This is a genomic window from Enterococcus raffinosus, assembly GCF_019175485.1.
Lineage (GTDB): Bacteria > Bacillota > Bacilli > Lactobacillales > Enterococcaceae > Enterococcus_A > Enterococcus_A raffinosus.
In genome coordinates this window covers 2,898,186-2,955,856 of record NZ_CP072888.1, presented here as the reverse complement: position 1 = coordinate 2,955,856, position 57,671 = coordinate 2,898,186, and the positions used below count along the sequence as shown (strand labels likewise).

The following is a 57,671-nucleotide window of genomic DNA, read 5'->3' as shown; positions in this document are numbered from 1 at the left end:
TGAATTTAACTTGATTTTTGTGTAAGCTAGTCATGAGAAGAACTCCTTTCTTATGGTTGGTTTCGTCACCTTTACCATAGCAGAATGGGGTTCTTTTTTCATCACTTAAGGGGTGAAACTAAAAAAGTAATTATCAGACTGCCGTTAGGCAGTTTCAGACGGTTTCAATTAAAAAGTATGAATTATTCAGGCCTAAGAAAAATCTTAATATAAAATAAGTATCCCTCTATTGTTTTTGCAAGAAGGGCCTTGTTGGCGAACTTCCCCCAAAATTTGTTAATTCATATATTCCTGCACCTCATTGAACAATAGGTCCCCTAAAAAGTAGCCTTTGTTCCATGAGGTAATCAGTTCGCCCTCGGGAAAATGATAGGCGGCTAATTTCTTTTTGATTCGATTGGTTAAATTAGATAGCTGGCATAGGTTTGATTTGGTCGCATCCTTTTCCCAAATTAAATAGCATAATTTCTCACGAGACAACATTTCTCCAGTTTTTTGATACTGATAGAGATAATGCAAGAATTTCTTCTCATTGGCTGAAAGGCTGAAGAAGAATAGCTCAGAATTTTTTTCGGCATGGGGGACTACTCCCTCGCTATCAAGAGGGCTTGATTTAGTTTGACTGCTCGTCCATTTAGCAATTTTTTCAATGACCTCGATATCCGTGGTTTCTGGATCGATCCAATCATCAATCTCATCAATCAAGTAGGAGCATTCGGAATTCTTCAGGTCATTTTTCCTGCCCTTTCTTAATAGAGCTAAGCCGTTTTTCTTAAATGCAGAATAATACTTTGAAACTTCTAAAGTAGAAATGGTATCACTAAAGATGACCAAAGAGAAATACTTGATGATCTGGGGAGAAAGCTGTGCATCCAACATCAAATCACTGGAACAATAGACCTCGTCATTTGATCGTTGTAAAATGGCCTGCAGACTTTGCTCCGCCAATAAATTTTTTGTTATGATTAATACTCTCGTCATAATTTTTCACTCCTATTCGTAAATTCCCAGTTGTATTCACAACGGTTAATAAGCATCTATTCATTTATTCTTCTTATTATTTTGTTAGCGCCGCAATCATACATTATCAAAAATATTCAAAGTATTTTTTTATTCTTTTTAATTTTTTTTGGCTATAAATTAAATTTTTGGATAAAATACATTTTAATATCAAAACACAATATACTAAGCACTATTATTTATAAAGACAAAGACAGTTAGATAAATGATCACTAGTCAAATTTTGTTCTTTTTTTAATAGGAGCGGGGATGAGAGAAAACGCGCTTTTTGCTTCTTCCATCAAACCTTAGTATAATAACGTTGTTTTGAAAAACGTACGACCGTTTACTTAAGGACGGTAGGAGGAAATATACATAATGACAACGAATTTTTGGGCAGAGCTGCCAAAGCCCTTTTTTATTTTGGCACCAATGGAAGATGTAACGGATGTAGTGTTTCGTCACGTCGTTAAAGCAGCGGGAGCGCCGGATGTTTTCTTTACGGAGTTTACAAATTCCGATAGCTTTTGTCATCCAGATGGCATCGAGAGTGTTCGCGGTCGGTTGGCTTTTACGGAGGATGAGCAGCCGATGGTGGCGCATATCTGGGGAGACAACCCCGCTTTTTTCCGTGAAATGAGTATTGCCTTGGCGGAGATGGGATTTAAAGGGATCGATCTGAACATGGGCTGTCCCGTCCCAAATGTTGCGGAGCGAGGCAAGGGGAGTGGGCTGATTCTACGCCCAGATGTAGCCGCTGAATTGATTGCGGCAGCGAAGGCAGGCGGATTGCCTGTGAGTGTTAAGACACGGCTTGGTTTTACAGATACGGCCGAGATGGAAAGCTGGATCAGTCACTTATTGAGACAGGACATTGCCAATCTTTCGGTCCATATGCGAACAAGAAAAGAAATGAGTAAGGTTGACGCTCATTGGGAATTGATTCCTCAGATCGTTAAAATGCGAGATGAAATTGCCCCTCAAACCTTGATTACAATCAATGGAGATATTTTGGATCGTCAGATGGGCCTGGCGCTTGCGGAAAAGTACGGAGTAGACGGCTTGATGATCGGCCGCGGAATCTTCAAGAATCCCTATGCCTTTGAAAAAGAACCAAAGGAGCACACACCGAAAGAAATGATCGACTTATTACGACTGCAGCTTGATCTGCAGGATCAGTTTTCGGAGCAGGTTCCTCGCTCCATCGTTGGGTTGCACCGTTTCTTTAAGATTTATGTCAAAGGCTTCCCAGGCGCAAATGACTTGCGTGTAAGCTTGATGAATACAAAGTCTACTGCAGAGGTGCGGGAGATTTTGGATACTTTTGAAGAGGAACATCAAGAGCTATTTTAATGGTTTAAAAGAAAAGAGAGACGGATTCCAAATTCGTTCTCTTTTTTCGCCTTCACTGACCAATAAAATCGCGAAGCTTCTGATTGATTCTCACTTCTTGATATAATAAATCAAAAGAAGAAGGAGCGAAAAAGAATGATCGAAGTTAAACTTGGCGATATCTCCCGTTTAGAACGGCCTGTAGATGCGATCGTCAATGCCGCAAATGCAGCCTTGATTCCGGGCGGCGGTGTTGATGGGGCGCTAAATCGAGCGGCTGGACCAAAATTGAAGCAGGCGATGGCGAAAATCGGCGGCACTCCGACTGGTTCGGCGGTAATTACGGAAGCCTTTCATTTACCTGCTACCTACGTGATTCATGCAGTTGGTCCACGCTATATTGATGGCGAGCACGAGGAAGAACGATTGCTTTACTCTGCCTATGAGTCCGTATATCGGCTGGTTCATTCCCACGAGCTTCATACCATAGCTGTTCCCGTTTTAAGTGCGGGAATTTATGGCTACCCTAAGACAGAGGCCGCCCGGATTCTTTATGAAGTGGCTAATCGAGGAGAAAATCAGGCAATCAACACGTTGGTCGTAGTTTTTGAATCTCCTGGCTGCCGATTTTTGAAAGGCTTCAACTAGGGAATGAAAACGATTAACTATTTTTATCAATTTTATGATAAAGTGATAAGATAATAGTAAATAAGTAAAAGCGAGGCGAATGATTTGAAAGCTATCTCAATTCACCCTGAGCCGGTCATGGAGATTCTTTCCGGCAAAAAAACTGAAGAATATCGGTCGTGGAGCACCCATCATCGCGGACCGTTATTAATATGTTCGACGGCGATTAAAACACCTGGCTGCATCTCCGGGCACGCGGTATGCATTGTTGATCTTGTTGATGTAAAAAAATTAGCTGAGGATTCATATGCGTGGGTCTTTGAAGATGTCCGTTGCATCAAACCTTTCTCTATCAAGGGGCAGCGACGTTTGTACCATGTACCAGATGATCGGATTGTCGAACCAGAATCGGGTGAATTCATAATAGAAGATGGCGAAAAAGTCGTTACCGAGGAATTTTGGCAAACATACTATCTTTCAATAGTGGATTAATCTTTTTCATTTCGCTAGATGAAAGAGGCCCAGTGATCGTTTCTATCAAACGATTACTGGGCTTATTTATTTGTCGATTTAGGAATGAAGAACGGTGTTTGTTGTTCTGATCGTAGGGCGTACTTTTTTTCTTAATCTAGAAAAATCGTTTGTCTAATTCTGCTATTTTGAATATTTTTGACCAAAAATTGCCATAATTGTGTTTTCATATTATTATTTGTTAACAAAATAGAAATTATACAAGGAATGAGTATTTATTTCATACAATTAGGTGAAGGTTGATAAGAAAATAGGCTTGGTGGTAGTTGTTGGTGATAGGGCTTTTAGGGGAACCGGATTTTGTAACTTTTAGGGACGGCATTCTTTTTGAGAGGAGAATGATCATGGATTTTCGTACACTTTTGGGGACAAGCAACAAGCGGCGGCTGGCATTAGTAGAGCGACTTTATTATCATCGGGATGGTTGGTCGAGCAACCAACTGTTGAGTGAACTGAATTGTTCGTTGCCGATTTTATTGAATGATATTGAATTGATTAATGAAGAATATCCAAGCTTTCAAATTACGAAGACGCAAGGTCTTTATCGCTTAATGGTAGACAAAAAGGTGAACTTAGGGAATTTATATGCCAATATACTCAATACTAGTCCGGAATTTCAGATCATCGAAGAGCTTTTATACGAAGAGTGCGACAGTATTACGATCTTGGCGAAAAAATTGTATCTCAGCACCTCCAATACGCAGCGCTATTTAAAAAAGCTTGAGCAAATGTTTACTCAGGCAGGCATGGAATTATGTTACCGACCACTACGCTTAGAGGGGAACGAGGGAGAGATTCGTAATTTCTATTACCGCTTTTATAGTGAGCGGCAGGTAGCTTTTGAAAGTCCGCTGCCTAAGCTGCCGCCGAAACACTACCATATTATTGAACGCTATGTGCAAGAATTTGTCCGCATCAATCAGATCCACGAAAAATATGTTTTTCAAAAACGCTTGATTTACAATTTCTATATTAGTATTTGGCGGATCAAAAACGGTCATGACTACCCTAAAGAGGAGCTTAGAATTGAAGGACTGGCGTTACCCATGGAGTTGCCTTACAAAGAATTGCGGCAGTCAGTTAGAGAAGGGGCGGATCTGACATTGACCCCAGAGATGACACGAGATGGCTTGTGGCTGCTTTTCTCCGATTCTATCGTATTCAGTTGGAAACATCGGGAATTAGCAATGAAAGATAATGAAAAATACCAACAATTATTTCATCGGCATTATGAGCTGGTAGAAGCCTATAATGAGCTGCTGGGGCATCGTCTAACCAAACAAAATTGCATTGATTTGGCTACCGTTTTATCCAATGATTTTTATCTGTATGATCCTGATGGCCAATACTTATGTTTACTTTGGCGGAATCGCACCATCTTTCTTACAGAGGTTTCCAAGATGTATTGCCGAGGGGTAGAAAAGGTGAGGACATTGGTGGAGCAATTTGTTCATAAGTATCAGATGTATCAAGAGGAAGATTTCATCCGAAATTATGTCTACTTGCTGATCACGACAGAAGAAAGAGGAATGGAATGGCTGGCTAGTCAAGAGCCGTTGTTGAAAGTCTTATTGCTGTCTGAACTGACACCAACAGAGGAAAGCTTTTTAGCCAAACAGATTTCGGACAAAATCTATGGGAATTTTATGATTTATCATTTCGAAAAGTTGTCTGGCGGCACACCGCAACTGCAACAGGAATTGAAAAAATACGATTGTCTGATTACTACAGGCTCTGCTCAAGGGCTGCCGGAGGAGTATCCCGTCGTTGTGATCGATCCCTTTTTGACGCGGCAGAGTACCCGTTGGATCCAGGAGACGATCAACGAGCTTGAGGAAAAACGTCAGCTAGTATCTATGGTAGAATAGTAGCGAAAGAAGGCTGATGTATGAATAGTATGGAGAAAATCAATCAATTTCGCGATGAACGAAACTGGCGTCCTTTTCACAATGAAAAAGATTTAGCCCTATCGATTTGCTTGGAGGCGGCGGAGCTATTGGAGCTTTTCCAATGGAAAGAATCCGAAGAAGCTCGCACGCAGACTGAACGCTTGAAGGAAGAGTTGGCGGATGTGCTGATTTATTCTTATATGATGGCAGATAATTTGGATTTTGATATTGATGAGATCATCAGTGAGAAGTTGAAGAAAAATGCAGTGAAGTATCCAGTAGAAAAAGAATAGAACTTGCGGAGCAATCCCACGAATGGAGCAGAGAAATCTGCTCTTTTTTGTTTTTTTAAAGGAAAATATGCTAATAAATGAATAGCCGCTATGTTAGGAGGTTTGTTTTTAATTGTTATATATAATCGACTTTATAATAATGTTGGTTTTTGTATGTAATTCAAATAAAATGAAATAGAAAAACGCGATTTTGTAAGCGTTTTACGAAAACCGAGTATTATTTATGTGTGTTTTAATCAGTTTTTTTCATTTCTAATAAAAAAACACAGTGATTAAATAACTGGTTTAATGAAAAAACGATTAATATTTCAGTTGAGTTAAATATGTATATATGTTAATTTATAATTGAAAAGCAATTGTTTGCTAATAAATATCACTTATTATTAAAACTATTATTTGAACTTTAATAAAATTTATAATTGAACTTTCGTTATTCTAAACTGTTATTACGGCAGTATGTGTGATGATTTTTAAGAAAAGAATCAGGTAAGAAAAATGAAAAAAGCTCAGAAAGTAAACGAACAACCCAAAAAGCGTAATAGGGCCTCTTCAGACTTTTTTAAGCAGGAGTTATTTTCTCTTGTTACAAAGCTAGCGGTTTTGTTGACCCTGGCGTATTTTGTCGTCCATTTTGTCTATGGCATCACCCGCTATCCAGATGATTCAATGGTGCCGGCGGTAAAATCTGGAGATGTCGCTTTATATTATCGGCTAAATAAAAACTATGTCGCTTCAGATGTGATCGCTTTAGAATACGAGAACGACCTGCAGCTTCGGCGAGTGGTTGCAATTGAAGGTGACACAGTAGACATAACCGAAGAGGGACTAGAGATTAACAATCATTTACAAGTGGAGCATCAGATTTATGAGGAAACCCTTCCTTATACAGAGGGAATCGATTATCCAGTAAAAATCGGAGCAGGGGAGGTATTTGTCTTAGGCGATAAACGAGAAGCGGCAATAGACAGCCGTGTATATGGGCCAATCAAGACTAAGGATACGCTTGGTAAGGTGATCACGATATTGAGACGAAGAAGTATTTAAGTTTTCAACCTAAATGGAAATTGAAACTAAATAGATAAATATTTTTGAGGAGGAAAGAGGATGAAAAAGAGAAATTTATTACATGTTTTTTTAATTGGTTTAGCAGCATTGAGTGCAATTATTGGGATAGGAATGATTAATCCCACAGAAGTCAGAGCAGATGACACATTATATGAAGATGAAGCGGTTTTGACGAAGGAATTAAAAATACCAGAAGGTGTGCTTGTACCAGATCTGTCATTTGAATTTACTGCCACACCATTAGGAACTGAGGATGAAGATGGGATTATAGATGCCAGTGAAATTGTCAATCAGCCAGCATGGTCGATTCCTGCAATAAATTTTGGCAGTCCAGATAAAGGGACGACGAACGATAACTTTGTAAGGTCAACGACCAACTTATTGGCAGATATTAAAGCGCTCAATTTTCCTCATGCTGGCACTTTTGTTTATGAAGTAGTCGAGGTAACGCCTGATACCAAATCGAAGGTGATCAGTCATTATTCAGAAGCGCTTTACACTGTACGTGTCTACGTTGAAAATGGTGATGATGGAAATCCTGTAGTTAAAGGAATCACTGTTTATCAAGTTAAAAAAGATGACGGAACGCCTGGTGGCTACAAAGTAGATCCGACACCGGGTAGTGTAACGCTAGATGGCGGCAGTGAATTCCGATTCGTCAATGAATTTTGGGATGAGACAGAACTTGAAGTAGAAAAACGAGTTGCAGGAAACGCTGGGGATCGAACAAAAGCGTTCGATTTTAAAATTACTGTGACATTGCCAGAAACAACCAAAAAGGATTTTGAGTTAACGTATACGACACCCTCAGGTTCTGATCCAGACAGTCCTATTATCTATGATGAATCAACAAGAATTTTTGAAATTGATGTTAAATTAAAGCACGGAGAAAAAATCAGCTTTGATAATCTGCCTGTCGGTTCTACCTACAACGTAGTCGAAACAATCGCTAAGGGATATACTCCTTCAGCAGTGGTTACTGGCCGAGGTATAAATGGAGTAGCAACGGATGGCACACCTGATGATGACTTGAAATTCACAGTTGAGATAGGCGGCATTAGCGATCTGCTTGTGGACGCTGAAGACGTGACCGCCCAAACGCCAATAAAAAATACGACGGTTGTAACCAATGAATACAAAGATCCTAGTATCACAGGGGTTCTTACCGATAATTTTCCATTCATCGTCATGGTCTTTGTTGCTGGTGCCGGAATCGTATTTTTGACAGTAAGTAAACGAAGAAGAGCACAGTAAGATGTCAGCGCCAAAAGAACCAACGAAAAAAACACTTTCTTTTAGCGTTCGTTTGGTCCGTTGTTTTAGTAACTTGATTGATCGCATAGCAGTGATTCTTTTATTGCTGCTATGTGCGTATGGGATTTACGGAATGTGGGATACGAATCAGTTGTTATCAAGTGCGCAGTCCTCCAATTTGCAACAATACAAACCTGAAGCAGATGATACGCTATCCTTTCAGGAATTGAAGGAAATCAATGACGAGGTGATTGCCTGGCTGACAGTCTACGGAACAAGAATTGATTATCCCGTAACGCAGGCTGATAATGATCAGAAATATGTGAATACAAGTGTCCTAGGAAAGTATTCGCTGGCGGGGAGTATTTTTTTATCTAGTGAGAACGCCGCAGATTTTTCTGACTTCAATAGTATTATTTATGGTCATCACATGGATAAAGAAGCGATGTTCGGCGGTTTGGATAAATTCATTGAAAAAAAATACTTCAATCAGCACCAATACGGCAATCTTTATTGTGATGGAAAAAATTATGGGATTGAATTTTTTGCCTTCATTAAGGGGGATGCCTATGACTGGCAGCTGTATAATCCAGGGATTCAGGAGAGTGCGGCTCGTGAATCTTATTTGTCGTATTTGCTGGAACAGGCCAGTCAAACGCGTTCGATGAAGGTCACGGAAGACGATCGGATTGTTTTATTAAGTACCTGTGCGTCTGAACCGACAAATGGTCGGCATCTATTGATTGGAAAACTCTTTGACGAACCCTTTGAGGATCCCTTTTATCAGGCAGAAGAAGTCAAACCCTTTTTAGGAATTGATCCGCAAGCTTGGTGGGGAAATTTATCTAAATGGCGAGGTGCTTTCCTGCTGGTCCTTTGGCTCGTCATCTTGCTTGGTTTGTTTTTGAGAAGGAAAAAAGAAGGGAGCAAATAAAATGAGAACACGTGAAAGATATGAAATTTGTTTTTATCTAGTTGTTCTCCTTGTCGTTGCTTTTTTCTTTCCAACGCAAGTCTCGGCCCAAGCGACGGCCCATATTCCCATTGAGCAGACCTTTAAAATGGACGCTGGCAGTTTGGAGCAGATCGCCCAAACAGGTATCTATATTCTTGAACCGTTAGAGCCGAACAGTCCGATGCCTAATAATCAGACACCTTATCAAGTACAGCTAGCAGGAAACGAAAGCAAAATTATTGAAGGGTTCGATTTTTCTCATGAAGGGACGTTTATCTATAAACTCTATCAACAAATCCCCTCGGATAAACCTGAGATTATCTATGATGATCAAGTCTATCTGATCACCGCTCATGTTGTGGACATAGATGGAGCTTTAAACGTTGATCTTACAGTGAAGAATGCTCAAAAGCTGAAGGTAGCTGCGGCTGTATTTGAAAATATGTACACGGCGGTACAAACAAAAAATCAAGAGGAACCTATGACGGAGTCTCTGCCCGATACTAAGCAGGAAAAGGAAAAAACTGAGGAATCAGAACGTCGTCTGCCAAGTACGGGCCAGCTGAAGGAAAATCTTTGGCTATTGGGATTCATTGTTTTACTTGCGGCAATGAGTTTCTACAAAGGAAAGCAATACATTGAAACCAAAGAGTAAGATGTCGATCCATCCTTGATGGGTCGACGCTTTCTCAAAGGCTAGTTGTCTTTTTTTCTGAGGATATGACAGGCGGTCATTTTTTCATAAAAAAGGATTACTGAAGAAGATACAAGTGAGGAGGTTTGACAAAAATGAGGAATAAAAGCAAGCGGTGGTATAGCTGTTCAAACTGGCTGACTCTTTGGCTGATCCTCACGCTTTTTTTGACAAACATGCCTTTTTCTATGATCTCTGCTGAAACGATAGAGGGGTCCTCCACTGCAGAAGAGCTTCAAGAATCCCTTCATAGCAATGAAAAAGAGTCAAGTACACAAGCAACGACTGACAATGAAGGGCAGCAAACCATAGAATCAACCGAAACAGTTGAAGGAGCCCCTGTTGCACAGGAAATAACTGGAACAATCAGGGGCATGGTCTGGCTAGATGAAAATGAGGACGGTGCACATGACAGGGATGAACGACAGTTAGCAGCGATCAAACTCTATTTGGTGGAAGCGGAAAATAAGAACCAAGTAATAACTGAAACGGTGACGGATGACTCTGGAAATTACTCCTTTAAGGACTTAGCGGCAGGGGAATATCAAGTGGTCGTCGAAGAACAAACGTTGGATGGCAATGACTATTTAGTTCCGATCGCCGATATTCAGTCGGGAACGGACAACAAGTTTGATAGCGACAAGGAAACGGAATCTTCACGTTCCTATTCTAAGCCGATAAAGGTAACAGAAAACGAAGCTATCGTGGGTATAGATGCAGGAATGCGGCTCAAAAGGTTACCCAACGCAACAGGTGGAAATTATAAAGTCTATGATTCCACAAATGCATTGATAGGCTCTTACCCGACTTTAAAAGCTGCTGTTGAAGCTACAACAAATACTGAGCCTTTCACGATTCTACTGACAGGTGATGACACTGCTCAAGGGGAAGAAGCAACGATTGCTACAGGAAAAAACATCCTTTTGACGTCTGCTTCAAACAATACTATTACCCAAAACATCGAGCCCAAAAGTGAAATGGACCCAGAAGAACAAACAAAGCGCCACATAAAAGTCAGCAGTGGTGCGAGCCTTACTTTAAAGAATATTACTTTAGCAGGAGCAGGAAAGGCCTATAACGACGGACAATGGGGACCATCCAATGGCGGTGTGGAACTAACAGGAGGAACACTGAACCTTGGAGAAAATGCGGAAATTACCAAGACCTTTGGAAATAAAGGTGGTGCGATTGAAGCAAAGGAAAATAGCAAAGTCTACTTAAAAAGCAACAGTAAGGTGTATCTAAATCAATCAAGTGATACCGGCGGCGGGATATATGCTAAAGATAGCACAGTAGAAGTCAGCGGGACGAGCAGCATCTCTGAAAATATCGGACAATGGCGGACCGGCGGAATTCATTTAGATCAAAGTTCTCTAACGGTCAACGACCAAGCGACAGTGACTGCAAATATTGCGAAGCACAATGAAGCTGGCGGTATCAAAGTCGAAAATAACAGCAGCGTCGTGATGAACGGCGGCAGTATCACCGCCAATAAAGTAGAGGACAATGGAAATGGCGGCGGAATCTATCTAGTCAGCGGGTGTACGCTTACCCAAAATGCTGGTGAAATCAACCAAAATGAAGCAACCAATGGTGCGGGCATTTATACTACTGGTGGAACAGTCGAAATGACAGGTGGAACAATTCATCATAACAAAGCTAGTGCTGACGGTGGCGGGATCTATACAACAGAAGGACCGATTCAGGTATCCAACGGTGAAATCAGTCAAAATACTAGCGAGGTAAACGGTGGCGGGATTTTTATCCGAAAAAGTACCTTAACGATAACTGATGGAAAGATAAAGAACAATACCGCTAACATTGATGGCGGTGGGATACGTGCAACAGGTGAAGCGATTCTCGAGGTGACCGGCAGCGCAAGTGAAATTAGTGAGAATGAGGCCAATTATGGCGGCGGCATCTCGGCAAATGAAAACAGCCAAATAACTATGACTGACGGGACCATCAGTAAAAATACTGCAGGGCAACGCGGCGGCGGAGTCAATTTAGATGGGACAGCGACCACCTTCACCATGCAAGGAGGAGAAATCAGCGAAAACAAAGCGAAGCAGAGTGGCGGTATCTTAGCAGATAAAGCCATTGTCACAATTACTAATGTAAAAGTACGCAGCAATCAATCGACTGGGAATCAAGCAGGAGAAGGCTATGGCGGCGGGATCATGATCGAGAATCAATCGAATGGGACTGGCGGCTGGTATTCAGCGAAGGTGACCGTCATCGACAGTGAATTTACAGGAAACAGTGCTTATGATGGCGGTGGTCTATATGTAAGTGAAGGAAGTCAAGAGTTGTCGATCACCGGGTCTACTTTCACAGAGAATACCGCTCGACATCAAGGCGGCGGCATCTTTGTCAACGGCACCCAGACCAAAATCAGCCATAGTAGCTTTGTTTCAAATAAGGCCAGCAGGTATGGTGGCGCCTTAAAGCTGGGGATGGCAACGGTATTAGAAATAGAAACCAGTACAATCAGCGGCAATGAGTCTCGTTATGGCGGTGGCATCTCCGCCAATGACGGCAGCAAGATCACGATGACAGCGACCGATATTATAGGAAATAGTGCCCGTCATATCGCGGATGGTGAGTCTGAGATCGTAGAGGGCACGCCATCAGTGAGCGGAACGGAAAAAGAAAATATAGGCGGTGACGGTGGCGGCGTAAATATTGATTTGCCGGATACGGAATTTAAGATGACCAAAGGAAAAATTGAAGGCAATATCGCCGAAAGCAGTGGCGGTGCATTATTTGCGACTGCACACGCAAAATTCACGCTTGGCGGGACGGAGGCTGAACAAGTTGAGGTAATCAAGAATACTTCGGAATCGCAGGGTGGGGCGCTTTTTCTTAAAGAAAATGTTGAAGGGACCATCAGTAATAGTCTTATAGATGCCAATACCGCTGGAGGAAATGGTGGTGGGGCGCGTCTAGAAGCCGATGCTCGTTTGATTATCATGAATAGCAGTCTGAGTAAAAACACCGCTTCTTATGGCGGTGGGATCTCTGCCAATAGCGCCAGTACCGTCGAAATGAACGGCTCAGCAAGTACAATTTCCGATAATACAACCAGTAATTTTGGCGGCGGGGTGAATATTGATAACGCAGGGACAGTCTTTACCATGAACGATGGTTCGATTGCTAGTAATCCTGCACGAAATGGCGGCGGTGTCTTTGCCAGTGCCGGCGCAGAGTTTCAGATGAATGCGGGCTTGATCACTCAAAATACCGCGCTCAATAACGGTGCGGGCGTGTATCTCCAAGCAACGGCGCAGTTATCGGTTACTGGTGGTACCATTTCACTGAACGTCGCAAAAAGAAGCGGTGGCGGTATTTTTACAGAGGATTATTATTATGATTCTCCAGTAGATGCAGATGCTTACTATCGAAACATTACAGTTACCGGTTCAGGTGAGGTCACCGAAGACAATCGTTCTCAGAGAAAGCAGCCTATACCACAGATTATCAATGGACCGCTTGGATTTGAAAATAGTTATCTGAATGATTATCAGGTCAATTATTTCCCGAACTCAGTAAGAATCGTTTATGATCCAAATGGTGGCGGCGGCGAACTATATGAGGAACAATATTTCAAACTAAATCCTCCAGAAATTGCAACAATTCGTTCAGAAACAGAGTTGAAATATACCCCGCCAAGTGACCATCCTGAGTATGTATTTCTATATTGGTGCGAAAGTGCTGATGGTGAAGGCAAGCGCTATAGTACAGAGGGAACGGACAAGATTACGATGGATAGTGATAAAGTACTTTATGCGATTTGGGGACCGCCAACGACCCTTTCTGGGACAATCTTTCTTGATAAAATCAAAAATAGTACCTATGACAAGGGTGAAGAATTAGAGAATCGAGAAGTGACCTTATATAAGAAGGTGGAAAATTCCTCTGAGTATGTTGCAATCGAAACAACCCTTACAAACCAAGATGGCAACTACTACTTTACAGCTACCGATCAAAATTCCTATAAGGTTTCTGTGAAAGTACTGGATGGGGAATATGGCAAGTATGGATTTGTCAAAAAAGGGAGTACGAAACTTAGCAGTCACGTGAACCCGGATGGCTTTTCTGATCCGATTACTATCGACATCGAAAAAGAAAGAAAGCCCGTTTTAAATGCCGGTTATCTTGAATCAGTCGTTGTCACAGGCGTGAAAAACAACGCAGAAAATGGCTTCTTTTATCTGATCAGTCTTCTGTTAGCTGGACTCGTAGTAACGCGTATTTTTGCGCTTAGAAAAACCGAATAGAGAAAACGCTCCTTTTCAACGACGAAAAGGAGCGTTTTTTATTCGTGTAATTCCAATGGCAGACCGTCAGGATCAAAGAAGAAGGTCATCTTCTCACCAGTAAAGTCATCGGTTCGCAGAGGTTCGCACTCGATTCCGTGACTGTTCAAGTAAGCGATGGTTGCTTCAATATCCTTTGTTTTAAAGGCTAAATGGCGTAATCCCGCTGCCTCTGGAAAGCTTGGGCGTTTCGGTGGATTTTTCACCGCGAAGATTTCTAATTCTGCGTCGTTCAGTTGTAGATCGAGTTTGTAATCTTGACGCTCTGGTCGGTAATGCTCCCGAATAATCGGCAGACCAAGGATATCGACATAGAAATGCTTCGCCTTCTCATAGTCGGAAACAATAATAGCGACATGGTGAATCGCGGAAAAATTTGGTTTCGGCATAAAACCATCCTTTCAGTTTTTACTTATCTAGTTTATTGTAACAGGACTAGAGGCTGGAGGCGTTCTAGCCGCTTTCTTAAACGTCTTATCGCGTCAAAGCTGAGGGAGTTTACAAAGTCTTTTCTTATTATAAGCTAGTTGGATTAAAAAAAGTATGTTATACTCCAATCAATTGAAGAGAAACATTTGGGGTGCTGTTTAGCTGAGATTATACCCATGGAACCTGATGCAGTTAAGACTGCCGCAGGGAAATGTAGCTAGTTGACTGATCGTACCCGACCATTTTATTTTGGTTGGGTTTTTCTGTCTTTTACTCCTTTTGTTTCTTGCAGAATGGTTGCTTGAAAATGAGAAAGGAGTTTTTTGTCGTGGAGAAAAATAAAATCCACAAATTGACGCTATTGGCTTTAATGATTGCCTTGGATGTTGTTTTGTCACCTTTAATGCGAATCGAGGGGATGGCGCCGATGTCTAGTGTCATGAACATTATAGCCGGCGTGTTGTTGGGCCCCATTTATGGAACGGTGATGGCGCTAGTTTGTGCTTTGATCCGGATGACGATGTTAGGGATTCCGCCTTTGGCGCTGACGGGAGCGGTGTTTGGGGCTTTCTTTGCGGGGCTGTTTTATCGTTTGGGAAAGAAGCTGATTTGGTCAATGCTGGGTGAAGTTGTTGGTACGGGAATTATCGGATCTCTCTTATCTTATCCTGTGATGGTGTGGTTCACCGGCAGTCAGAATGAGCTGTATTGGTTGATTTACACCCCGCGCTTTGTCGGTGCGACCCTGATTGGTTCGGCGATTGCTTTTGTCGTCTTAGTAAAGCTGAAGGAGACCGCGATCTTTAAACGCTGGCAGCGCCTGTTTTCTAGTGAAAGGATGTTTGGATGATGAAAATAGATGGTTCGAAACTACTGCCCTTAACCGAGGCTCCGCTAGTTCATTGTATAACCAATGAGGTGACCTGTGAAACGGTAGCGAATGCGCTGCTTTATATCGGAGCAAAGCCGATTATGGCTTGTGATCCGCGGGAGTTTGACGAGCTGTTTCGACAGACAGACGGTTTATTGCTGAATATTGGTCATCTCTCGGAGGAACGTGAAAGAAGTTTAGTCGCCGCTGCGAAGCTGGCAAACAAGGTGGGAAAGCCAACAGTCGTTGACCTAGTAGGCTATGGGGTCAGCCGCACAAGAGATCGGATAGGGCGTCAGCTTGTTGAAGAAAAGCCAACCGTAGTAAAGGGGAATATTTCTGAACTGCGTAATTTTTGCGGCTTACCAAGCCATGCCCGAGGAGTGGATGGTAGTGAGCTGGATCAAAGTGACCCAGCAATCGAAGAATTAACGAATGCCCTGCAGCAATTAACAAAGACGTATCCTAAAACAACCTTTTTAGCCACTGGCAGCCAAGATATTATTGTGGATCAGTGCAGAGTCTGGCAGCTGCGAAACGGCGTGCCGGCATTGGATCGCTTTACTGGGACCGGCGATGTTGTCGGTGCTTTGATCGCCGCGTTATTGGGGACTGGAGCAGAGGCTTCGGCGGCGGTCGTTACGGCGGTCAGCTATTTTAATTTATGCGGAGAGCAAGCAGGCGATGAAAATGGCTTGGCGGCTTTTCGACAAGCGACCTTGAATCAACTCTCGCTTTTGATGGAAAAAGAGTGGTGGACTGAAGTGAAGGGAGAAGAGAAACAATGGACTTAACGCTTTATTTGGTAACAGCTCGCTATGATTTTAGCGATGAACACTTTTTGACTGTGATTGAAGAGGCCTGTAAAAATGGAGTTACACTTGTTCAGCTGCGAGAAAAAGACTTACTGACAGGAGAATTTTATGCACTGGCTTTGAAGGTAAAACAGGTGACGGATCGGTATCAGATCCCGCTAATCATCAATGACCGGGTAGATATTTGCTTGGCGGTTGATGCGGCAGGGGTGCACATCGGGGATGATGAAATGCCAGTAGAGGTGGTGCGGTCGCTGATCGGTCCCGAAAAAATCTTAGGCGTGTCAGCAAAAACTGTCGAGCGAGGAGTCGAGGCAGAAAAAGCCGGTGCGGACTATTTAGGTATTGGCGCGATTTTCCCAACAAAAACCAAAGAGACGCCGCTAACTTCGATCGAAACACTGAAGGCAATCAATGAGCAGGTAACGATTCCTAGTGTTGCGATCGGCGGGATCAAGGAAGATAACCTGACGGATTTTTACGGTACGGGAATCGCCGGGGTATCGATCGTCAGCGAAATCATGCAGGCAAAAGCGGTCGGCGAAAAAGTTCGACGTTTGAAAGAAAAAATGGATAAAGTATTGGGGGAATCAAAATGATAAATGAAACGCCTCAGGTTGTAACAATTGCCGGATCAGATTCTGGCGGTGGCGCAGGAATTCAAGCGGACCTCAAAACCTTCCAGGCACGAAAGGCTTTTGGGATGAGCATTATTGTGGCATTGACGTCTCAGAATACGTATGGGGTACAAGACAGCATGGCGATTCCTAGCCCCTTTATCGAAGCGCAGTTTGACTCTTTAGCCGCTGATTTTACGATTGGTGCTGCTAAGACCGGGATGTTGGCGGATGTGGAACGAGTAGAAACGGTGGTAAAAAAGCTGAAGCAGGTAGATTTTGGCCCAGTAGTCGTAGATCCTGTAATGGTAGCGAAGGGCGGGCATCACCTCTTGCAAAGTGACGCGGTAAAAACGATCAATCAGCAATTACTGCCATTAGCGACGATCGTTACCCCCAATCTGCCAGAAGCAGAAGTCATCATTGGTCAGCGGATCGTGACGGATCAGGAGATGATCGAGGCAGCGAAAAAGCTGCAAGCCTTCGGTACGCAGAACGTTGTCGTTAAAGGCGGACACAGCCAGAACAAGGATGCGGCGGACTATGTTTTGCTGGCCTCAGGAGAAAGCTTCTGGATGAGTGCGCCGAGAGTGGAGACAGCAAGTACTCATGGAACCGGCGACACCTTCTCCGCCTGTATCGCCGCGGAACTGGCAAAAGGAACCGAGCTGAAGGAAGCGATCATTATCGGCAAGAAATTTATTCAAGCCGCTATCAGCCAGCCGATTTTTGTTGGGCACGGACATGGTCCAACCAATCATTGGGCCAAAATGACCGATAATATCGTCATCAAATAAAAAAAGAAGTTGAGAAAGAGTCTCTTCTCTAAACGTTACAAGCGAACGATTTTAGAGACCAGCGCCTTCTCAACTTCTTTTTAGTTTGCCTTCAAACAAATATCTTGTCCTTGCTCCTGCAGGTGAGCAACATGCTGCTCGCCCCAGCTGCACAGACTATCCAGAATATCAGACAGGCTGCGGCCATAATCGCTTAATGAATATTCGACTTTCGGCGGCACCTGTTGATACACTTTCCGGTCAATAATATTATCTTCCTCTAACTCACGAAGCTGCTGCGTCAGCATTTTTTGGCTGATGCCAGTAATTCCTCGCTTCAAGTCGCTGGGACGCATCGGTCCATGGCGAAGGTTACAGAGAATAATGGGTTTCCATTTTCCGCCGATAACATCCATCGTCGCTTCGACACCGATCATATAGGAACGATTCTCCAAAAAAATTCCTCCTTAAAATGTTGATACCATCCAAAAGTTACTAAAAGGTATCTATAGTACAAAAAAGTGGGTACTTATCAAAAGATCATCAACAGTATATAGTATCTTCTCGTAGGTTACAAATACTTTTTTTGGAGGAACAAAATGGAAAAGAAACTCTCACCAAATTTAACATTACTGGCTCTCGCGATTAATGCCTTCGCGATCGGGTCAACGGAATTTATCAGCGTCGGGCTTTTGCCGATGATTGTTAAAAGCTTCAACGTCACACTCGCACAAGCAGGTTTGACTGTTTCATTGTACGCTTTAGGCGTTACGATCGGAGCCCCTTTATTGACCGTTTTAACAGGAAAATGGAACCGACGTAGTTTGATGATCGGCATTATGCTGCTGTTTATTAGCGGGAATCTGCTGGCGGCTTTTGCACCGACCTTCTTTATTTTATTGCTAGGCCGCATTTTGGCAGCCTTGGCTCACGGAATCTTTATGTCTGTTTCAACTGTGATTGCGGCCGACGTTGTTGAGCCTTCACGTCGTGCAAGTGCCATCGCCATCATGTTTACAGGGTTGACTGTGGCTACCGTGACGGGAGTACCGCTTGGAACCTTCATTGGTCAACAAACAACTTGGAACATGTCCTTTATCTTTATCGCTGTTGTTGGGTTGCTAGGACTAATCGCCAGCAGCTTCTTGGTTCCCCGTCATTTACCGACTCCAGGTAAAGTGGACTTGAAAGGCTTCACCCGAATTTTTACCAATAAACCATTGGTGATGTCTTTTTTGATTACCGCTTTCGGTTACGGTGGTACCTTTGCCGCATATACTTATCTGTCGCCGATTTTAACCGATTTTGGTTTTCCTGCCAGTGCCGTCGTGGTTATTTTGATCGTTTATGGCGTAATGGTCGCTATCGGGAATACTGTTGGCGGACATTTCGCGAATGAAAAGCCGTTGGCATCCTTGATCAAGATGTTCGGTCTTTTGATGGCGGCCCTCGTGTTCTTATTTGTGACCATCTTGATTGGAAACAGTATTCTAGGACTGCTGGCAGCGATGCTGTTAGGCTTATTTGCCTTCATGAACGTGCCAGGTCTGCAACTGTATGTTGTACAGCTAGCGGAAAAATACGTACCGCAGGACATTACTCTGGCTTCAGCGCTTAATATCGCCGCCTTCAACATCGGAATTACATTAGGATCAACAATCGGTGCACAAGTCACTGGTAAAATGTCTATTGCCTATACACCATTATTCGGGGGACTCATTGTTTTATTCGCCATCCTCTTGATTCTTCAAGTGAAAAAAAGCGAAGCCGCAGAAATGGTAAGAACAGGAACTGAATGTGAAGAATAGGAAAAAGCCGTGACAGAGTCCGTCACGGCTTTCCCGTTATTTGTTGTTCCAGATTTGAGCCAAAATATCCTTCAACACTAGAAAGGCGTCCTGATCATTGTAGCCATAATCCCTTTTCAAACGCTTCAGCATTTCTGTTAGCTGGGAAGCATACGTCTCTACATGGACAGTCTTTTGATAGGCTGCCAACACAGGGTATTTTTCAGACCAAACCGTTGTCCAGTCAATCTTCTGCTGCTTCTCTTCACTGGTTTTAGCGATGACTTCCTTGATATCGTTTAGGTCTGGATCGAATTCGATTAGTTCATCCAAAGAAACTTTGTATACGGCGGCTAATTTTTTCGATTGATTGATATCCGGCAGGGTTTCGTCGAGCTCCCATTTTGAAATGGTTTGTCTGCTAACGCCAAGTTTTTCGGCGACCTCTTCTTGAGACAATCCCTGCTTTTTACGTGCAGTGTAGAAATTGTTTCCTAATGTCATCTTCTATCCCTCCAACCTTGATAGGTTAAGTGTATCAGGATCTGACATGAAAGCTAGCGACGACAGAAGGAACTTTTGCCCTGTTTCTTACCATCAATCCAAAGCGGGCTTATTGCGAAAATGAACCAGACAAGCAGTAAAGACCGCCAGTAGTAAAGCTAATAGGACGAGTAAGGAAAGCTGGGAGCCGGTAACTGTTGCGGCGATAAAATCCGATTGGGATTGTTGAGCCAAGTTAATGATTGTTGCAACGATTGCTGTGGCAACGGCACCAGAGAATTGCTGCAGCGTATTAAACAGCGTATTGCCATCACCATATTCATCCTCTGACAGCAAGTTCATTCCTGTAGTCATTAAGTTGCTGTAAGAAAAACCGATACCGATCATGTAAAAGACGTGACCTGCGACGAATCCTAGCAGAAACGGTGAACGTAATAACAGTGTTAAGGCGATCCAACCGATCGTCGCAAAGCTCAAGCCTAATAAGATCGGTTTTTTCGGCCCAAAGCTGTCTAAGACACGTCCAGAGATTGGAGCTAAAATCGCGCCGACTGCGGCTCCAGGCATCATGACAAGCCCTGCGATAAAGGCATCTTTGCCTAAGACGATTTGAATGAAGTTTGGTAAAACGAAGGAAATCCCTAAAAGTAAAAACTGACAAACCAAAAAGCCGCACAAGAATAAAACAAAGACTTTATTTTTCAATACGGTAATACGCACTAGCGGATTTTTTCCGCGCGTTGCCTGACGATAGAAGATCACGAATCCGACAATGCCGATAGCTAGTGAAACAAGGCTTAGTAAGCTGCCGATTTGATTTAAGAACATTAATAGTCCGCTGAACAGCAACGCAACACCGATCAAGCTAACGACATCCAGCGCCCCAGTTTTCTTGACAGACATCTCTGGGATGGCATAAAGACCTATCACCAAAGAAATCGCGAGTACAGGTAATAAAAATAGAAAAATTGCATGCCAAGACAGGCTGGCAGTCATGATTCCGCCATAAGTGGGTCCAATCGCTGGAGCGATCGAAGTCGTTAATGTTCCAACCCCCATCATGGTGCCTCGTTTATGCATAGGAGTGAAATTCAAAATAATATGAAACATCAGCGGCAAAGCGATTCCTGTGCTAATCCCTTGGAGTAGCCGTCCGAGTAAAAGAATGCTATAAGAAGGAGACCATAAATCAATCACTAAACCCGCAATGAAGAACAGATTTGCGACAATAAATAACTTGCGAATCGAAAAATTTTTCAATAAATAATTGGAAAAGGGCACCATAATGGAAATCACTAGGAGATAAATCGTCGTGACCCACTGTACCATACCAGTCGAAATCCCAAACTGTGTTATCAGCGTAGGGAAGGTCACATTCATGGCGGTCTCAATCAAGACCCCAGCAAAGGACATAATTCCAGTGGCAAGGACAGCTAACAACAAATGGATTTTCTTTTCTTTCATGTAATAACCTCACTTTGTTTCGACAGATAACAGTGCTTTGAGTTTGTGCCGCCGGGTTCATATTGGCGTAGCGGAGCGGCATTCATTTTTCTAAAACTCAGAAAAATGAATGCTATTTTCGTCACGCGTACGATTCAACTAAACAACCTGTACTTGAACTAGCTAAGACAGTAAATCCCTCTCATCTTTTATCAACCTGCGAAAAGTTGAACTCGCAGCTACCTCAAGTCAAGGGACTTCATTTTTCTAAAACCCAGAAAAATGAATGCTATTTTCGCCACGCATACGATTCAACTAAACATCCTGTACTTAAACTAGTTGACACAGAAGAAACCGACCTCACACTTTTACTAACTGCGAAAAGTTGAACTCGCAAAAAAGGAGAGGTGGTTTCTAAATTAATAGAAACCGCCTCTCTCTCGACACGCCCTGCGTGTTATCTGTACGATTTATTCACAGAAAGCATTGTAAAGCTTTTTTTCGCCAAGGTCAAGCTTAGCGTTGGATAAGAAAGCTTAGAACAGCGAAGATAGCGATGTGTGCAGGGTAGAAAATATAGAAGAAATTCCGCATACTCCGCCCTTTTTCGCCGTTATAAAGAATGATTGGGATTGCCGCTAGGAACATCATCCATTGATAGTTAAAGGAGAAGGCGTATTGAATCCCGCCGCCAAAAACAAGTGTAATAACGGCGACAACGACTAGTGCAGCAACTTGTAGAAATTTCTTTCCGTGGAAAAGATAGAATAATACAGCGAGGGCCACTAGTAAAAAGCCACCCTCTGTCATCATGACTGTTGGAACGATTAGAGTGAATACTTGGAAAAACAACAGACCGATTTTTGAATCGAATAGGCTGCCGTTAGACAATAGCATCATCGCGAAAATGCTTAACAGGGTAGGTACAAGGAACCATACAAGGCCCTTCATAAATGTTTTCCTTTGTTTGAAATATTCACAGGCCTGCATGTAGACAGTCCCTAAGAATATGGTGCCAAAAATATTATTGATAACGATTGACCCACCGATAGAAAAGTAACGATTTAGGATGAAGTTAATGATCCCCATCAGCCAATAGCCAGCTAGCAATCGGAACATGTACTTTTTACGATTGCTCGTATGAATGAACCCCTCAGAACTTTCAAATAGAAACAGCGGAGCTGCAATTCGTCCGATCCAATGGAACCAGATGGGAACACCCAAAAAGAGAAAAAATTCTCCGATGTGATCAATGACCATGGTCACAACCCCTAAAACTTTCAACTGGAAACCAGTCATTCCTTTGTTCATAAAAAAACTCCTCTCTCTGAAAACCACGATACTGAATTTTTTTGTCAGCCACCATTTATTAAACGAACAATCGACTTACAAAAATGAGAGATGAAATGTCAGAAAATTCTATAAACTCATTGACAACTGATAAAACCTCCTTTATCATTACAACCATAAATTAATTTAATTGCCATTTAAATTTAATTTTTCTAAGGAGAATTTCTATGAACGCGACGACTACTGGACAAATGATCATTATTATTAGACTGAGGACTTGAAACTTGTTTTGAAAAAAACAGTTTGAGGTCCTGTTTGACATTTGTTGAGTGGGATTCTCCAGAGCATCCCACTAAGAAATTAGTGAGATGCTTTTTTATTTTAGTAATAGGCACCAAACAAAAAGGAGTGGAGAAAATGGAAAACAATGTAGAGAAGGTAAATTTTAAAGAAACAGCTATTTACACCGTTGAAACGGCAGAGGCACCAAAGGCAATTGGCCCTTATGTACAAGGAAAAGTGGTAAACGGTATGTTGTATGCTTCAGGTCAGATTGCATTGGACCCGACTAGCGGAGAAATGGTCGGTGAAACGATCGAGGATCAAACCTATCAGGTATTGCGAAACGTTGGCGGACTTTTAAAAGCAGTTGGAGCAGACTATGACCAAGTCGTAAAGACGACATGCTTCTTGAAGAATATGTCTGATTTTGTTGCCTTCAATCAAATTTATGAAAGCTTTTTTGATAATGAAAAACCAAGCCGCTCCTGTGTTGGAGTCGCTAATTTACCCAAAGATGCATTGGTTGAAGTTGAGATTGTAGCGGTGGTAGAATAATAATTTTCCAGTTTTTAAATACTTATTTAAGTCCTCTTTTTTTAAAAGGAGGACTTTTATTATGAAATAAAGAAGAGGTATGTTTGCTTTCTTCAAAAATAAATCAATTTTAGAAAACGCTTGCACAAGTAATTGATAGATGCTATTATCAAGGTGTTAACAGGTTAACGTGTTAAGTTTCAAGGAGGAATTAAATATGGCTATAGCAAAATATGAAGAAATAAAACAGGATATCGTGAAAAGAATACTTTCAAAAGAATTTCAACCAGGACAAAAGATTTCGAGCGAAGCAGAGCTGAAGAGTAAATACAATGTTAGTTCAACAACCGTAGTAAAAGCTTTGAATGAGCTTGTTTCAGAAGGGTATGTTTATAGAGTCCAAGGAAAAGGAACCTTTGTCACAAAGGCGCTTAGAGGAACAACAGTCCGTTATTTTGAAAATGATTATAAATATTTTGATCGCAGTGATGAGCGTACAGAAGTCATTTCTGTTAAAACAGAGTCTACTTCTGAGATTATTGGTGAATTTGAGGAGGGGATTGAGGTTCAAGAAATTACTCGTCTGAAATATGCTGGGGATATCCCAATTCAACTGACGACAACCTATATGGACTCAAATTATATTCAAGGTGCATCGAAGGAACAATTGAAATCAATCTATGATACGGTTCGCGAGAAGAAAAATATCAATCTATTCAACAATCAATTCGAAGAAAATTTCAAAATACTATCTCCTGTACCTAATGAGATAAAGAAATTACTTAAAATTTCTGGAGAAGCCCCAGTAGTGTTTATAACACAAAAAACATACTCAGCAGACAACAAATTAATTGAATTAATTCTTTCATATAAAAAGCATGACTACTTTGATATTACTGTGACTTCAGTATAGGAGGAAAAAATGATTATATTATGTGGACATGGCAAGTACGGTGAAGCAATCAAAAATAGTTTAGAGATGATCGCAGGAAAACAAGAAAATATGTACACTGTTGATTTTACCGAAGACATGTCTGTCAGCGATATTATCGAACAATACAATGAGCGAATCTCAGCTTCAACAGAACATGTATCGATTTACTGTGATATTCCTGGGGGAAGTCCCGCAAATGCGGCGCTATTAACTAAAAAGAAAAATGAAAAAGTACGAGTTTTTACAGGATTAAATTTATCTATGATGCTTAGTTTAGCAATGGGGGAAAGTATTTCGCAAAGTTTAGTCGATGCCAAAGAATCTATTAAAGAGCTTTAGAAATTGGAGGCGAAAAAAATGATTGTTAATGTTCGAATTGATGAACGTTTGATTCACGGGCAAGTGGCAACCATGTGGACGAATCACTTGAAAGCCACTCGAATTATGGTCGTTGATAACGAGGTTGTAAAAAATGAGATGGAAAAAGAGGTTCTTAAGATGGCAAAGCCCAACTCAGTAAAGCTGAGTATATTAACAACAAAAGGCGCTTCAATGCGAATAAATAATGGGCAATATGATGCTGAAAAAGTCTTTTTAATCGTTAAGAACCCCAAGACACTTGTTGAGTTAAAGGATAACGGTGTGGTATTAGAAGAAATAAATGTTGGGAATATGTCTGCGAAGAAAGGTTCTAAACAAATAGCGAAATCAATTGGTGTCACATCAACTGATATTGAAGCATTTAATTATTTAAATCAGAAAGGGGTAAATCTGGTAGCACAAATGGTTCCCAATGAAGAAAAAAGTGATTTCATGAAACTACTGAAGGAGGGGCATTAATATGGAATTAGCTACGTGGCAAATTGCAATCTTAATTATTTTTTCATTCTTTTGTATTTTAGACAATTTGACTCTGGTTATTGGTATGCAGTTTCCGGTAATCGTTGGCACGATTGCGGGGCTTATTGTGGGAGATGTCACTTTGGGATTGACGATCGGGGCTACTTTGCAATTGATGGTACTTGGGGTAGGAACTTATGGAGGCGCTTCCGTTCCTGATTTTACAACGGGTGCGATAGTTGGGACAGCTTTTGCACATATATCAGGGAAAGGAATTGAGTTTGCTTTAGCTATTGCCGTACCAGTTGGTCTGTTGATGGTTCAACTAGACGTGTTAGCTCGATTTGCAAATACCTTTTTCTTACACAGAATCGATAAGAACATCGAAGAGTTGAATACTAGGGGGATTGCTCGAAATACGGTGCTAGGAATGTTTCCGTGGGGATTATCCCGAGCTATTCCAGTTGGAATCATGCTTATCTTTGGGCAAAAGGTGGTAGACGTCATCGTAAATGATATGCCGGATTGGCTGATGGGCGGGTTGAAGGTAGCGGGGGGACTGCTTCCCGTAGTGGGAATAGCTGTTTTACTAAAATATCTTCCTACAAATAAATATATTGCCTATTTAATAGCGGGATTTTTCTGCGCGGCTTATTTGAAAGTACCGATGCTGGGAGTCGCAATGGTTGGATTGGCCTTAGCGATTAATCACTTTAATCGTAAGGTTGGGGAGGAAAAAAATCCAGAAATGAAACCTATTGCTGCTGCCGATGCCAGTTTAACTATAGGGGGCTACGAAGATGGAGAATATGAAGAATAGTACGATCACAAAAAAGGATCTTTTTCGCGCCAGTTATCGCTGGTTATTAGGAAGTCAAATCTGTTGGAATTATGAGCGGATGATGTCTACGGGTTATCTCTATACCATGTTGCCATTTTTAGAAAGGAAATACGGCGACAACAAGGATGAACTTAAAGAAATGCTAGAAACACACAATCAGTTCTTCAATTGTAATCCAATGATGGGGCATTTTATTGTTGGGATCGATCTGGCAATCGAGGAACAAGAAGGATTTGAATCCAGAGAAGTAATTACAGGGATCAAAACAGGGTTGATGGGACCATTTGCCGGAGTTGGAGACACGATATTTGGTGTATTAATTCCTACTGTTTTAGGTTCGATTGCGGCTTATATGGGGCAAAAAGGCAATGTGACCGGTGTGATCATCTGGTTGCTGGTTAATATTGCTGTCTGTATCGCCAGATTTACATTTCTTTCTTTCGGATACAAACAAGGTCTCAAACTAGTCAATGAATTCAGCGACAAACTGAATGCATTGACGGATGCGGCGATTTTGCTAGGGGTTACTGTAGTAGGAGCGCTGATTCCGACAGTTATTACAGCAAATGTGTCCTTTGTCTATAAATCCGGTGAGGTGACAATGAAGCTGCAAGAAATTTTGGATCAGATTATGCCTGCACTGATTCCAGCTTGTTTAGTAGGTTTGATCTATTGGTTACTAGGGAAAAAAGGGATGACTTCAACGAAAGCCATTCTACTAGTAATGGTGTTGTCGATTATCTTTTATAATCTTAAGATTTTAGGATAAAAAAGGGATGCTAGTTTTACTTAGTCTGTTTAATTTTCTGCGATTGCAGGTAAAAAATGATTACTAGAAAAAAGGGAGAATAGAAAATGACATTAGAATTTTTTGAAGAATGTAAACGAGTTACAAAAGTGCTTGAAGAGAATGAGAAAGAAAATATTTCGGAGGCTGCAAAAATTGTGGCGGAAGGGATTATGAAAGGCGGGATTACTCAAGCTTTCGGTAGTGGACATTCGTATGCTGCGGCAATTGAAATTAGCGGACGCGCTGGCGGTTTGATTACTTCGAAGACGATCATGGATCCGGCAGGAGGAATGTATGAGCAATGTGAAGGTGTAGGGAAAACGCTGATGCATAAGGTCATGGTTGATCCCAATGATGTCTTCTTTTTGATCTCAAATTCAGGAAGAAATCCGATGGCTATCGAAATTGCGGAAGAAATAAAAAAACGCGGGAATAAATTAATTGTCGTTACAGCATTAGATATCTCGAAAGCTTCGACTTCGCGTCATCCTAGCGGAAAACTGTTATTCGAGTTTGCGGATGTCGTGCTGGATAATCATTCTGGTTTCGGTGATGCTGCTTTAGAAATCGAAGGGTTAGACACAAAAGTTTGTGGAACCTCTTCCTTTGCGGCAACATTACTTTTGCAGCAAACAATGTTTGAAGCAATCAAAATCATGGTAGAAAAAGGCTTTGAGCCGCCTGTATACATGAGTGCGAATGTTGATGGCGGACATGAACGTAATTTAGCGATCGAAGACAAATATGCCGATCGAATCTTCCATATTTAAAAGCAGAGCCTTGAACTTGTCTTTTCAAGTTTAGGGCTTTTTTAGGATCCTGTATAAAAAACTGCAGCATAGGAGTATAAAGTGAAAACAGTCGCAGAAATCAGAAAAGAAACTTATTCGAAAAAATGGTCGCGTTATGGTGAGAAGGAGATCTTGCCCTTTTGGATTGCCGATATGGATTTCAAATCACCAGAGTTTTTATCCAAGTGTTTGCTTTCCAGAGTTCATAAGAATTATTTCGGATATACGGATATCCCCAAGGAAGTAAATCATCGGATCTGTGAATGGTACAAAAAGCGGTACGATTGTGTAGTAAAACCAGAAGAGATTCTTTTTTCGACAAGCGTTTTGCACAGCTATCGAGTCATCCTCGAAACTTGTTTATCAACAGGTGGAAAAATAGTAGTGCTCACACCAAGTTATCCACCGTTAATAACTATCGCAGAAAATATTGGCGTTGAGGTAGTTGAAATACCACTTCTGCATGTGGATAACAGTCATCAGATTGATTTTAATGAAGTTAGAAAAGTATTGAGTGAAGACCCGCAGATTGAAGCGCTTGTTTTGTGCAATCCTCACAATCCAGTGGGTCGTGTTTGGAATAATACTGAAATCGAGAGAGTTAATGAACTGGTGCAAGCCCGAGATTTATATCTGATTTCGGACGAGATTCATGGTGATCTTGTATTTAGTGACTATTCATTCAACTCAGTATTAAAAACAGACAAGGCTGTGGAAAAACTAATTGTGCTCTCTTCACCGGCGAAAACATTCAATGTCGCAGGTATTAAGGCATCCTACGTCATTATTAGAAATCAAAAGATAAAAACACGGCTAGCAGAAAGGTTTAAAATAAATGGTTTAAACGATTTAGATATATTTGCCATTGAGACACTAAATGGTTTATATGGAAATTTTGAAGATGCGCTTCTATGGTTGAAAAACCTGATTAACGTTTTAGAAGAAAACTATCACTATCTTGAAGGATTTTTTTCTGCCCTAGAGCGTGCGGAACTAATCAAATCTGAAGGCTCATACTTAGCTTGGATAAAAATTATAGATAGCCCGTGTGTAGATTCTAATGAAATAAGAATCGTTTTGAAAGAAAGATATGGCATTGATGTACATGAAGGAACGATTTTCAAAGAGGGTGATGGCCAGTATATTCGGATAAATTTCGGTTGTCCATTAGAATTTTTAATAAAAGGAATGGAGCGTTTTGCTGAAGCAATTACAGACAAAGCGATCTAGTGAACGGGAGAATGTAGAATGAGTAAGAAGATAATTAAAGAATTTTGCGCTGAAAATTTTGAAAGGATTCCTGAGGCTATTGCTTCAGGAGCTGGCAGGATCGAGCTGTGTGATAATCTCGCAGAAGGTGGAACGACACCTAGCTATGGTGTAATAAAAAAAACACTCGATTATACTAAAGGAGAAAAAGTTCCCACTATGGTCATGATCAGACCAAGAGGTGGGAACTTTGAATATAATAAAGCCGAAGCTGAAATTATGGAAGCTGATGTGATGATTTGTAAAGACTTAAAGGCAGATGGTATTGTTTTTGGTTGCTTGAAAAATAGTTGGTTAGATGAACCACTTATACTGCATTTAAAAGACCGAGCAGGAGATATGTCTGTTACTTTTCATATGGCTTTCGATGAGTTGAGCCGAGAAAATCAATTTCGAGCAATTGATTGGCTGGCAGAAAAAGGAGTTGATCGTATCTTAACTCACGGTGGAAGCGGCGAAAAGCCAATTTCTGAGACAGTTTCGCATTTATTAGAACTGATTTCATATGCAAATGATCGAATAGTTATTCTGCCAGGAGCAGGGATTCGATTTGATAATGTTGATCAATTACTAGCAACTCTAAATGTCTCAGAAGCACATGGAACACGTATCGTTTCTATTTAAATTAAATCCCCAAAAGAAAAATAAACACTAACGCAGCAACGGTTTGAACAGCCCCAACCGATAGTCCGAAAAGCAAAAAGCGTGGACCTTCTTTTAAGAATTTTCGGAAGTCTAGGCGCAGGCCGATGGCAGCTAAAGCAGTGGTTTCAAACCAAGTGCTGATAAAATGAGCGCCGTCACTGAAGACTGTTGGCAAGGTAAAGAAACTATTGATGATACAGAAAATTAAAAAGCAAGTGACATACCAGGGGATCGGGAATTTTTTCTTCGATCCTTTTGTTGTTACGAGATTGTCTCGCTGTGCTTTGCGTTCGAAAACAAAAACTACGACCACTAAAAAAATGATCCGGGTAATTTTGAAGAGCATCGCATATTTGACGGTTTCTGGATTCACCAAGCTTGCGCCGGCAACGACTTGTCCAACAGATTGAAGGGTTCCGCCGAGAAGTGCACTTTTGCTCAATAGGGCATCGCCAAACAAAGACATACCCAAAAATGGCAGGGTCAGCATCATTACTGTTCCCAGTAGATTTACCAGAGTGATGATCTGTCCTTTTTCTTCATCATTGGCTTCGATTGCAGGGGCAATTGCACCAATCGCTGAAGAGCCGCAGACCGCGTTTCCTCCAGCCATCATCATAGCCATTTTTTCATTGAATCCCAGCTTTCGGCCAATCCAATAGGCACCGCTGATGACAGTTGCCATAATCAATACAATGAAGAGCAGTCCCTTGATCCCCATTTCTCCAATCGTTTGGAAGGTCACGGTAAAGCCTAGCAGAACGACTGAATACTCCAACAAACGACTTTCTGAAAATTTGGTTCCGTCAGCTAGAACCGATTGTTTAAAGAAGGTATTTCCTAAAATGATCCCTAGAAGAATCGCTAAGGTGGCGCCTCCTAGTTTTGGTAAGAGCAAGGCCAATAGTTTCGCTAAGATCGCTACGCCAATGGATAGTCCCAAACCAGGCAGCACAGGTTTAGATTTAGTGTAAAAACGAGTAAACATATACAAATTCCTTTCTATCGTTAATTTTGAATTAAGGTTGTACAGGTAAAATAAATCGATGAGCGCTCTTTATTTTTAAGGTACCTTTTATGGAAAAACTCAGATGATTTTCATTTGACCAACAAATTATAACTGATATCTTTCATTATTATAATTTATTGATATAATACCTTAGATAGAAAAAGATAATGGAAGTGATTACGATATTTAAATGGCTCGAAACCTTCAAGGTAGTTTATGAAACGAAAAATTTCTCGAAGGCATCGGAAATTTTGTTTATTTCCCAACCAACCGTTTCCTCCCAAATCAAGCAGCTGGAAAACGAATTCGGTACGCAGCTATTCATCCGCAGCGGGCGGAAGGAAGTGCTGGTTACACCGCAGGCGGAAATTTTGTATGAACGAGTCGTTGATTTGATGGACGATTGGGACAATCTGTATCAGGCTGTCCAAACCAATCAACAGCAGATCGTTCGTTGTGTGATTGGCGCTTCTCACACGTTTGCCAATTATGTTTTGCCCGCACTTTTGATCCAACTGCATCAGCAGTTTCCGCAAATACGCTTTAGTGTTCAGATGATGAATTCTTTAGAAGTGCTGCAAGCATTAGAGCACCATGCTGTGGATATCGGATTTATTGAGAAGCCGTTGTCTGCGCCAACGATTAAGCGGTTTTCACTGATGGAAGATCAGCTAGTTTTGGCAGGCGATACGGAAAAAGGTCCTTGGCTAGTGAGGGAGAATACTTCCGGCGTTTATTATTACACGAAGCGGTTTTTAGAGGAAAAAGACATTAATGGTCCTACTATGGAAATTCAAAGCAATGAAGTGATCGTGAGTTTACTGAAGCAAGGCTTCGGCTGTTCATTAATCTCTGAAAGAGCGGCTGAAGGAATCAACCATCGAAGATTGGATGAGAGTTTCAAGCGTAATTTTTACCTCATTCGTCGCAAAGCCAGTGCCTCTGATGATATCGAAAAATGTGCCGAGTTTATTTGCGAGTGGAGTAAACAGTAAAAATAACAAAAAAGTAGCCACCCCGTTTTTATCGAAAAAGGGAATGGCTGCTTTTTGGCGATTAAGGTTTTACCGCGTGACTTAATTTGGTTAAATAGTGGACCACTTCTTCCAAACGCTGAAAATCAACGATGGTTAGATTGTCTTTAGGAGTATGCATAACCGCGTCCATTAATAAATACATGTTTGTAGACGCGACAGCGAGTGCGGGAATACCCGCTCCCGCAAAGAGCATATGATCGCCCATCGGCCAAGGTTCGACTTTTTCAACCGTTGGATAATCCGCGGTAAATTGATCCAACTGTGTGGTTAATGGTTCGGGACATTCATAAAGTGAATAGGAAATTGTACTATTCTGCATACCAGCCCCATCAATGTTCACAGCGAAGGCATAGTTTTCTGGCTGATTCAATGATTGTTCTAGGAAGGTCATTTCTCCTGGCATTGAATAGTAGTCTTCGCCGTTAAATAAAACAAATTCAAGTGGATGTTCTACAGGTGTTTGAAGCAATTCTTCAGCTAGTGTAAGCAGTAAAGCGACACCAGTTCCGTTATCTAACGCTCCTGGAGTGGTTGGCTTGGTGTCGATGTGGGCGGAATAGGCAAGCTTCTTTTTAGTCTCATTGGTTTCATGCTTTTTATAAGTAGCGATCACATTTGCGGCGACAGCGGCTCTTCGTTCCGTAAATAGTTTTAGTGTTGCGCTTTTTTTACTTAATAATGTCGATAAATAACAACCTTTGACTGTTCCACATGGAACATCGAAGTCGCCATCTTGAATGATCGGTACGGCGACCTCTTCAAGAAAGCTGACGGTAATGACCGCTAAAGGTTGCTTTTCTTCTAGTTCGCGAATGATGGCTTGATGCTCTTCAGGATTCCAAAAGGTCATACTTTTCGGCATAAGGGGTTCCTTACACAAAGCACCGTACATCACGCAAATCTTATCGGTTAACGCGGCGGCTTTCAATTCTTGAATTGTTTGGACGAAAACTAAGTCACCCTGTACATCGCAAGGCATCGCATATTCTGCTGCCTCCACTTCAACGCTTTGCCCATCTGCAATTAGTTCCGCCCCGCTATTTTGCCAATCCATACAAGAAAATTCCTGCAACCGCACTTCATACCCCAACGAGCGAAAGGTTTCCGCCGCATAATCAACCGCGGCTCTATTTCCCGCTGAGCCAGTTGCTCGCGGACCGATTTCTCCACACAATTTTTCCATATGACGTACCAATCTTTTTTTACTATTTTTCACTTTGCAACACTCCCTTTAGTTGATACCATAAGTATAGAAGAGCTAGGGGAGCATTTCTTGACCTTCCTTGTGATGTGCGTTCCACTTACGAATTTAATGGAGGATACCTATGGCGAATTTAGAACATGCGGCGGCAGTTACTCGGATGCAGACATATATAGAAGAAAATTTAGAGGAAGAGATTACCCTGCATGCGTTGGCCCAGCAAGCAGGGTATTCACCGTGGCATTGTGCCAAAATGTTTAAGGAGTATACCAACAAGTCGCCTTTTGAGTACATTCGAAAATTACGCTTATCGAAGGCAGCTTTAGTTTTACGGGATGAGCAGCTTCGGGTGATTGATGTTGCTTTGGATTTTGTTTTTGATTCCCATGAGGGCTTTACACGAGCCTTTCGCAAGCAATTCGGTGTAACCCCAAAAAGCTATCAGAAAATGACACCGCCAATTCCATTGTTCACTCCTTATCCGGTGGAAAGCTACTATTTGATGGGAGAAGAGCATGAGGATCTGCCGCCACTGTCGAAAAATTTACATGTTCGATTGATTGATTTTCCAGCGCGTAAGCTGATTTTACTGCGGGGGAAGAGGGCCGAAACCTACATTGACTACGCAAAAGAAGTCGGCTGTGATGTCTGGGGTGTTCTCGCGAGTATTAAAGAAGCCTTGTATGAACCTGTCGGCCTGTGGCTGCCAGAAAATCTCTGTCCATCAGGAACCTCTATGTATGCGCAGGGAGTCGAGGTTCCGGCTGATTATCAAGGAATTGTTCCAGAAGGCTTCGAAATGATAGACCTTCCCGCTTGCACCATGCTGCTATTTCAAGGGGATCCTTACGACGAAGCTCGCTTTGCCGAAGCAATCAATCTAGTAATGGAGCAGATCGATCAATACGATCCCAGCCTGAATAATTGTCAGTGGGCGGAAAAGGATGTCCCGCGTATCCAATTGGAACCCCAAGGCTATCGCGGATATATCGAAGCACGACCCGTACATTTTAATTGAAAAAGCAGCGCTTGCGAAATTTTCTAAAAAAAGTTCGCAAGCGTTTTAACGCTATTATATGAAGGGAAATTTCGACTGATTTTTTTGTCAACCGTTTCGTTGAAAAATCGGTCGAAGGTCTGAGGTGAAGGTTTCCCCGAGTGATATAATTAGCTCAATCACAAAGAACAAAAAAATCAGAAAAAGGTTGGGATAAAAATGAAAAGAAGAGGTTCAGGTATTATTGTTGGCATTGCCGTCATTGTTCTGGCAATCGGCGCTTATTTGATAACGACATATAACTCATTGGCTTCAGCGGAAAATCATGTGGATGCAAAATGGTCGCAGGTAGAAAATGTGATGCAGCGGCGGGCAGATTTGATTCCGAATCTAGTGAACAGTGTCCAAGGCAGCATGAATCATGAAGAAAAAATTGTTAAAGAAATTACTGATGCGCGTAAGGCATACAATAGCGCGAAGACACCGGCTGAAAAAAATGCCGCCAATGAGCAAATTGATCAAAGCTTAGGAACGATGGTAAATGTAATTCAGGAAAACTATCCAACCTTGGCTTCGAATGAAAATGTCAAAACGTTGATGGTGCAGCTGGAAGGAACAGAGAACCGGATTTCAGTTGAACGAAAAAATTACATTGAAGAGGTCAATGACTACAATCAAAGTCTCGTTCGCTTCCCGAAAAACATGGCAGCGAAGGTCTTAGGCTTTGATAAGAAGGCGAACTTTAAAGCTGACGAAAAAGCCAAAGAAGTACCAAATGTCAGCTTTGATTAAGAATGGGTGAGGAAAAATGAAAAGGGTAGAGCGTACTTCAGGGAAACAGCTCCATAAAGAAGTCGTTGGCAATTATCGCAAGGTACGCAAACGTAATGGGGTCTTTTCCATTATTTTAGTACTGGTGATGCTGCTTAGCGGATTTGGTTTCGTCAATCTTTTTGCAAGCAATGGGTATAGCGAGAAGAAGGAAGCCTATGATCAGCAGCTGACGACCTTGGAGCAAGATCGAGAAGACATTTTGTCTGGTAAAAAAGTCACGGTTAATCAATCCTTCAAAGCAACGCTGGATGACAATTTAGCGAATTTGAAGGAATATCCTAAAACGGCCAATAATTATGATGTGGCAATTGAAGGAACAGATGGACGTTTGACCATCAACAAGAACAATATCTTTGTTTCTGACAATGCCAACATGCTGAGTCAGGAGACAAAGGAAAAGATTTATCAATTGAACAAGCAATTAGCCGCAAGTACAAATGGGGCACAGTTGGAAGTAGTCACAGTACCAGAATTACCACGGGGAGAAGATATCGAGTCGTATGCCAATACGATCTTCAATCAGTTAGGGATCGGGAATAAAAAAGAAAACAACGGTGTGTTGTATTTGATCGCTTTGGATGAACGAGAATTTCGTTTAGAAGTCGGCTATGGCTTAGAAGGGCTGATCCCTGATGGCAAAGCGGACGATATTATCAACGATGACGATGTGGTAGACGCCTTTAAAGACGAAAACTATGATCAGGGTGTTAACCAAGTCTTGGACGAAGTTTTCGCCATCATGAATACAAAGACGGCTTTAGTAGATTCTCAGATCAAGAATGTTAAGAGTCAACGGACGCAGCTGATGTTCTTCCATTGGACAGGGCTAGTCGTCTTAGGTCTGCTTCTTTTTGTCAGTCTGTTACTCGTCGTTAATCTGATACGGGCGCGCATTTTCTTAAAAGAAAACTACAAGAAGTACCAATCGGAGACCGCATCGGTCACAGGTGAGACAGAATTGAAACGGACAGTCAAACACACAGAGCTTTATCAAATTCTCCTCAGCGGATTAGTGATCGGGATGTCTGTAGGCGGCGTCAAGCGTGCGATTATCCAAGGCAGATTGCTGCGCAATCCTGCCGCTGAAAAGAAAATGTTCGGTCGTATTTTGATCGGGGATACCTTATATTCAGGCAACGGCGATGTTTTAACGACCGCTTATCTGGCCTCGAACTACAATTCCAATAACTGGTCAGATAATGACAGCGGCTCTGGCGGCGGCTCTTCTTGGGGCTCCTTCGGCGGTGGGTCATCCGGTGGCGGCGGCGCTTCAGGCGGCTGGTAATAAAATAGCTAGGAAACGAGCATGGGACGATTTTTGTCTCATGCTTTTTTAAATGGACCGCAAACGATAAAATTTGTGAACGATTCGAATATTTACTCCTTCTTGAAGTCTTCCTGATTATAATGAATAGGAAGACTTTTATTTTTTGTCCGTTGCAACGGTCAAAAACGAGTGAAGCGTTTTCTTTTCGACGGGTTATGATAAAAACAAGAAGGGGAGGTTGATAGCCGTGGGAGCAAAGAAAAATCGTGAACAAAGGCTGTTACTACTTCTAACGAAACGACATGACTATATTACGTCCGATGAATTGGCGGAGTACCTAGGAACTTCGCAAAAAACGATTTATCGCCTAATAAAAAAAATCAATGAAACACATGGCGAAGGACTGATCCAGTCAGAAAAGGGGCGAGGCTACAAATTAGATTATGAAAAATACATCAGTCAAACGACGATTCAAACAAGCCAGCGCAGTCAATATTCACCACAGGAGCGCAGGAATCGAGTAACGGAGGAATTATTGCTTTCATCACCAAATGCCAAAAATGTTTATGATCTATTCGAAGATTATTATGTTGGGGAGTCCGTTATCTTTAGCGATGAACAGCTGATCGCGGAACATCTGCAGCGTTACGAACTGAAATTAGAACGGAAACAACGGACATTAGCAGTTTTAGGAAAAGAGGCCAATATTCGTCGTGCGATCGCTGATTTGATTCAGATGCACAACATTATTGAGATCGATGAGCTGAAAAATAATTCAGAATTGAACTTCAATAATTACGACGTATTGTTTATTTTAGACCAGCTGAAGCTAATCGAAAAGCAATTGCAGATGACGATCCCGTATCCATACAACGTAAATATTTTTTCTCATTTATACATTTTGATCAGTCGTTTGCGGAAGGTTCGTAAGCTGCCAAATGAAGAAATGAGTCCGCTTTCTAAAAAGGAGCAGGAACGTTTGGAGCAGGACGCGGCATTTTATCAAGTCGCAAAGGCAGCCATTGAAAATGTTGAGAATTATTTACAAAGCGAGCTGCCTGAGTCAGAAATCTACTATCTGTACCAATACCTCTCCTCTTCACGAATGCAGGGGAGCTTGAGTAAGGTAACCAAGTTTTCTTCGAAGGTCGTAGAGATTACCAATATGTATTTAAACGGGATGAGTCAGCGATTAAATATCCCCATTAAGGGTGAGTCCATTTTCTTAGACCTGGCGAATCACATCAAGCCGATGATCAATCGTTTAGAGCATGGGATTCACGTGAAGAATAGCTTATTAGATCAAATAAAGATGACCTATGAAACGATTTTTAAGGATGTGGCGGATGTTTCTGATGAAGTCAGTCAGCGCTTTGCCTTCCCAAAAATCAATGAAGACGAAAATGGCTTTATTACTTTATATTTCGCCCGAATTATTGAAACGAATCAACTGCCGATCCGCACCATCATCATGTGTACGACAGGGGTTGGGACTTCTGAGCTTTTACGGGTGAAGATCGAGAAGAAATTCCCTGAATTAGAGATTGTGGACGTGATCGCTTCACGGGACGCGAAGCATTTTACAGAAAAATATCCAGGAATTGATTTGATTTTAACAACCATCAGTGTCAGTGATACGATTCCCGTTCCATCCTTATTGGTGAGCGCGATGTTCACACGAGACGATCAAAACCGACTACAAAAGAAAATCGAGGCAATCTATGATGAACGATAATTTTTTCCAAGTCTTCTTGGATCAGCCATTTATAGACAAAGAATCGATTCAACGTTTTATCGCAGAGTTTGCGAATGAAGCGGAAGCGGAGGAACTTATCGCTTTATTGAAGCAGCGTGAAAAGGTCGGCAACACCATGATCGCAGAGCATGTGATTTTGCCTCATCTAGAAAGTCCAAAGATCAAACAAAGCCAAGTTTTGCTGATCCGTTTAGCAGATCCGCTTGATTTTGATGAGAAAACACCAGAAGTAAAACTGATTATCGCGATTCTCTTGAAGAGCGATGAGAGCCAAGAAATAAAGAAACAAATCGCGCAATTCACGCGCCGATTAGCAGACGATGAATTTTTAGAGAAATTACTCATTGCTGAAAATGAAGCCCATTTTTATCAGCTATTAGCAGAAAACAACTAGGAGGAACCATTATGAAAATCGTTGGAGTAGCCGCATGTACCGTGGGAATTGCCCATACCTACATCGCGCAAGAAAAATTAGAAAACGCCGCAAAAAAAGCGGGTTGCGAAATGAAAGTAGAAACACAAGGAACAATTGGGATTGAAAATGCCTTGACTCAAGAAGAGATCGATCAAGCAGACATCGTGATCTTAGCCGTGGATGTAAAAATTTCAGGTCGAGAACGTTTCGATGGCAAGCGCATCATCCAAGTACCAACAGAGGTTGCGGTGAAATCACCAAACAAATTGATTGAAAAAGCCCAAGAGGTTGTTGCTCAGAAGGTTTAGGAGGAATTGACATGGAAGTAAAGGACATCGTGGATTTAGACATTGTCAAAACCAATATGACCGCCAAAACGAAGGACGACGCGTTGAATGATTTGGCGAATCAGCTATTGGAAAATGGCTATATTTCAGAAGTAGACGGGTTCATCAAAGACATTTATGCCCGCGAAGCAGAAGGTCAAACAGGCATCGGAAATTACATCGCTATTCCTCACGGAAAAAGCTCTTACGTAAATAAAGTAGGTGTAGCGATCGGCATTAATCAGGAAGAAATTCCTTGGGAAAGTCTAGATGGCAAAGGCGTGAAGGGAATCATTCTATTCGCCGTGGGAAATGACAACGATGGGGCAACCAATCATTTGAAATTATTGTCCCTATTTGCCAGAAAACTTGGAAATGATGAAGTCGTTGGCAATCTGTTGCAGGCGAAAAAGCCAGAAGATGTTGTTGAAGCATTCGCTTAGTTAAATGGAGGAAGAGAAATGAAAAAAATTAAAGAATTAAATCTAAAAGGGCACTTATTGACGGCGATCTCGTACTTGATTCCGATCGTCTGTGGCGCCGGGTTCTTGATCGCTATCGGGATGGCCTTTGGCGGCTCTAGTCAAGATGCTTTGGTACAAGGGAAATTTACGATCTGGGATGCGTTAGCTACGATGGGTGGTAAAGGCTTAGGGCTGTTACCGGTTGTTATCGCGACTGGAATTTCATATTCAATCGGTGGAAAACCAGGGATCGCCCCCGGCTTCATTATTGGATTGACAGCAAACGCGATCGGCGCCGGGTTTATCGGCGGGATTTTAGGTGGTTACTTAGCAGGTTACTTAGTATTAGCAATTTTAAAATATGTCAAATTACCGAATTGGGCGAAGGGTCTAATGCCAACCTTGATTATTCCATTCTTAACATCGATTATCGGCGGCTTGATCATGGTGTATATCATAGGCGCACCGATTGCAGCATTGACTGCGTTACTGACAAACTTCCTAGACGGATTAGGCAATTCATCCTTGCTAGTCTTTGGTGGTGTGATTGGACTATTGAGTGGTGTCGACTACGGCGGTCCTATCAACAAAACAGTTTTCGCTTTTGTATTAACGATGCAGGCAGAAGGTTTAAATGGACCAATTACCGCCTTACAGTTAGTAAATACCGCGACACCAATTGGGTTTGGTTTAGCCTTCTTTATCGCGAAATTATTTGGTAAAAACATTTACACGAAGCTAGAAGTGGAAACATTGAAATCAGCGGTACCAATGGGGGTCATCAATATTGTTGAAGGAGTTATCCCATTGGTTATGAACGATATTGTTCGTGGGGTTGTAGCTACAGCCATTGGTGGCTTTGCCGGTGGAGCGACAACGATGCTTCTAGGCGCAGATGCAACGGTTCCTTTTGGCGGAGTATTGATGATTCCTACCATGTCACGACCATGGGCAGGTGTAATTGCTATCTTAGTCAATGTAGTAGTAACCGCTGTTGTGTTGGCAGTGATTAAGAAAAACGTCACGGAAGAAGACGCAGCGATGCAAGTTGAAAAAGAAGAAGACGATATTAATTTGGAAGACATTCAAATCTTCTAATCCAGAAAGAGTGACGACACATGAAAAAAGTAGAATTCTCTCCATCATTAATGACGATGGATTTAGACAAGTTCAAGGAACAGATTACCTTTTTAAACGACCATGTAGATTCTTATCATATTGATATTATGGATGGCCATTATGTACCTAACATTACCTTATCCCCATGGTTTATCGAGGAATTAAGAAAAATCACTACACTGCCGATGTCGGCCCATTTGATGGTGACCGATCCAAGCTTTTGGGTGCAGCAATTAGTGGATATGCAATGCGAATGGATCTGCATGCACGCAGAGGTATTAGATGGCTTGGCATTCAGATTAATCGACCAGATTCATGATGCCGGCTTGAAGGCAGGGATCGTCTTGAATCCTGAAACACCGATTGAAACAATCTTCCCTTATATTGAATTGGTTGATAAAATCACGATCATGACGATTGACCCAGGCTTCGCTGGGCAGCGTTTCATCGAGAGCACCTTAGATAAAATCGTGGCTTTACGTGAACTGCGAGAAGAAAAAGGTTACGGCTATGTGATTGAGATGGATGGTTCTTCTAACCGTAAATCCTTTAAACGAATTGATGCAGCCGGTCCGGATATTTATATCGTAGGTCGCAGCGGATTATTCGGTTTAGATGAAGACATTGCCAAGGCATGGGATATTATGGTGACGGACTATGAAGAAATGACTGGTAAGAAGCTGACTTATGTAGCAGCAAAATAATTTGGAAAACTTGGGGTCATTCGGCTCCAAGTTTTTTTAATGATTAAGTTACAGAAAAATCCAATGAATAAAACAGCTATCAACTACGCTTTGTTGGAGGAGAAATTTTCTAAACACGAAGGGGCGTATTTGTGATATAGTAAACAATAATGTAAACGCTTTAAAAAGAATGGAGGAATGCAATGGAATATCGAGGACCTATGCTGGTAGTAAAGGATATGGAGCAGTCAAAGACCTTCTATCGCAAGATTTTGGAGGTAGATATTGTTTCTGATTTTGGCGAGAATGTGACCTTCAATGGCGGTTTGTCACTACAAACAGAAGAATCATGGATTCGATTTACGGGTTGTGACAAGGAGAGCTTCAACTATCAGAATAATACAGTAGAATTTTATTTTGAGACGAAGGATTTCGATGGTTTCATCGAACGGACGAAAGGTGAGAACTTAGCGTTTTTGCGAGACATCGCGACGATGCCTTGGGGGCAGAAGGTTGCCTGCTTCTATGATCCGGATAAGCACGTTATCCAAGTCGGGGAGGATCTGACAGTCATGGTGAAGCGGCTTGCCGCAGATGGAATGACCGTAGAAGAATTAGGAGAAAAAACCTTTCTTGGAAAAGAAATGGTTGAAAATATGCTGAATAGTTAAAAAGTTGAAGGCCGAAAATCACGGTCTTCAACTTTTTTATTTTAGGCGTTGCTGTGTCCAATTTTGATAGAGAAAATCAAAGGCTCCAGCAGGTGCCTGCAGACTAGCCTCAAACATTTTGGCTAAGGCTTTCAATTTTCTTTGAACCTCTTGATCGTTCCAAGTGAACAAGCCAGGATCAAGTAAAAAAATGATGGGAGATAAAAATAGTTCAGCAATTTCTTCCGGCTGCTCACAGACAAAAGTTTTTTCTTCCATGCCTTGAGCCAGAATTTCGCTAACGATTGGTGCAAGCTTCTGCATGATGAAGGCATTGGATTTTTGATGAATAGCCGCATTTTGCGGTTCATGCAGAGCCGCGTCAAGGGCACGATCAACAGCGGTACTACGATAAAAATAAAGCAGTAATTTCATTTTTTCTAAAGCGGGAGCCTCAATCTCAGAGAGCTTCGTTCGACAAGTTTCGATGACGTGATTGTATTGGCGCTCGACTAAGGCATCTAACACTTCTTCTTTGCTTTTAAAATAGTAATAAAGTCCGCCCTTCGCAATCCCGGCTTTACTTGCAATGTCTTGGACTGAAGCGGTACCGGCAGTCCCCTCATAGAGTAATTCTTGCAAGGCATCTAGAATCAATTCTCGTTTTTTCATTCTCTCAACCTCCCAAAATAGTATACCACAAAAAGTTGACTGTCGTTCAAAAAATTGATATGATGAAATTGTTGAACGGTGGTCAAAAAATAAAGGGGGAGTTATTTTGTTAACGGTAGGGGGATTTCTTTTCATTGTGTTGTTGTTTTTTATGGTTGGCTTTATTTTGCTGATGAGGCTTTTTCTTTACGTTTTAAAGCGCTTACTGGGGAAAGAGGCCGTGTTTGCAACAAAAGGAGTAAAAAAAAGAGTTCTTGGAATGGGAATCATTGCAGCTGTTGGAATCATTTTTGTGCTCTTTACACAGCTTACTGCAGCAACACCTAAAAACACAAAAGAGAACAGTATTGCGGAGCTGAGGGAAGTTCGTTTGAATGGTCGCAAGGAATGGGTCAGCATTCGCGGGGAGAATCGAGACAAGCCGCTGCTGCTATTTTTAGCAGGAGGGCCAGGCGGGTCACAGCTTGCGGCTACAAGATATGAATTAGCGGAACTGGAAAAGAACTTTGTCGTGGTTAATTGGGAGCAGCCAGGAGCAGGAAAATCGTATTCAGCAATCGCAAAAAAACAATTAACACCTGAAATCTATGTTAAGGATGGGACAGCTCTAGTCCGCTCATTATTAAAAGAATTCCAACAAGAAAAGCTCTATCTACTGGGAGAATCTTGGGGAAGTGCGTTAGGCGTATTCATGGTGAAGGAGCGTCCTGAGCTGTATCATGCGTTTATGGGAACTGGTCAGATGGTGGCTTTTGAAGAGACGGAGAAAATCGATTATGCGTTAGCAATGAAGCTGGCGAAAGAAAATGGTGATCAAAAGGTTGTAGATACACTACTGAAAAATGGGGAACCACCTTATTACGGCAAAACAGTCACCGTCAAAAGCTCGGCATATTTAAATTATCTAAGCCAAGCCATGGCAAAAAATCCTGAGATTCAAAATGCTGGTTTTGCAACGTTGCGTGATCTTTCTGCAAAAGAATACGGCTTACTAGATAAAGTGAATTATCTTCGTGGGATTTTACAAACCTTTAATCATGTCTACCCTCAGCTTTATGGGATTGATCTACGGAAGGACTATCCCAAGTTAGAAGTTCCAGTTTATTTTCTATTGGGTAAGCATGACCTTAATGCTCCAACCAGTCTGGTGGAAGACTACTATGAAAAGCTGGAGGCGCCTGAGAAGGAGATCATTTGGTTCGAGCATTCCGGTCATAACCCATGGATGAATGAACCCGAACGATTTGTGGAAGTTGTTCAGCAGCTTGCTGAAAGGACAAAATAATAGCCAGAGTATCTAGGAAATTTTCCTTAGATACTCTGGCTATTTTCTAATTTTCGAATTGAGCTTGGTGGAGTTGATAATAGCGTCCACGCTTAGCCAATAGTTCTTCATGAGTGCCTTGTTCGACGATGTTGCCATCGTTGACCACTAGGATCAAGTCGGCTTCACGAATCGTTGAGAGACGATGGGCGATGATAAAGGAGGTTTTGTCCACCATCAATTTGCCCATAGCTTCTTGGATCTGCAATTCTGTTTGCGTATCGACATTTGAAGTGGCTTCATCAAGAATTAATAATTCAGCATTGAGGAGCATCGCCCGTGCGATGGTCAGCAGCTGCTTCTGTCCTTGAGAAATGGCTAATCCATCCTCAGTCATCACCGTGTCATAGCCCTTTGGCAGCTGAGCGATAAACTCATGGATATGAGCGGCTTTGGTGGCTTTAATCACATCTTCCAGCGTTGCCTGCTCGTTTCCGTAGGTCAGATTCTCAAAGATGGTTCCGGTGAAGAGCCAGGTATCCTGCAGAACCATAGCGTATTGTTTTCGCAGACTGCCTCGAGTCGCTTCTTTAATGTTTTGTCCATCTAAGTAAATCGCCCCGCTATCTGGATCATAAAAATGCATCAGTAAATTCACAATGGTTGTTTTGCCTGCTCCTGTCGGCCCCACAATGGCTACTACGCTGCCAGCAGAAATATCAAAAGATAGGTCCTTAATGACTGGCTGCTCTTTTTGGTAGCTGAAGGAAACATGATCAAAGCGAACATCTCCGCGAGCTTTCTTGAAGACGTGGGCATTTGGTACATCTTGAACTTCCGGTTCTTCATCCAACAGCTTAAAGATTCGTTCAGCCGCTGCGATAGAAGACTGCAGATCGCTGAATATATTTGCCAGCTCATTGATCGGTCCGGAAAATTTCCGTGAGTACAAGACGAAGGACGAAAGCTTACCTAACGTTAAGTGACCAAACAAAAATAAGAAGGCTCCTAAAATACTGATTAACGAAAGTGAAACATTGTTGATAAAGTTTACAGAAGGTCCAGTCATGCTGCCGTAGTACTCTGCGTTGTAATAAGCCGTCATCGCTTCTTCATTCTTTTTGGCGAAGCGAGCGATCATCGTTTCTTCTTGATGGTAGACTTTGGTCGTTTGTTCACCGGATAAGAGCTCTTCTGTTAACCCGTTCAATTCGCCTAATTTGGCTGAACGCTTCCGAAAAAGGGGTTGGAATTTATTCGTTAAAAAACGTGTCAGTAAAATCGACGCTGGGACGGTTACTAAGAAAATGGTTACCATCAAGGGGGAGATCACCAGCATCATGACAAAGGAGCCGACGATTGTCACTATGCTGCTTAGAACCTGGACTGAATCACTCGCTAGGGAAGTGTTGATCGTATCAATGTCATAGCTCATCCGACTCACGATGTCTCCCGTCTGATGTTGGTCGAAGTAACCAACCGGCAGCGAAACGATTTTTTCGAAAAGATCCTTCCGCAAGCGAAAAGCAATCTTCTGACTCAAATAGATCATCAATCGGCTGATGCCATAACTTAAAATCGCTGAAGCTAAATAGAATCCCACCATCAAACTACAATAGAAGAAAACTTTTTGGAAAGCGACTTGGCCTTTACCGATTTGGATGGCATCAATGGCATAACCAGAAAGAAGAGGCCCCACTAAAGCAAATAGATTGCTGGCGATCGTTAGGATCACGGCTAAAAACAGCAGCCATTTGAATTGGTATAAGTATCCCCATAAACGGAGCAGGGTACCTTTTCGTGAATTCTTATTCTTCAATGGCTTGCCCTCCCGTCTGACCTTGGTATATTTCCTGATAAGTTGGATTCTCCGCTAATAATTCTTCGTGGGAACCATAGCCGATCATTCTTCCTTTATCCAGCAGCAGAATCTTATCCGCATGCTGAATCGAACTGATTCGTTGAGCAATCAGGACTTTTGTTGTTTCACTAAAATGTGTGCGAAGCGCTTTTCGTAAATTCGCATCGGTATGATAATCTAAGGCACTTGAGGAATCATCTAGTATTAGTAAATCGGGTTGACCGATCAGCGCACGGGCCAAAAGTACCCGTTGTTTTTGTCCGCCGCTGAGATTTTGTCCTTTAGCCTCCAAATGGTGCTCCAAGCCATCCGCTAATTTATCAATGAACTCACGAGCCTGCGCGTCATCAATCGCCTGCTGGATCTGTTCTTCGGTAAAGGAACGTCCGAACAAAATATTTTCGCGGATACTATCAGCAAATAGAACATCCTTTTGTAAAACAGCTCCGATTTTTTGATGCAAGGCATCCAGCGAGTAATGCTTGATTTCTTGCCCATCCAGCAGAATTTGACCGGAAGTTCGATCATACAGCCGTAAGATCAAGCTGGCAATCGTCGTTTTACCACTACCGGTGGCCCCCATAATTCCTAATGTTTCACCAGGCTTAACGCTGAAGCTGATCCCTTTGATCGCTGGCGCGCCATCAGGGTAGGCAAAGGTAACATCATCAAAAACCAATTTAGTAGATGCGGTTTTTCTTTGCTCTAACGTTCCTGGAACTAGTGAAGGCTTTTTACGCATGACTTCGTTGATCCGATTCGCAGAAGCGAGGCCGCGAGAATACAAAACGAAGATCCTCGTAATCGATAGCATCGCATTCAAAATAATCGTGAAGTAAGTCAGAAAAGCGACGATGACGCCTGGTTGAGTCAGCCCAGCGTTCACTCGGTAGGCACTGACCACGATGACAAGTGTCAGCCCCAAATTTAGGAATAAATCTAAAAGAGGCGGTGAAGCGGCTAAAGTAACATTAGCGGTTGTCTCAGCATTCACTAAAGATTGATTGACATTTTCGAATCGCCGCCGTTCAAAGGCTTCTTTTGATAATGCTTTAATGACACGAGAACCTGTGACATTTTCCCGTACTGTCAAAACGAGCTGATCGACTTGCTTTTGCAGCTTGCCAAATAACGGTACGCCTTTTTTAGAGATATGTGTGACCATGACAAAGATAATCGGCATCACAGCAACCAAAACTAAAGTCAAAACCGGATCGAGTGTTGTGGTAATGAGGATTCCGCCCACTAATAGGATCGGTGCGCGAATCCCCATCCGCATCATGACACCGAGGGTCAAATGAATATTGTACGTATCAGATGTTACACGTGAAACCAATGAGGAGACACCGACATCTTCCATCTGGGTCGTGTCCAAATAAGTGATTTTTTGGAAGAGATCGCCACGAATATGTTCGGTGGTATCTTTCGCAATCCGCGAAACCATTCGATTGGCAATGATGTTCGCCCATAAAGCGAAAGCGGAGGCCGCTAGCATCACACCGCCCCAAAAAAGAATCTTCTTAGGATCCTTTTGCGGAATGACGTGATCGAGAATATACGCCAAATTCCATGGAAGAACCAATTCCATCATGGTTCCTAAAAATTTTATAATAACCCCTAACGTGACACGAGAACGATAGGGCTTCAAGTAGTGAATAATTAGCTTCATTTTTCCTCCTTACGACACATTTCTATCTCTGCCTTTTCCATCATGTGCTGCAATCCAGACAATACAGCCTCCTGTTGCTCTACTGGAATCTCAGCCAGTAGTGTTTGATTCCAGGCCCCTAAGATGGAACGGATTTCTTCTTCTATAGCTAAGGATTTGTCTGTCGGGTAAATTCTTAGCCGTCGTGCATCCTGTTGATCGTTTTTGCGAATAATAAAGCCCTTTTGCTCCAGCTGGGCCAACTGCCGAGCAACATTGCTTTTATTGATAAAGAGTTTACAGGCCAGCTCTTCTTGTGAAATCCCCGGTTCAGAGCAGATACTTAGAATATACGCGTGATGCATTTCTCCCAATCCTAATTTTTTAAATTCCTTTTCCCGATAGAACGCTGAAAGTCGCGCGATACGGTTAATCATTTTTACAAAAGAATCCACCTGAAGCTCCCCCCTCTGATAATCTCCTGAAGCACTAAACAAACAGTTAATAGTATAAAAGAAAAAAGTTGCGGGCGCAACGATTAAACCTTCTTTTTTATAACTAGGGACAGAAGGGGGCAACGACTTTTTTATCAATAGCCATGTACAACAATTAACATTCTTTACATAAACAAAACAATCTTTATTTTATCTTTTCGTGAACTTGACGGGGTCTTTACAATGTATCGTTATACTTTTTATCGAAGGGTGCTCAGTTGCTCGGTTCATTTTATACAGTAGCAAACAGTTGGTTGAGTGTTCCGTATTCACATAAAAAGGAGAGATAAGTGTGCTAAAACTTGAAAACATCACAAAAAAATTTCAAGAGACGACCGTATTGGAAAATATCAATTTAGAAATTGAAGCTGGCGAGATTGTTTCGATTCTTGGACAATCCGGCTCTGGTAAAACGACGCTATTGAATTTGATTTTGGGTTTGGAAGAACCCAGTGCAGGAGAAATTTACTTTAATGAAAAAAGGATTACTCATACGTTGATGGAGAAACGTCCATTTAATATTGTTTTTCAGGATTATGCGCTATTCCCTAATTTGACCGCTTATCAAAATTTGACCTATGGCTTACGCAATAAAAAGGATTGCTCCACCAAAGCGGAGGTTGACGAATTGATTCAGCTATTGAATTTAGAGAAGCATCTAGACAAGCCAATCCATCAATTGTCAGGGGGACAAAAGCAACGGGTCGCGCTTGGACGAACATTAGTGATGAAGCCGCAATTATTACTGCTTGATGAGCCGTTAAGTGCTTTAGACGGTGTGATCAAAGAATCCATCAAGGAAAAAATCCAAGAGATCGCTCGAAAGCTTCATCTGACTATCGTGATCGTTACCCATGATCCTGAGGAGGCTTTGACGATGTCTGATAAAATCGTTGTTCTTGATGAAGGAAGAATTGCTCAATGCAGCTCACCGATTGAGATTATGAGTCAGGCGTCTTGTCATTTTGTTGAAGAGTTTATCGTCAATCAATTAGCGATCAAGCAGCAAAATATCCAACAAATTTTTCAGCAATCTATGAGAAGAGTGGCATCATGAGCACCACATTTTCATTGAAAAAGGCCATTAGCTGGCTAGTCCTGCTCTTTTTCTTTTTATTTTTGGCTTATCCAATTATCCAGATTGTCCTAACGGCTTTTTCCCAGACGGATGGAGAGAGCCTGCATATTTTTACTAAAGAGTGGGGTACTTCGTTTACGAATAGTTTGAAGTATTCGTTGGCAGCAACTAGCTGTTCGACAATCTTAGGCTTTTTCTTGGCTTATGGAAATAATTTTACGCGTATCAACCGGAGGTTCTTGAAGGTCAATGAGAGCATCCTGCATTTTCCGATGCTTTTGCCAACGATCACGTATGGGTTTGTCCTAATTTATGCTTTTGGGAAGCAAGGGTTGTGGAGCAAGATTTTTCAACAGGAACTGTTCCACATCTATGGCTCCATCGGTATTTTATTAGGCTTTATCATTTACACCCTGCCGCCAATCTTTATTTTGATCAATAACTCGATGAAATATTTGGATACCCAACTATTCATTGTTTCTCGTCTGATGGGCGATCGTTGGTACCGTTCGCTGTACAAAACAATTTTGAACCCATTAACACGGGTCTTGGCAGTTGCTTTTCTACAGGGCTTCTTTATGGCCTTCACTGATTTTGGGATTCCTAGTGCGGTGGGAGGACAAACGCCTTTTATTACTACACTATTATATGAAGGCTTTATGGGGACGATTCCGAATTTTCAATTCGGTTCACTGGTCGCATTAACCATGCTGCTGCCTTCAATCGTTAGTATTTTGATCCTAAACCATCTGCAAAAGAAGGTGGTACGTTACGAGCGGCCGCGTCAAGCAGTGATCAAAAAGAATGCGGTAAGAGATTGGTGCTATCGGGTTCTTTTTCTAGGACTGTCCTCCTTTATTTTGGGTGTATTTGCGGTTTTAATTATTATTCCGATGGTAACGAACTGGCCGTATGAATTGACACCGACATTCAATAATTTTACTCGTTTTCTACAAGATGACAGCTTGGTTCAGACTTTGAAAAATTCCCTGTGGATGGCCTTGTTGACTGCGGGATTTGGAACGATCATTGCCTATTTGGCAGCGATTTTGACTTCCAGAGAACGCAAACTTTATAGGGTGAATCAGCTTATCGATAGCATCGCGACGATTACGAATTCGATCCCCGGAATGGTTTTAGGGGTGGCTTATTTATTGCTTTTCAGTGGCAGTCAGCTGCATAACACATTGATGATCTTAGTGATTGTGACAATCGTTCATTATTTTTCAACCCCTTATCAAATGGCGAAAGAAGCGCTGCAGAAGATGAATTTGAATTGGGAGAACACGGCCAAATTAATGGGAGATAGCTGGTTAAAAACGGTCTGGCGTATCTTGATCCCTAATTCTAAAGTGACCATCATAGATATTTTTGGCTACTATTTTTTTAATTCAATGGTGACGATCAGTGCCGTTATTTTCTTGACCAGTGCGAATACAATGGTTATTACCGCCAAGCTAAAAGAGCTTCAGCACTTCGGGCGATTTAACGATATATTTATGCTTTCCTTGTTTTTACTACTGATCAACGTAATCATGCAAGGACTTATACAGCTGATTAAACGAATGCCTACTTCCATTTTTTCAACGAGACAAATGAGAAGAAAGCCGAAAGCGAAAATAACGACTATCCATAGAGAAAAGGCTTAGGGGAAAGATATACGGATTGGAAATGAATACTTGAATATAAAAAAGGAGCATGATCAATGAATAAAAAGAAACTAGTCACTTTACTTGGAAGTCTGCTTTTCCTCCTATTATTAGGAGGTTGCAGCAAAGGTAACGCGGCGGACGAGAAAGTCACGATTTATACAAATGCCGACGAAGAACCAGTAGAAGTGATCAAGAATGTTTTGGACCAAAATGGCTACAAGGGCAAATACAATTTACAATCTTTTGGCACGTCTGAATTAGGTGGAAAGCTTTTAGCAGAAGGGAAGAATATTGAAGCGGACTTGGTGACAATGAGTACCTTCTATTTAACTAGCGCTCAGAAAAAAGAGAACATGTTTAAAAAACTTGAGCTGCCGATGGATTCCTTGGCGAAGATTCCTGATTACGCCGCCCCTTTTACAGTGCAGGAAGGAACCATCTTCTATAATACGGACATGATGAAGGAAATGAAGCTGCCAGTGCCAACTAGTTTAAAAGAGTTGGCGGATCCTAAATATAAGGATGCGATAGCTATTTCAGATATTAAACAATCCTCTACAGCTTGGTTATTGTTTCAAGCATTGGTGGACAATTACGGGCAAGAGGAGGCCAAAACAATCCTGCAAGGAATCTATAAGAATGCTGGAGACCACCTAGAAAGCTCTGGGTCCGGTCCATTGAAAAAAGTTCGCTTAGGGGAAGTAGCGATTGGTTTTGGTTTGCGTCATCAGGCAGTCAAGGATAAACAGGATAGCTTGCCAATTGATTTTGTCGAACCAACTGAAGGAACCTACACATTGACAGAATCTTTAGCTGTGATCGATAAAGGGGAAAAGACCAATCCAGAAGCAGAGAAAATGCTGAATTTGATCTTAGAAAAAGGTCGCAAGGATTTATTGAAGATTTATCCTAGTGCGTTGTATAAGGGAGAAACCGTGGATTCGGCAAAAGTTGCGAAGAATCAAAAAGTCTTCCCAGATGAGTTAACGGCGGAGTTATTAGAAAAACACCAAAAATTGGTTGATTAGAGAGGTGCAGCATGGGATATAAATTATTGACACCAGGACCATTAACAACAACAGCAACAGTCAAACAGGCGATGAGGGTCGATCATTGCACTTGGGATCGGGAGTATAAAACGATCACGCAAGAGATTCGTCAAAAGCTGTTGGACTTAGCGGGGGTATCTGAAGCGGATTATACAACGATTTTAATGCAGGGCAGCGGTTCGTTTGGCGTAGAGTCAGTCTTGAGTTCTATGATCGGACCAAAGGATCATGTCCTAATTTGTGTGAATGGCGCATATGGCCGACGAATGGTCAGTATGTGTGAACGATATGCGTTGCTTTATACAGTTTATGAAGTTGCGGAAGATGAGATTCCGGAGGCAGCAGCAATCGCGAAAATTCTTGAAGAAGATCCAACCATTACAGCGATTGCAATGGTTCATAGTGAAACAACTTCCGGCATTTTAAATGAGCTGGAGGGGATCGCAGCGTTAGCGAATGAGAATGGCTTACTGTTCATTGTTGATGCAATGTCTAGCTTTGGCGGGATTCCCATCGATGTCTCTGCGCTGTCGATTGATTTCCTAGTTTCCAGCTCAAATAAGTGCATTCAAGGCGTTCCAGGCTTCTCCTTTATTTTGGCGAAAAGAGAACAGCTGGAACAACGCCGAGATTTTGCACGAACGGTGTCTTTGGATCTTTACGACCAATACGAAACAATGGAAAAAGATGGTAAATGGCGATTTACGTCACCTACGCATACTGTCTTGGCTTTCCATCAGGCTTTGCAGGAATTAGAGCAAGAAGGTGGTATCTATCAGCGCTACATGCGGTATTTAACCAATAATCGACTACTTCGTCAAAAAATGGAGGAGCTAGGTTACCGACCGTTTATCAAGAACCATCAAGGACCGTTTATTACCTCTTTCTTGTATCCAACAAAGCAAGCAAATTTTACGTTTAATACCTTTTATCAGCATTTAAAACAAAATGGGTTTGTGATCTATCCAGGGAAAATCAGTAAAGTTGATTGTTTCCGGATTGGAAATATTGGTGATATCTATCCAGAAGACATTGACCGATTAGTCGAAGTTATTGAAAAATACACGGAGGTGGCGTATGTCAGTTAACACGATCATTTTAGACTGGGCTGGGACGACCGTCGACTTTGGCTGTATGGCACCCGTCGAAGCCTTTAAGAAAGCTTTTGACAATAAAAATATCCAACTTACGTATGATGAAATTCGACAGCCTATGGGGATGCTAAAAATTGATCATATCAAGCAATTACTCTCACTTGAACAGGTAAAAGAACAATGGCTCAAGCTTCATGGACGGGCCTCGGAGGAAGAAGACGTATATGCTATCTATCAGGATTTTGAGAAATACTTATTTGCCGATTTAGCAGAAAACAGTCATCTAAAGCCGGAAACGAAGCAAGCCATGAAAAAAATCAAACAGCTAGGCTATAACATTGGCTCTACGACAGGCTATACTAAGGAAATGATGGCGATTGTCTTCGAAACGGCTAAAAAGGAAGGCTACCATCCTGACTATGTCGTGACACCAGATGAGGTGGGTTCGTTAGGGCGGCCGTTTCCCTATATGATTTTTGAGAATATGCGTCATTTTCAAAATCTATCGTTGGAGGAAGTCATCAAGGTAGGAGATACTATCTCGGATATTAAAGAAGGAAAAAATGCCGGGGTGTTGAGTATTGCAGTAACAGAAGGCAGTTCTGAGATGGGGCTGTCTTTGGCGGAGTACAAAAGTCTCTCAAAGGAAGAGATGGACCAACGAAACCAGCAAACAGCCGAAAAATTTTATCAGCATGGCGCCGATTTTTGTGTAAAAAATTTATTGGAGTTAGCCGAAATTTTACAGGAGCATTCAAAGATTCAAAGAATACGTGAGAATAAAATTGAAGTTGCTGTAAATTAAAGGTAAGACCAACATTAAATGCACATTCAGACTGTAGATTTATCCATATATAATGGAGAGAATTTACAGTTTTTTTCTTGATAAATTCTATTTATTTATAAGAAAACCACGAAGGACTTAATTATCCAAAAAGTAAATAAAAAGACAAAAAAAAGAATTTTTGCACTTTGTCTAAACGTATCCTTTCGGAAGTTCGCTAGATTTAAGTAACCACAAACTTGGAAGCGAATTCAATGGCTTGGTGAGCTTATTCTTATCCAAAAATTAAATTTTATATTTCAAAAATGGCTGAGACTTTCCTTATAAATGAAGGTAGAATAATACTGTAACCAGAGGTGCGCGCAATGGCGTTTTTTCAGACTTTATTGGGTTACAATAGAAGCGTTTTTGGTAGGGTAGTCTAGCGGGCGATTGATTATCATAAAAGTTCATAAAAAATACATAAAAGATCCGGTCATTGTAATTTATTACTGACAGCATGCTGATGGTTGATGGGTACTCAATCAGTGGAACATGTTGATTAGCATCTCTCCTAACTTATGGAGAGGCCAAAATGCCGCGAATCAGTGAAATATTGTGACTTATCAGATGCTATTTAAAGTCTTAGCGATGAGCGGCGTAAGGATGATCAGCATTCATTTGGATATTTTTTGAGGTGGATGCATCATTATCGAAGATTGAATCAAGGATGCGGATTATTGTCAGCATCCTTGATTTTTTTTAACAGCATTGGTCGCCCCCAGTATTTTATAAATGGTTTGTTTGATTCAGTATAGGAAGAAGGGGAAATGTTCATGAAAAAGATTGTTACGGCAATTTGTGGGTTAGCAATAGTTTGTTGGGGAGTAGCTAGCCTGCGCAGTGGGGCGCTAAAAGCAGATAACTTGCTTCAAGAATCTTCTGTTGTAGAGACAACAGTTCCAGAAAGTTCAACAGTCGCAGCTCCGGAGCCAGCGGCAGAAACAGAGTCAGAGTTGCCGGTGGAACCATCGTCAGTTCCAGAAACGCCAGCGCCTGAGGCACCTGCAACTGAACCAGCAGCTTCACCTGAAGCACCGGCGGAACAGCCACTTAAAGAAACTGCACCAGTTGAAAAGGAGGAGGCTCCGGAAACGACGGAAACCAGTACGGTTGAATCTTCAGAAAATGAAGGGGAAAGCACCGAGAGCTCAACTAGCAGCGCAACATCGAGTGAAAGCTCAACTAGCGCGTCTTCTACGAGTCAAACTTCTAGTACAACAAATTCTAGTACTTCTACAAGCGGTACGTCGACTTCCAGCAGTGCATCGAGCAGTTCGACTAGTTCCAGCAGCGGAGGGGCAACAGGCACAACTACAAGTTCGTCCACGACACCGCCAGCAACCAGTCAGGAACCGCCGCAGTCGAGTACGCCACCAGCGGTGACACCGCCAGGAACGATACAAAATCCAGCACCAAATACACCGACGCCGCCGGCACCTAGCGAGCCTAAAGTACAAACTAGCACTGCGATTATTCAAACAACACCAGAGGCTTTTTCAGAAACTAGTACTTTACAATTGCCGAGTGATTTGAAGACGGCAGAAGTGGCGCAATCTGATCTAAAGGGGTACGAGCTGCCGCTACTTTCAAGTTTTGAAAATGAAGCACACGCGGCCTTGATTTATGATGGGATCAAAAAACTCGGTATTGAACAGGAGGAAAGCTTCACTGCGGAGCAATTAGCGACGACGCTTTACAGCGAACTTTTTGCGACCGAGATTATAGGAACTCCAGAGAAGCAAGCAGAAGAGATCAGCATCGGAAGCCTGCTTTACCAAAAGAAGAAGGAACAGTTTGAAGTAGTCGGGGTCTACATTGGAAAAGACTATTACTTAACAGTTGAGGATGTAGAAGTAGTGGCTTCTGAATCAACCGCTGAGGATACTAACGAAGAGGCAGCGATTGAGACGAAGGATGAGACGGAAGACGCTGACGAATCAAATAAAAATGAAAAACAGCGGCAGGTGGTTCTTCAGCCTATGGATATTGATGAAGAGCTGTTCGTACAAGCTTTGCCTAACGTGACATTGACAGAGTACGGACAAACTATTTTGAAGGAATATCCCGCTTCAATCAATTTTACTGAAAATGAAGCCTCAAAAAAATTTATAGAAACCATTGCTGAGGATGCTCGTAAGTTAGGTCAGGAATACGATGTTTTCGCTTCTGTAATGATCGCACAGGCATTGTTAGAAAGTGGTTCAGGCAGCAGCAGTTTATCATTACCGCCGAACTATAATCTTTTCGGAGTGAAGGGAACCTATCAAGGTCAAGCCGTTTCGATGGCGACTCAAGAGGATCGCGGAAATGGAGAGTTGTATTCGATTAATTCTGCGTTCCGTAAGTATCCAAACTATGCGGCCTCATTAGGAGATTACGTTCAGTTACTCCGTGGCGGGATTTCTGGCAATTCGAATTATTATCAAAAAACTTGGCGTTCGACCGCTAAGAATTATTTACGGTCGACACATGCGCTAACAGGTACCTACGCGACAGATACTTCCTATGATAGAAAGTTGAACTCGATCATAGCGGTCTATAATTTAACACAATACGATCGAGTAAAGGTTGATCAGTCATCAGGGGTATTCATCAAAGGCAAGGATGAGATTCCAGAAGAATATCGTTCTATGATGCGTTACCCAGACTATAACGGCGTCAACTACAATACTTCTGGTTCGTACCCAGTGGGTCAATGTACTTGGTACGCCTATAACCGCGTGAAACAGTTAGGCAAGAGTGTAGATGACTTTATGGGCAACGGCGGTGAATGGGGAACAAAGGGCAAGGCGTTAGGCTATGAAGTCAGTCGTGAACCTAAAGCTGGTTGGTTGATTTCCTTCACACCAGGCACGGCTGGATCAGACCCGCGTTATGGTCACGTTGCTTTTGTTGAAGTTGTTCGACCAGAGGGGATCTTGATTTCGGAAGGCAATGTCTATGGAGGAACGGTGATTTCTTATCGGGTTATCGACGCAAATTTAGCGAAATCTGATTTAGTTACTTATATTAAAGCAAAATAAAGGGGTGCCATCACTCATGGCAAATAAGCGCTACGTACACACAGAGGATCCGCCAAATGACAGAAGGACATTACTGTTAACCGTTGTTCTTCTCCTCATTCTATCTGTAACGATGCTGTTTGTTGTGAGAGGACAACTGCAAAAGCATTATAGTGTCCACACGATTTCAGGGACATCCATGATTCCTACGTTGACAGAAAGAGATCAAGTGCTAGTGAAGAAAAAGGTCCAAGTTCAACGATATGATATTATCGCTTTTTCAGTAGATCGGGAAGAGGGAATGTTTGTCAAACGAGTGATTGGACTGCCTGGTGACAGCATGTTTGTCCGAAATGATCGGATGGTCTTGAATATTGGAGAGCAGGGGGATTTTGAAACGACGAATACGTATCATTTGTCACCGACTGTGGCCGATGAGTTTCAAACGTTAAATAAAATTCCAGAAGATGTTTACTTTGTTATTGGCGATCATGTTGAGGTTTCTAAGGACAGTCGATCCTTTGGTTTCGTTCATCGAAAATCCATCGAGGGAACCGTTCAATTCCGATTCCCAGCGATTCATCTCGCTAAAGTAGAAAACTAAAAAGAAAAGGGGAAAACACGTGATAATCATTAATTGGGTTTGTGTAGGACTCATTATTTTAGTGCTGCTGGTGTGGTTGTATCGAATGATTATCAATGTTCGATTGCAACTGATTAAGCCACCACGAGATGCATCGGCGACTTTCCAGCGGAAGCTGGACTATGTGAAGCAAATTCAGCAAACGAAACATATATCGGCGTTACTATTTGTTACCTTCTGTTTAGCTGTAGGGCTGCTTTTAACCTCGTATAGCTTGTTTCAGGTACAAGATCAGCTGTATGCGATGAATGAACAGAACAGTACACTGAGAGATGACGTTCAAGTAATGAAAAAGGAACAAAAAAAATTAGTCAACAAAATTCCTGTTAAGGAGTATCCCAGCGAAGGGATAGGCTTACAGGATTATGCGTGGGATGAGCTGTTTTCAGATGATAGCAGAGAAAATCAATATACGATGGAGAGTGATCTTTCCAATAAGCTCAGCCCTTACTTTGGTTTGCCGACGACTCTGATCGTCTTAGATATACCGACTCAAACGTTGAATATTGCTTTGGCAGGAGACTTGACTAGTGAGGACAATCGTCAGCAAATCAAGGACAACATCAAGGCTTTTGCGGCTGAAGCAGAAGCAATAAGTAATCTGACTCAGATTACCTTCCAGCTGAACGTAAGGGACGGAGAGCAACAGAAACAAGATTATAGTTGTACTTTCTCTCGTGAGAATGGAGAAGATAAGTTTGTAATGATCCAAGAAGACTAATGGAAAGAAGGGAAAAAAATGGTAGCACAACAAAAGAAGAGCGGATGGTTTTTCAATAAGAACATTATCGATGAGATCAATTCCGTTCCAGAAGAGAAAGTGGAAAATGAAACAATGACGAGCGCACAACCGCAGGCACCCACAGCTGCATCGGTACAATCGCAGCCTAAACCTGCTCCAGCATTAAAAATGGTTTCTGATAATACCATTCCAGACTCAGCGGAAAAACAAGCGGAAGAAATCAAAGAATTGAAGCGTTTGATTTTTGAAAAAGAGCAGGTTTTACAAAAATATAAAAAAGAGATGACTGCTCAAACGCAGCAATTAACGAAAGAAAATGAGAATTATCGTCAATCTGTTTTACGAATGGGCGAGGAGAAGGCACAAAATCGTCGCCAAATTCAAGATCTGGAGGCTGAAGTTCAACGAGCACGACAAGAAGTTCAGCGTCTGAAAGAAACACAAGAGCTGGATAATTTGAAGCAGCAATTGG

The 57,671-nt window shown here is 41.9% G+C and carries 58 protein-coding genes and 1 riboswitch (2 of these 59 cut by a window edge); of the genes, 45 read left to right on the top strand and 13 right to left on the bottom strand.

Annotated features, from left to right (window positions below):
* Together J9537_RS14435 and J9537_RS14430 are read right to left on the bottom strand one after the other, a co-directional pair.
* On the bottom strand, positions 1–34 hold the beginning of the coding sequence (locus J9537_RS14435; protein WP_002338419.1) for an IS1380-like element ISSsu5 family transposase. 1,286 nt of this gene lie to the left of the window's left edge; the window shows 34 of its 1,320 coding nt (coding positions 1–34); its start codon is at positions 32–34; the stop codon falls past the left edge of the window.
* 242 nt (positions 35–276) lie between these two features.
* Positions 277–981 carry a helix-turn-helix domain-containing protein gene (locus J9537_RS14430; RefSeq protein WP_218256225.1) on the bottom strand — a complete coding sequence of 235 codons (705 nt, stop codon included), beginning with the start codon at positions 979–981 and terminating at the stop codon, positions 277–279.
* 396 nt (positions 982–1,377) lie between these two features.
* On the opposite strand from J9537_RS14430, the gene J9537_RS14425 reads away from it, so the two are divergent.
* The 10 genes from J9537_RS14425 (at position 1,378) to J9537_RS14380 (ending at position 13,919) form a co-directional block, all read left to right on the top strand.
* Positions 1,378–2,352, top strand: coding sequence for a tRNA dihydrouridine synthase (locus J9537_RS14425; RefSeq protein WP_218256224.1), 975 nt, complete (start codon positions 1,378–1,380; stop codon positions 2,350–2,352).
* 135 nt (positions 2,353–2,487) lie between these two features.
* Positions 2,488–2,979 carry a macro domain-containing protein gene (locus tag J9537_RS14420; RefSeq protein WP_245001260.1) on the top strand — a complete coding sequence of 164 codons (492 nt, stop codon included), beginning with the start codon at positions 2,488–2,490 and terminating at the stop codon, positions 2,977–2,979.
* 84 nt (positions 2,980–3,063) lie between these two features.
* A complete protein-coding gene (locus J9537_RS14415; RefSeq protein WP_218256223.1) occupies positions 3,064–3,450 on the top strand; it encodes an ASCH domain-containing protein in 387 nt (128 codons plus the stop codon).
* 383 nt (positions 3,451–3,833) lie between these two features.
* Positions 3,834–5,357 carry an AcpB/EbpR/MafR family transcriptional regulator gene (locus tag J9537_RS14410; RefSeq protein ID WP_218256222.1) on the top strand — a complete coding sequence of 508 codons (1,524 nt, stop codon included), beginning with the start codon at positions 3,834–3,836 and terminating at the stop codon, positions 5,355–5,357.
* 20 nt (positions 5,358–5,377) lie between these two features.
* Complete coding sequence (locus J9537_RS14405; protein ID WP_218256221.1) at positions 5,378–5,671, top strand: nucleotide pyrophosphohydrolase; 294 nt, start codon at positions 5,378–5,380, stop codon at positions 5,669–5,671.
* Between the two features lie 495 nt (positions 5,672–6,166).
* Positions 6,167–6,715 carry a signal peptidase I gene (gene lepB, locus J9537_RS14400; protein WP_218256220.1) on the top strand — a complete coding sequence of 183 codons (549 nt, stop codon included), beginning with the start codon at positions 6,167–6,169 and terminating at the stop codon, positions 6,713–6,715.
* A gap of 60 nt (positions 6,716–6,775) precedes the next feature.
* Positions 6,776–7,990 carry a DUF7601 domain-containing protein gene (locus J9537_RS14395; RefSeq protein WP_218256219.1) on the top strand — a complete coding sequence of 405 codons (1,215 nt, stop codon included), beginning with the start codon at positions 6,776–6,778 and terminating at the stop codon, positions 7,988–7,990.
* Position 7,991: 1 nt separating this feature from the next.
* Positions 7,992–8,924, top strand: coding sequence for a class B sortase (gene srtB / locus J9537_RS14390; RefSeq protein WP_218256218.1), 933 nt, complete (start codon positions 7,992–7,994; stop codon positions 8,922–8,924).
* Between the two features lies 1 nt (position 8,925).
* Positions 8,926–9,600: an FctA domain-containing protein gene (locus tag J9537_RS14385; protein WP_218256217.1), complete on the top strand. Its 675-nt coding sequence runs from the start codon at positions 8,926–8,928 to the stop codon at positions 9,598–9,600.
* A 134-nt stretch (positions 9,601–9,734) separates the two neighbouring features.
* On the top strand, positions 9,735–13,919 hold the full coding sequence (locus J9537_RS14380; RefSeq protein ID WP_218256216.1) for an SdrD B-like domain-containing protein: 4,185 nt from the start codon (positions 9,735–9,737) through the stop codon (positions 13,917–13,919).
* 38 nt (positions 13,920–13,957) lie between these two features.
* On the opposite strand, the gene gloA2 is transcribed toward J9537_RS14380, so the two are convergent.
* Positions 13,958–14,347: an SMU1112c/YaeR family gloxylase I-like metalloprotein gene (gene gloA2, locus J9537_RS14375; protein ID WP_218256215.1), complete on the bottom strand. Its 390-nt coding sequence runs from the start codon at positions 14,345–14,347 to the stop codon at positions 13,958–13,960.
* Positions 14,348–14,524: 177 nt separating this feature from the next.
* A riboswitch (TPP riboswitch) is annotated at positions 14,525–14,614 on the top strand.
* 143 nt (positions 14,615–14,757) lie between these two features.
* On the opposite strand from gloA2, the gene thiW reads away from it, so the two are divergent.
* From thiW to thiD, 4 genes are read left to right on the top strand one after another with little or no spacing between them, the layout of a single operon-like run.
* The gene (thiW, locus tag J9537_RS14370; RefSeq protein WP_245001317.1) at positions 14,758–15,237 is read left to right on the top strand and encodes an energy coupling factor transporter S component ThiW; all 480 of its coding nucleotides are present in this window, start codon (positions 14,758–14,760) and stop codon (positions 15,235–15,237) included.
* Entirely contained in the window at positions 15,234–16,052 is an 819-nt protein-coding gene (thiM, locus tag J9537_RS14365; protein ID WP_218256214.1) for a hydroxyethylthiazole kinase, read from the top strand. The genes thiW and thiM overlap by 4 nt, the downstream gene beginning before the upstream one ends.
* On the top strand, positions 16,043–16,672 hold the full coding sequence (thiE, locus tag J9537_RS14360) for a thiamine phosphate synthase (protein ID WP_218256213.1): 630 nt from the start codon (positions 16,043–16,045) through the stop codon (positions 16,670–16,672). Before thiM ends, thiE begins: the two co-directional genes overlap by 10 nt.
* Positions 16,669–17,487: a bifunctional hydroxymethylpyrimidine kinase/phosphomethylpyrimidine kinase gene (thiD, locus tag J9537_RS14355; protein WP_218256212.1), complete on the top strand. Its 819-nt coding sequence runs from the start codon at positions 16,669–16,671 to the stop codon at positions 17,485–17,487. The genes thiE and thiD overlap by 4 nt, the downstream gene beginning before the upstream one ends.
* Before the next feature lie 80 nt (positions 17,488–17,567).
* Here the strand turns inward: thiD and J9537_RS14350 are convergent, their stop codons facing one another.
* Complete coding sequence (locus tag J9537_RS14350) at positions 17,568–17,921, bottom strand: winged helix-turn-helix transcriptional regulator (RefSeq protein ID WP_010745062.1); 354 nt, start codon at positions 17,919–17,921, stop codon at positions 17,568–17,570.
* A 144-nt stretch (positions 17,922–18,065) separates the two neighbouring features.
* Here J9537_RS14350 and J9537_RS14345 point away from each other — a divergent pair, with 144 nt between their 5' ends.
* On the top strand, positions 18,066–19,274 hold the full coding sequence (locus J9537_RS14345) for an MFS transporter (RefSeq protein WP_218256211.1): 1,209 nt from the start codon (positions 18,066–18,068) through the stop codon (positions 19,272–19,274).
* 36 nt (positions 19,275–19,310) lie between these two features.
* On the opposite strand, the gene J9537_RS14340 is transcribed toward J9537_RS14345, so the two are convergent.
* The 3 genes from J9537_RS14340 to J9537_RS14330 form a co-directional block, all read right to left on the bottom strand.
* Positions 19,311–19,757, bottom strand: a complete 447-nt coding sequence (locus tag J9537_RS14340; RefSeq protein ID WP_218256210.1) for a helix-turn-helix transcriptional regulator — start codon at positions 19,755–19,757, stop codon at positions 19,311–19,313.
* Between the two features lie 93 nt (positions 19,758–19,850).
* The gene (locus J9537_RS14335) at positions 19,851–21,221 is read right to left on the bottom strand and encodes an MFS transporter (RefSeq protein WP_218256209.1); all 1,371 of its coding nucleotides are present in this window, start codon (positions 21,219–21,221) and stop codon (positions 19,851–19,853) included.
* Positions 21,222–21,716: 495 nt separating this feature from the next.
* A complete protein-coding gene (locus tag J9537_RS14330) occupies positions 21,717–22,511 on the bottom strand; it encodes a TraX family protein (RefSeq protein ID WP_218256208.1) in 795 nt (264 codons plus the stop codon).
* A 396-nt stretch (positions 22,512–22,907) separates the two neighbouring features.
* Here J9537_RS14330 and J9537_RS14325 point away from each other — a divergent pair, with 396 nt between their 5' ends.
* From J9537_RS14325 to J9537_RS14290, 9 genes are all read left to right on the top strand, one after another.
* A complete protein-coding gene (locus J9537_RS14325; RefSeq protein ID WP_010745067.1) occupies positions 22,908–23,327 on the top strand; it encodes a Rid family detoxifying hydrolase in 420 nt (139 codons plus the stop codon).
* Between the two features lie 196 nt (positions 23,328–23,523).
* Positions 23,524–24,219 carry a GntR family transcriptional regulator gene (locus tag J9537_RS14320; protein ID WP_010745068.1) on the top strand — a complete coding sequence of 232 codons (696 nt, stop codon included), beginning with the start codon at positions 23,524–23,526 and terminating at the stop codon, positions 24,217–24,219.
* A gap of 9 nt (positions 24,220–24,228) precedes the next feature.
* Positions 24,229–24,579, top strand: coding sequence for a PTS sugar transporter subunit IIA (locus J9537_RS20650; RefSeq protein WP_245001259.1), 351 nt, complete (start codon positions 24,229–24,231; stop codon positions 24,577–24,579).
* An 18-nt stretch (positions 24,580–24,597) separates the two neighbouring features.
* Entirely contained in the window at positions 24,598–25,080 is a 483-nt protein-coding gene (locus J9537_RS20645) for a PTS sugar transporter subunit IIB (protein ID WP_245001258.1), read from the top strand.
* A 1-nt stretch (position 25,081) separates the two neighbouring features.
* Positions 25,082–25,900: a PTS mannose/fructose/sorbose/N-acetylgalactosamine transporter subunit IIC gene (locus J9537_RS14310; RefSeq protein WP_218256207.1), complete on the top strand. Its 819-nt coding sequence runs from the start codon at positions 25,082–25,084 to the stop codon at positions 25,898–25,900.
* Entirely contained in the window at positions 25,881–26,690 is an 810-nt protein-coding gene (locus tag J9537_RS14305) for a PTS system mannose/fructose/sorbose family transporter subunit IID (RefSeq protein ID WP_218256206.1), read from the top strand. The genes J9537_RS14310 and J9537_RS14305 overlap by 20 nt, the downstream gene beginning before the upstream one ends.
* A gap of 86 nt (positions 26,691–26,776) precedes the next feature.
* Positions 26,777–27,481, top strand: a complete 705-nt coding sequence (locus J9537_RS14300) for an SIS domain-containing protein (protein ID WP_218256205.1) — start codon at positions 26,777–26,779, stop codon at positions 27,479–27,481.
* A gap of 81 nt (positions 27,482–27,562) precedes the next feature.
* Positions 27,563–28,732, top strand: coding sequence for a MalY/PatB family protein (locus J9537_RS14295; RefSeq protein ID WP_218256204.1), 1,170 nt, complete (start codon positions 27,563–27,565; stop codon positions 28,730–28,732).
* Between the two features lie 30 nt (positions 28,733–28,762).
* On the top strand, positions 28,763–29,395 hold the full coding sequence (locus tag J9537_RS14290) for a copper homeostasis protein CutC (RefSeq protein ID WP_218257367.1): 633 nt from the start codon (positions 28,763–28,765) through the stop codon (positions 29,393–29,395).
* 1 nt (position 29,396) lies between these two features.
* Here the strand turns inward: J9537_RS14290 and J9537_RS14285 are convergent, their stop codons facing one another.
* Positions 29,397–30,404, bottom strand: coding sequence for a YeiH family protein (locus J9537_RS14285; RefSeq protein ID WP_218256203.1), 1,008 nt, complete (start codon positions 30,402–30,404; stop codon positions 29,397–29,399).
* Between the two features lie 188 nt (positions 30,405–30,592).
* Between J9537_RS14285 and J9537_RS14280 the strand changes: the two genes are divergently transcribed.
* On the top strand, positions 30,593–31,420 hold the full coding sequence (locus tag J9537_RS14280; RefSeq protein WP_218256202.1) for a LysR family transcriptional regulator: 828 nt from the start codon (positions 30,593–30,595) through the stop codon (positions 31,418–31,420).
* Between the two features lie 61 nt (positions 31,421–31,481).
* On the opposite strand, the gene J9537_RS14275 is transcribed toward J9537_RS14280, so the two are convergent.
* On the bottom strand, positions 31,482–32,678 hold the full coding sequence (locus J9537_RS14275; protein ID WP_218256201.1) for a M28 family peptidase: 1,197 nt from the start codon (positions 32,676–32,678) through the stop codon (positions 31,482–31,484).
* Positions 32,679–32,787: 109 nt separating this feature from the next.
* On the opposite strand from J9537_RS14275, the gene J9537_RS14270 reads away from it, so the two are divergent.
* The 10 genes from J9537_RS14270 to J9537_RS14225 all read left to right on the top strand — a co-directional run bounded on the left by J9537_RS14270 (position 32,788) and on the right by J9537_RS14225 (position 41,195).
* Positions 32,788–33,681, top strand: coding sequence for an AraC family transcriptional regulator (locus J9537_RS14270; protein WP_218256200.1), 894 nt, complete (start codon positions 32,788–32,790; stop codon positions 33,679–33,681).
* Positions 33,682–33,879: 198 nt separating this feature from the next.
* Positions 33,880–34,452 carry a LemA family protein gene (locus J9537_RS14265; RefSeq protein ID WP_218256199.1) on the top strand — a complete coding sequence of 191 codons (573 nt, stop codon included), beginning with the start codon at positions 33,880–33,882 and terminating at the stop codon, positions 34,450–34,452.
* 16 nt (positions 34,453–34,468) lie between these two features.
* Complete coding sequence (locus J9537_RS14260) at positions 34,469–35,779, top strand: TPM domain-containing protein (RefSeq protein ID WP_218256198.1); 1,311 nt, start codon at positions 34,469–34,471, stop codon at positions 35,777–35,779.
* A 229-nt stretch (positions 35,780–36,008) separates the two neighbouring features.
* Positions 36,009–37,496, top strand: coding sequence for a BglG family transcription antiterminator (locus tag J9537_RS14255; RefSeq protein ID WP_218256197.1), 1,488 nt, complete (start codon positions 36,009–36,011; stop codon positions 37,494–37,496).
* Complete coding sequence (locus tag J9537_RS14250; protein ID WP_218256196.1) at positions 37,483–37,911, top strand: PTS sugar transporter subunit IIA; 429 nt, start codon at positions 37,483–37,485, stop codon at positions 37,909–37,911. Before J9537_RS14255 ends, J9537_RS14250 begins: the two co-directional genes overlap by 14 nt.
* 11 nt (positions 37,912–37,922) lie before the next feature.
* Entirely contained in the window at positions 37,923–38,240 is a 318-nt protein-coding gene (locus J9537_RS14245) for a PTS fructose transporter subunit IIB (protein WP_218256195.1), read from the top strand.
* Between the two features lie 11 nt (positions 38,241–38,251).
* A complete protein-coding gene (locus tag J9537_RS14240; RefSeq protein WP_218256194.1) occupies positions 38,252–38,701 on the top strand; it encodes a PTS sugar transporter subunit IIA in 450 nt (149 codons plus the stop codon).
* An 18-nt stretch (positions 38,702–38,719) separates the two neighbouring features.
* Complete coding sequence (locus J9537_RS14235) at positions 38,720–39,820, top strand: PTS fructose transporter subunit IIC (RefSeq protein WP_218256193.1); 1,101 nt, start codon at positions 38,720–38,722, stop codon at positions 39,818–39,820.
* 20 nt (positions 39,821–39,840) lie between these two features.
* On the top strand, positions 39,841–40,545 hold the full coding sequence (gene alsE / locus J9537_RS14230) for a D-allulose 6-phosphate 3-epimerase (protein WP_218256192.1): 705 nt from the start codon (positions 39,841–39,843) through the stop codon (positions 40,543–40,545).
* 182 nt (positions 40,546–40,727) lie between these two features.
* Positions 40,728–41,195 (top strand): VOC family protein, encoded by a 468-nt coding sequence (locus J9537_RS14225; protein WP_218256191.1) that lies wholly within the window; start codon positions 40,728–40,730, stop codon positions 41,193–41,195.
* Positions 41,196–41,231: 36 nt separating this feature from the next.
* On the opposite strand, the gene J9537_RS14220 is transcribed toward J9537_RS14225, so the two are convergent.
* Complete coding sequence (locus tag J9537_RS14220) at positions 41,232–41,846, bottom strand: TetR/AcrR family transcriptional regulator (protein WP_218256190.1); 615 nt, start codon at positions 41,844–41,846, stop codon at positions 41,232–41,234.
* A gap of 259 nt (positions 41,847–42,105) precedes the next feature.
* On the opposite strand from J9537_RS14220, the gene J9537_RS14215 reads away from it, so the two are divergent.
* Positions 42,106–43,131 carry an alpha/beta fold hydrolase gene (locus tag J9537_RS14215; protein WP_245001257.1) on the top strand — a complete coding sequence of 342 codons (1,026 nt, stop codon included), beginning with the start codon at positions 42,106–42,108 and terminating at the stop codon, positions 43,129–43,131.
* A 46-nt stretch (positions 43,132–43,177) separates the two neighbouring features.
* On the opposite strand, the gene J9537_RS14210 is transcribed toward J9537_RS14215, so the two are convergent.
* Genes J9537_RS14210 through J9537_RS14200 form a run of 3 tightly spaced genes read right to left on the bottom strand, consistent with a single transcriptional unit; the run spans position 43,178 to position 47,074 of the window.
* On the bottom strand, positions 43,178–44,929 hold the full coding sequence (locus J9537_RS14210; RefSeq protein WP_218256188.1) for an ABC transporter ATP-binding protein: 1,752 nt from the start codon (positions 44,927–44,929) through the stop codon (positions 43,178–43,180).
* The gene (locus J9537_RS14205; protein WP_218256187.1) at positions 44,919–46,640 is read right to left on the bottom strand and encodes an ABC transporter ATP-binding protein; all 1,722 of its coding nucleotides are present in this window, start codon (positions 46,638–46,640) and stop codon (positions 44,919–44,921) included. The genes J9537_RS14210 and J9537_RS14205 overlap by 11 nt, the downstream gene beginning before the upstream one ends.
* Positions 46,637–47,074, bottom strand: a complete 438-nt coding sequence (locus J9537_RS14200) for a MarR family winged helix-turn-helix transcriptional regulator (RefSeq protein WP_218256186.1) — start codon at positions 47,072–47,074, stop codon at positions 46,637–46,639. Before J9537_RS14200 ends, J9537_RS14205 begins: the two co-directional genes overlap by 4 nt.
* A gap of 331 nt (positions 47,075–47,405) precedes the next feature.
* Here J9537_RS14200 and J9537_RS14195 point away from each other — a divergent pair, with 331 nt between their 5' ends.
* The 9 genes from J9537_RS14195 to J9537_RS14155 form a co-directional block, all read left to right on the top strand.
* Complete coding sequence (locus J9537_RS14195) at positions 47,406–48,170, top strand: ABC transporter ATP-binding protein (RefSeq protein ID WP_010745098.1); 765 nt, start codon at positions 47,406–47,408, stop codon at positions 48,168–48,170.
* Complete coding sequence (locus J9537_RS14190; protein WP_218256185.1) at positions 48,167–49,840, top strand: ABC transporter permease subunit; 1,674 nt, start codon at positions 48,167–48,169, stop codon at positions 49,838–49,840. The genes J9537_RS14195 and J9537_RS14190 overlap by 4 nt, the downstream gene beginning before the upstream one ends.
* Positions 49,841–49,896: 56 nt before the next feature.
* Positions 49,897–50,871, top strand: coding sequence for an extracellular solute-binding protein (locus J9537_RS14185; protein ID WP_010745100.1), 975 nt, complete (start codon positions 49,897–49,899; stop codon positions 50,869–50,871).
* Positions 50,872–50,882: 11 nt separating this feature from the next.
* Positions 50,883–51,980 (top strand): 2-aminoethylphosphonate--pyruvate transaminase, encoded by a 1,098-nt coding sequence (gene phnW, locus J9537_RS14180; RefSeq protein WP_010745101.1) that lies wholly within the window; start codon positions 50,883–50,885, stop codon positions 51,978–51,980.
* Positions 51,970–52,791 carry a phosphonoacetaldehyde hydrolase gene (gene phnX / locus J9537_RS14175; protein WP_010745102.1) on the top strand — a complete coding sequence of 274 codons (822 nt, stop codon included), beginning with the start codon at positions 51,970–51,972 and terminating at the stop codon, positions 52,789–52,791. The genes phnW and phnX overlap by 11 nt, the downstream gene beginning before the upstream one ends.
* Before the next feature lie 794 nt (positions 52,792–53,585).
* Positions 53,586–55,835, top strand: coding sequence for a glucosaminidase domain-containing protein (locus J9537_RS14170; protein WP_010745103.1), 2,250 nt, complete (start codon positions 53,586–53,588; stop codon positions 55,833–55,835).
* 16 nt (positions 55,836–55,851) lie between these two features.
* Positions 55,852–56,418 (top strand): signal peptidase I, encoded by a 567-nt coding sequence (gene lepB, locus J9537_RS14165; protein WP_010745104.1) that lies wholly within the window; start codon positions 55,852–55,854, stop codon positions 56,416–56,418.
* Positions 56,419–56,437: 19 nt separating this feature from the next.
* Positions 56,438–57,178, top strand: a complete 741-nt coding sequence (locus J9537_RS14160; RefSeq protein WP_010745105.1) for a hypothetical protein — start codon at positions 56,438–56,440, stop codon at positions 57,176–57,178.
* A gap of 18 nt (positions 57,179–57,196) precedes the next feature.
* Positions 57,197–57,671, top strand: partial view of a coiled-coil domain-containing protein gene (locus J9537_RS14155; RefSeq protein ID WP_010745106.1) — the start only. Its footprint extends 635 nt past the window's final position; the window shows 475 of its 1,110 coding nt (coding positions 1–475); its start codon is at positions 57,197–57,199; its stop codon lies off the right edge, out of view.

What these genes read in the sequence shown, in the direction of transcription:
- J9537_RS14430 (WP_218256225.1), bottom strand. Translation starts at nt 981, where the DNA reads ATGACGAGAGTATTAATCATAACAAAAAATTTATTGGCGGAGCAAAGT.
- J9537_RS14425 (WP_218256224.1), top strand. Translation starts at nt 1,378, where the DNA reads ATGACAACGAATTTTTGGGCAGAGCTGCCAAAGCCCTTTTTTATTTTG.
- J9537_RS14420 (WP_245001260.1), top strand. Translation starts at nt 2,488, where the DNA reads ATGATCGAAGTTAAACTTGGCGATATCTCCCGTTTAGAACGGCCTGTA.
- J9537_RS14410 (WP_218256222.1), top strand. Translation starts at nt 3,834, where the DNA reads ATGGATTTTCGTACACTTTTGGGGACAAGCAACAAGCGGCGGCTGGCA.
- J9537_RS14405 (WP_218256221.1), top strand. Translation starts at nt 5,378, where the DNA reads ATGAATAGTATGGAGAAAATCAATCAATTTCGCGATGAACGAAACTGG.
- lepB (WP_218256220.1), top strand. Translation starts at nt 6,167, where the DNA reads ATGAAAAAAGCTCAGAAAGTAAACGAACAACCCAAAAAGCGTAATAGG.
- J9537_RS14395 (WP_218256219.1), top strand. Translation starts at nt 6,776, where the DNA reads ATGAAAAAGAGAAATTTATTACATGTTTTTTTAATTGGTTTAGCAGCA.
- srtB (WP_218256218.1), top strand. Translation starts at nt 7,992, where the DNA reads ATGTCAGCGCCAAAAGAACCAACGAAAAAAACACTTTCTTTTAGCGTT.
- J9537_RS14385 (WP_218256217.1), top strand. Translation starts at nt 8,926, where the DNA reads ATGAGAACACGTGAAAGATATGAAATTTGTTTTTATCTAGTTGTTCTC.
- J9537_RS14380 (WP_218256216.1), top strand. Translation starts at nt 9,735, where the DNA reads ATGAGGAATAAAAGCAAGCGGTGGTATAGCTGTTCAAACTGGCTGACT.
- gloA2 (WP_218256215.1), bottom strand. Translation starts at nt 14,347, where the DNA reads ATGCCGAAACCAAATTTTTCCGCGATTCACCATGTCGCTATTATTGTT.
- thiW (WP_245001317.1), top strand. Translation starts at nt 14,758, where the DNA reads ATGATTGCCTTGGATGTTGTTTTGTCACCTTTAATGCGAATCGAGGGG.
- thiM (WP_218256214.1), top strand. Translation starts at nt 15,234, where the DNA reads ATGATGAAAATAGATGGTTCGAAACTACTGCCCTTAACCGAGGCTCCG.
- thiE (WP_218256213.1), top strand. Translation starts at nt 16,043, where the DNA reads ATGGACTTAACGCTTTATTTGGTAACAGCTCGCTATGATTTTAGCGAT.
- thiD (WP_218256212.1), top strand. Translation starts at nt 16,669, where the DNA reads ATGATAAATGAAACGCCTCAGGTTGTAACAATTGCCGGATCAGATTCT.
- J9537_RS14345 (WP_218256211.1), top strand. Translation starts at nt 18,066, where the DNA reads ATGGAAAAGAAACTCTCACCAAATTTAACATTACTGGCTCTCGCGATT.
- J9537_RS14340 (WP_218256210.1), bottom strand. Translation starts at nt 19,757, where the DNA reads ATGACATTAGGAAACAATTTCTACACTGCACGTAAAAAGCAGGGATTG.
- J9537_RS14335 (WP_218256209.1), bottom strand. Translation starts at nt 21,221, where the DNA reads ATGAAAGAAAAGAAAATCCATTTGTTGTTAGCTGTCCTTGCCACTGGA.
- J9537_RS14330 (WP_218256208.1), bottom strand. Translation starts at nt 22,511, where the DNA reads ATGAACAAAGGAATGACTGGTTTCCAGTTGAAAGTTTTAGGGGTTGTG.
- J9537_RS14325 (WP_010745067.1), top strand. Translation starts at nt 22,908, where the DNA reads ATGGAAAACAATGTAGAGAAGGTAAATTTTAAAGAAACAGCTATTTAC.
- J9537_RS14320 (WP_010745068.1), top strand. Translation starts at nt 23,524, where the DNA reads ATGGCTATAGCAAAATATGAAGAAATAAAACAGGATATCGTGAAAAGA.
- J9537_RS20650 (WP_245001259.1), top strand. Translation starts at nt 24,229, where the DNA reads ATGATTATATTATGTGGACATGGCAAGTACGGTGAAGCAATCAAAAAT.
- J9537_RS20645 (WP_245001258.1), top strand. Translation starts at nt 24,598, where the DNA reads ATGATTGTTAATGTTCGAATTGATGAACGTTTGATTCACGGGCAAGTG.
- J9537_RS14310 (WP_218256207.1), top strand. Translation starts at nt 25,082, where the DNA reads ATGGAATTAGCTACGTGGCAAATTGCAATCTTAATTATTTTTTCATTC.
- J9537_RS14305 (WP_218256206.1), top strand. Translation starts at nt 25,881, where the DNA reads ATGGAGAATATGAAGAATAGTACGATCACAAAAAAGGATCTTTTTCGC.
- J9537_RS14300 (WP_218256205.1), top strand. Translation starts at nt 26,777, where the DNA reads ATGACATTAGAATTTTTTGAAGAATGTAAACGAGTTACAAAAGTGCTT.
- J9537_RS14285 (WP_218256203.1), bottom strand. Translation starts at nt 30,404, where the DNA reads ATGTTTACTCGTTTTTACACTAAATCTAAACCTGTGCTGCCTGGTTTG.
- J9537_RS14280 (WP_218256202.1), top strand. Translation starts at nt 30,593, where the DNA reads ATGGAAGTGATTACGATATTTAAATGGCTCGAAACCTTCAAGGTAGTT.
- J9537_RS14270 (WP_218256200.1), top strand. Translation starts at nt 32,788, where the DNA reads ATGGCGAATTTAGAACATGCGGCGGCAGTTACTCGGATGCAGACATAT.
- J9537_RS14265 (WP_218256199.1), top strand. Translation starts at nt 33,880, where the DNA reads ATGAAAAGAAGAGGTTCAGGTATTATTGTTGGCATTGCCGTCATTGTT.
- J9537_RS14260 (WP_218256198.1), top strand. Translation starts at nt 34,469, where the DNA reads ATGAAAAGGGTAGAGCGTACTTCAGGGAAACAGCTCCATAAAGAAGTC.
- J9537_RS14250 (WP_218256196.1), top strand. Translation starts at nt 37,483, where the DNA reads ATGATGAACGATAATTTTTTCCAAGTCTTCTTGGATCAGCCATTTATA.
- J9537_RS14245 (WP_218256195.1), top strand. Translation starts at nt 37,923, where the DNA reads ATGAAAATCGTTGGAGTAGCCGCATGTACCGTGGGAATTGCCCATACC.
- J9537_RS14240 (WP_218256194.1), top strand. Translation starts at nt 38,252, where the DNA reads ATGGAAGTAAAGGACATCGTGGATTTAGACATTGTCAAAACCAATATG.
- J9537_RS14235 (WP_218256193.1), top strand. Translation starts at nt 38,720, where the DNA reads ATGAAAAAAATTAAAGAATTAAATCTAAAAGGGCACTTATTGACGGCG.
- alsE (WP_218256192.1), top strand. Translation starts at nt 39,841, where the DNA reads ATGAAAAAAGTAGAATTCTCTCCATCATTAATGACGATGGATTTAGAC.
- J9537_RS14225 (WP_218256191.1), top strand. Translation starts at nt 40,728, where the DNA reads ATGGAATATCGAGGACCTATGCTGGTAGTAAAGGATATGGAGCAGTCA.
- J9537_RS14220 (WP_218256190.1), bottom strand. Translation starts at nt 41,846, where the DNA reads ATGAAAAAACGAGAATTGATTCTAGATGCCTTGCAAGAATTACTCTAT.
- J9537_RS14215 (WP_245001257.1), top strand. Translation starts at nt 42,106, where the DNA reads ATGGGAATCATTGCAGCTGTTGGAATCATTTTTGTGCTCTTTACACAG.
- J9537_RS14205 (WP_218256187.1), bottom strand. Translation starts at nt 46,640, where the DNA reads ATGAAGCTAATTATTCACTACTTGAAGCCCTATCGTTCTCGTGTCACG.
- J9537_RS14190 (WP_218256185.1), top strand. Translation starts at nt 48,167, where the DNA reads ATGAGCACCACATTTTCATTGAAAAAGGCCATTAGCTGGCTAGTCCTG.
- J9537_RS14185 (WP_010745100.1), top strand. Translation starts at nt 49,897, where the DNA reads ATGAATAAAAAGAAACTAGTCACTTTACTTGGAAGTCTGCTTTTCCTC.
- phnW (WP_010745101.1), top strand. Translation starts at nt 50,883, where the DNA reads ATGGGATATAAATTATTGACACCAGGACCATTAACAACAACAGCAACA.
- phnX (WP_010745102.1), top strand. Translation starts at nt 51,970, where the DNA reads ATGTCAGTTAACACGATCATTTTAGACTGGGCTGGGACGACCGTCGAC.
- J9537_RS14170 (WP_010745103.1), top strand. Translation starts at nt 53,586, where the DNA reads ATGAAAAAGATTGTTACGGCAATTTGTGGGTTAGCAATAGTTTGTTGG.
- lepB (WP_010745104.1), top strand. Translation starts at nt 55,852, where the DNA reads ATGGCAAATAAGCGCTACGTACACACAGAGGATCCGCCAAATGACAGA.